The organism is Lentilactobacillus parafarraginis DSM 18390 = JCM 14109, assembly GCF_001435895.1.
GTDB classification, from domain to species: Bacteria; Bacillota; Bacilli; order Lactobacillales; family Lactobacillaceae; genus Lentilactobacillus; species Lentilactobacillus parafarraginis.
In genome coordinates this window covers 1-57,671 of sequence record NZ_AZFZ01000009.1, presented here as the reverse complement: position 1 = coordinate 57,671, position 57,671 = coordinate 1, and the positions used below count along the sequence as shown (strand labels likewise).

Here is a 57,671-nt window from a genome sequence, read left to right as displayed (position 1 = left end):
ACCAATTGCTCCGGATCATTTTAATCTAGCATCGGATTTGACTGCTCAACTGAGTCATCACTTGAGTAATAAACTGATTGATTATTTGGGGACTACATATCCATTTTTTTACTATCACGAATATGAATTAGGCAGGTTCCGGATTTATTTTGGTAATTGGTGGGATCACCGAATGTTTGGTGAACTTGATCCGATCAATGTCAAATTTAATTTTGATGAGGATGCTTATAAAATATTAGCATCGTCGTTTGCACTGGAAGCTAATAATCAGCGCGTTAATGACGACGCAATGAAGCAGCTTGGGGAACAAAATGAACGCATTACTAAGCTGATTAGTGAACAGGACTCCCGCGATAAACGCAAGGAAGCGGTGCGAGCAAAGTTGAAGGAGAACCAGGAGAAGTCACCGATGCCTTGGGAAGCCGGTAAGGTTAAGGAGGAGCGCCAGCAGTTAAATGATGAATTGCTCCAACTAACGCAGACCGATGAGGAAGCTGCCAACGGTCGTGCCACAATTAAAGAAAACGAGAATAAAATTTTAGCGCTGTCAAAGGAAGAAACGATTTTATCTTTGGAAAAGAAGAATATTCGGGCATCATTCGGAAGTTTTGAAGCCTTCATCGATAATAACGACCACTTATATGATAAGTATCTCGAGAGCTTGACCCAGGAATCGCAGGTGAGTGATGGTGAGTAACGAAACAGAGCAAAAAGTTATTTCTGCCAACGAATTATTAACCAATTACGGTCATGCGATTCAGGGAGGCTTAGACACGGGTGCCAAGTATTTAAAGGCATTTCATACCCTGAGCGAAACTCAGGATGGCCAGGCACTCTTGAGCGCAGCAGTTGAGCTGACAAACTTTCAGCTGAATTCCGATTTTGTCACGTTTCCCCATCAGTTTTCGGATGAAGATGTCCAGCTGATTTTCTTTGAACGTTTGTTGACGTTGGCTGATTTAGGAACTGATTTCCGCATTAGTAATGCTGAAAGGGTCCAGAAGCTTTTATGCAAGTTTACTTCCTTGGGTGACCAGACGTTTACGTTTACTAAGTCAACCAAGAATTCAGACGGCTTTTTCTTTGGGCCAACGATGCATAACCGGCCGCTCTTCTATATTGATCTTAAGAATAAGGAACTGATGTTTCACGGCTCTGCTCTCATTAATTACTTTGTAGTGGATCTTGAAGGTGTTGACAAAGGCATCTTGAAGGGCGTCTTACAATTATTGACTCAAGCAGCCGCTGAACTAAAAGAAAAATTTGGCTTTAAGGTCGACTTTAACGTTCTTGACAGTGTGAACGGGGAGTTCTATGCCTTTGCAGCGGGGGCCTTAACCGATTCCGTTATGGATGAGCTGTTTGTAAAGTCCGCAGAAAACCAGTTCATTTTGATGACAGATGGAATTGGCGGAGCCTCATTAACCCTCGATAACGGGATTAAAGTGACGGTTACCGATAATGGAAAACCCGATCGGCCAAAGTGGGGCGCAATGGTTCACGATGATCAGCAAAGTGAAAACTGGTTGTATCTATTGTTGGACTATCCATTTATTAAAGAATGGTATCTTAACAATCAGAAGCAATTGGAAATCCTTTCAAATCAATTTGTATTCGGATAGGAGCGGTGTCATTGGATTTACAAGCGTTAATTGCCTCATCGGTTTCCCTAAATCGCCAGATTGAAACGAAGAAGCAGTTATTTTGGTCAAACGATGCTCGGATTAAGAACGCGTTTGTTTCCTTAGATGTTGAGTTAGCTGAAATGGCTAATACATCGGAGTGGTTTAAAGTTTGGAAAACCCATCGCGGCAAGCAGGATCCGGATAAGACGCCCCGTGAGACGTTATTATACGAGTACGTGGATGCTTTGGATTTTTTCTTGTTAATTTCTAATCTCCGGAATTGGAATCACATTGTCTTAACCTCTGGCGATGATTTAACAAAAATTTCCAAGTTAAAGAAATCAGATGACTTGGATAAGCAATATCTGGCGATGAAGCGCATGTTATTTGACGCCTACTTTAATCGAAGTGGGGATAGCTTTGGCCATGCATGGCGGCTGTTTCTAAAATTTGGACTGGTTGATTTTGGCTATTCCGAAGATGAAATTGAACGGGCGTTTAATGAGAAAAATCAGATCAATCTTAAGCGACAGAATAGTAATTATTAAGTTGAAAATAAAATGAGCGAGCCTTGAGCTGGCTTGTTTTTTTTATAAAAAAAGCTGAGATCCATATGAATGTAATCTCAGCTGAGGGCAATCATTATTTGCGTTGTGCCAAATGCTTTGCATTCCCCTTTATGGATGTTGGAGAGCCGGTAAAATACTGAATAAAACCACTAATCAAGAAAATAAAAATGATAAATAAAACGAATCCCACAACTTCCACCTCCTAATAATGCGACTATGTTAAGCCACAACTAAATTATCTTCTTTTACTCACTGAAACTCAAACCTAACGAATTAGAAATCTTTTCATTTAATGAAAAATAAACGATCTTAAGAGTTTTGTAACCATTTTGAAACATTCTGTTACTTTTTATCTATTAACTTAAAGATTGATAAGTTCGGTAACGCTTATTACCTTGCTTGGTCGGGGGAAAATGCGGTGAGCAGACGATCGGGGGTAAACGCGTTTTCAATGGATTGCATCGCCGTTTTGTTGTGGGCCCCAAGTTTACTGAGGGCAATTAGTGTGTTGATCCAACTAATAAAAGCGCTGCTGGCATGCCCAGCATGGGCGTCCTTAAATTGCATTAATCCCCGGTAATCATGATTAATTGCCATATCGTGTAAGGTTTCTACTAGGAGCAGCGCTTCGTAGTCCTCCTGAGACATTGGCGGCTTTGATTCGTTTTGATTTCGATTGTTTGATTGCATTTTAACCGGTCCTTTCAAATTGTGAGTGATTTTTTTGATCGTTATTCGGTATTAATTTTTAAATACGGCATATCGATACAAAGTCTTTAAATAAATTCTGTTATTTTTTGGTGATTCACTTCGCGGCATTGTTTAAATTACCAGCGCTTCTCTCACGTATTAATCTGCGGTCATTTGCCTTGCCATTTAGAGTACCTGATTAGCCGTTTATCGAACAGTTTAAACTCTGAATTTCAATTCCTCGGCGCTGTTTTGGGAAGTGACTGGACACTCGGCCTAAACCTTTGCTATAATAGTTCTTGTTGATTTGTCGCAATAGCTCAGCTGGATAGAGCAACGGTCTTCTAAACCGTAGGTCGAGAGTTCGAATCTCTCTTGCGACACTAAAGCAAAGTGCGGGTGATTCTCTAAGAACTTTTTGGGCGTGAATGCAACTGTCCGAAAAGTTCTTTTGCTTTAAATGAACAATTTTGCGAAATAGTCATAAATAATTTGACGAACGCAATGCATTTATGTATACTTAGAACGTTGTAATTGTGGCTTCCACAGCTACAACCGCTCGATTCAAGCTGATTAAGTCCCGTTTTTCGGGCGCTTCGTTTCGGCGAGTCTAAGCAAAATTATAAGGAGGTGCACAACATGTACGCAGTTATTACTACAGGCGGTAAGCAATACAAGGTTTCAGAAGGTGACGCAATTTACGTTGAAAAGTTAGACGCAAATGAAGGCGATAAGGTTACTTTTGACCAAGTTGTTATGGTCGGCGGTGATTCAGTTAAAATTGGGACGCCAACAGTTGATGGCGCATCAGTTACTGGCACGGTCGAAAAACAAGGACGTCAAAAGAAGATCATCATCTTCCGTTACAAACCAAAGAAGGGCGCAAGTTCTAAGAAGGGCCATCGTCAGCCATACACCAAGGTTGTCATTGATTCAATCAAGGCCTAACAACCAATATGAGGTACTGATAAGATGATAAAAGCAACTATCCATCATTTCAAAGGGCATGTGTCAGGATTTACAATTACTGGTCATGCGGATGCCGGCGAGTACGGACAAGATATCGTTTGCTCCGCGGTTTCGGTGCTTAGCATTACCACTGTCAACGGTCTTCAGGAAGTGATTGGCCTGGACGTTAACGTTGATAGTGACGAGCAGAATGGTGGTTACTTATCGGTGGAAATTCCAGTTATTGCCAATTCAACGCAGCAATTGCAGTCAGATGCAGTTCTGAAAACGTTTGAAAATGGCATGGCTGATATTGCGTCAAGTTACCAAGATTATATTAAGTTAAACGTCAAAAATTAAACTTTTATTTGGAGGTGTAAGATATGCTTGCAATGAACTTACAATTCTTCTCTCACCATAAAGGTGGTGGATCAACTGCCAACGGTCGTAATTCAGCTGGTCGTCGTTTAGGCGCCAAAGCAGCTGATGGGGCAACTGTTCATAGTGGTTCAATCATCTATCGTCAACGGGGAACTCACATTTACCCAGGTACCAATGTTAGTCGGGGCAACGACGACACATTGTTCGCCTTGGTTGACGGCGTTGTTCGCTTTGAACGTAAAGGCCGCGACAAGCGTCAGGTTTCAGTATATCCAGTCGCTGAAGCTGCTACTAAGTAACATATAGCATTTGTTTGCTAGAAAAAAGGGCCTGAAGGGGTTCTTTTTTTATGCGATAACGGATTTATGATGATCTGGTCAAGTCAATTTAGGAAAAATTGGCTATTTAGGGTTGAAATATTATATAATCAATGTATGTTACTGTAGATGTGTGACGATATTGACCACACATTATTTTAGGAGGAATTAATTAATGGCAATTTCTACTGCTGATTTTAAAAATGGATTAACCATCGAAGTCGATGGGGCAATTTGGCGGATTATCAATTTTCAACACGTTAAACCTGGTAAGGGTGGCGCCTTTGTTCGTTCAAAGTTAAAGAACTTACGGACTGGTGCCGTTCAAGATAAGACTTTCCGTTCCGGCGCTAAGATGGAACAGGCTCAAATTGATACCCGTAAGATGCAATATTTGTACGCTGACGGTGACCAACATGTTTTCATGGACATGGATACCTATGATCAGATTTCAATTCCAGAAGAGCAAATTAAGCAGGAATTGAACTACCTTCAAGAAAATATGGAAGTTAACGTGATTCAGTATGGCAACGAAACTCTGGGAGTTGAATTGCCAAACACTGTCACCCTTGAAGTTGCTGCCACTGAACCTGGTATCAAAGGGGATACGGCTTCTGGCGGTTCAAAGCCTGCAACGATGACCACTGGGTTAACCCTTCAAGTTCCTTTCTTTGTTAATCAAGGAGATAAGTTAGTGATTAACACGACGGATGGTACCTACATTTCACGGGCATAACCCCTTTAGAACAGAAACGGAGGCTTTAAAATGGCTGAAGATACCAATATTGTTCTTCATGCGAATGACCCCGAACTTGGAAAGATTGAGCTTGCGCAAAATGTTTTAGAAATTATTGCGGGTATTGGGGCTTCCCAAGTCGACGGTGTCAACCGGATGCGAGGATCGTTTTCGTCGAGTGTCAATGAGTTGTTTTCTCGAAAAAAAGAACACGGTAAAGGCGTTAAGTTAACGTATGACAATGAAGAATTGGTTTTTGACATCTACGTTTATTTGAACTATGGCGTTTCTGTTCCGAAAGTTGCGCTCGAAATTCAAAATCAAATTGAACAGCAGACGTTATTTATGACGGGATTAAAAGTTCACGAAGTTAACGTCCATGTTCAGGGAGTGATCCCGGAAAAGACGATGAATACCGTGGATCCGAATAACCCCTTTGCTGACGAAGAGAATGGTGAGGAATAGTGGCTGTAACACGACACCAGATTCGCGAATATGCATTTCAAACGCTTTTCGCGTTAAATACAAATAAACAAACAAATAAAGAGAACTTTTATCAGGCATTGACCGACGGTAAGTATGGGGAGGACTATCCAAAGTACTTGGATGAGTTGGTTTCCGGAGTTGTCGATCATCTTGATGAGCTTGATAAGATCATTGAAAAGTACTTGCGTAGTGGGTGGTCAATTGATCGAATTGCCAAAACTGATTTGATTATTCTACAAATCGCCCTGTACGAAATGCTTTATGTTGACGATCTACCAGCAAAGGTTTCAATTAACGAGGCGATCGAACTTGCTAAAAAGTATAGCGATGATCGTTCGAGAAAATTTGTTAACGGTATTTTGTCACACGCTCTTGAAGAACTGGTAAAATAGATTTACGCGAATGTAAATCTATTTTTTCTTTACATTCGTTTTTGAAAAAGATCTTGTCGCTTTGTAAACGTATTGGATTTTAAAGGAGAGAATTGTTAAGATGGCAACTGTTATTGATGGAAGAGCACTTGCAAAGAAATTAAATCAACAAACCAGTCAACGGGTTCAGAAAATGCAGGAAGATTTTGGAATGACTCCTGGACTTGTTGTGGTCATTGTTGGTGACGATCCAGCCAGTCAGCGATACGTTCGTAATAAGCATCGCACTGCTCAACGACTTGGAATTAACTCAATTGTTGAGCATCTTGATAAAGACGTTTCACAAAGCGAATTATTGAAATTAATTGATCAATATAATAATGATCCGACCATCCATGGGATCCTGGTTCAAGACCCCTTACCGGACCATATTAATGAAAAAGCGATTACCCGAGCAATTTTACCTGAAAAAGATGTCGATGGGTTTCATCCGGTTAATGTCGGAAAGTTGTATTTGAACGATACGACAAACTACCCGGTATCGTGTACGCCTAAGGGTATTATGACGATGTTTAAGGCCTATGGCATTTCCCTGAAGTCCAAAAATGCTGTTGTCCTTGGCCGAAGTGCAATTGTTGGTAAACCAATGGCAGCACTGATGTTGAATGAAGCGGCAAGCGTTTCAATTCTTCACCGGTTAACCAAGGACATTTCAGAATACACAAAGAATGCCGACATTATCGTTTCGGCAACCGGTCACTTACATACTTTGACTAAGGATGATGTCAAGGAAGGTGCCGTTGTGATTGATGTTGGCCAAAATATTAACGAATCCGGTCATTTGGTTGGCGACGTTGATTATGATGACATGTTTGATAAAGTGGGATATATCACGCCAGTTCCCGGGGGCGTGGGGCCAATGACGATTGCAACGCTCATGCAGCAGAGTGTTGATCTTGCAGAATGGAGTATCAATAAGTGACAGTCGAGTACCTATCGGTTTCAGCGTTAACTAAATATATTAAGAGGAAGTTTGATGTTGACCCGTACCTGACAAAGGTATATCTTACGGGTGAAATCTCAAACTTCCGGTTGCGGCCCAATGCGCACCAATACTTTAGTTTGAAGGATGATCACGCTAAAATTAGTGCGATCATGTTTAAGTCTGCTTTTAATAAGATTAAGTTCACCCCTGAGGAAGGAATGAAGGTGCTTGTGACTGGACATATTTCGGTGTATGAACCCAGTGGCAGTTATCAAATTTACGTAGACAGCATGGAACCGGATGGCGTTGGCCAACTTTATCAAGCATACGAGCAACTGAAACGTAAGCTTGATCAGGAAGGCTTATTCAGTCAGCCGAAAAAACCGTTAGTTCGATTTCCCAAACAGATTGCGGTGGTCACTTCGCCCAGTGGAGCCGTCATTCGGGATATCATCACGACGGTTCGGCGACGGTACCCGATTGCCCAGATTGTTCTGTTTCCTGCCTTGGTTCAGGGAAATGAAGCCAGTGCCGATATTGTGCGTCAAATTGAACGGGTCAATCAGCTTGACCGGTTCGATACGTTAATCATCGGTCGTGGTGGTGGGTCAATTGAAGATTTGTGGCCGTTCAACGAAGAAGCCGTTGCCCGGGCCATTTCAGCCAGTCGAATTCCAGTTATTTCGTCGGTTGGACATGAGACGGACACGACAATCGCTGATTTGGTCGCTGATGTGCGGGCCGCTACACCAACGGCCGCTGCTGAACTTGCGGTTCCCAGACTTGATCAGGTGCTTGTGGATCTTAAAACAAGCCAAAACCGGGTCATTAACGCGGAATACCAAATTCTTCAACAGTTAGAGCTTCGTCTCAAGCGATTGCGGCAATCACCGATTTTCACATCTCCCGAGCGCCTTTACGAAACGTTCTCACAAAAACTAGACCTGTTGAGTCAGCGGTTAAAAAATCAATCTGATAAGATTACCAGTGGCAGGCGAAATCAACTCTCCGAGCTCACCATGCGGTTAAAAATGGTTGCCCCAACCCACACGATTAATGACCAGCGCCAACGGTTACGCTTTTTGGTTTTAAAACTCAGCCAGCAACAATCCAAGCGGGTATCCGATGATCGGCAAAGGTATCAGATGCTGGTGAGCGCCCTTGACCATCTGAGCCCTCTAAAAATTTTGAGACGGGGCTATACTTACACGACCGACGAAAGCAACCATTTTGTCAGTCGGGTTGCTGACCTCAAATCAAAAACCATTAACGTCCATTTTTCAGATGGGATTGTGAACGCGACGGTTGATCAAATTGAACACGGAAAAGAGGATGATTAATATGGCGGACAAGCAAGACAGTGAAACGTTTGAACAGAAAATGGCGAAGTTGGAGACAATTGTGAATCAGCTGGAACAGGGAAACGTTTCTCTTGAAGATTCAATGAGTAAGTTTAAAACCGGCATTGAACTGAGCGAAGACCTACAAAAAACGCTGACAACCGCTGAACATACCATGGCAAAAATGATGGATGATGACGGTCACGAAGTCGCATTCGAGAAGCCGAAGCAGTCAAAGGATGATGAAAATGGGCAACAGGCTGACTAATTTTACGAGTGAGTGGGTCCCCAAAATTAATAAGGTTTTGGAAACCCAAATTGCAAAGGATACAGATCAGACCCGGCTCGCCGAAGCCATGAGTTATTCTGTGAATGCAGGCGGCAAACGGCTCCGACCATTACTAACGTTGGCTACCTTAACCACCTTGGGCCAGTCAATTGATGACGACGTCTTAAAGGCGGCAAGCGCGTTGGAATTAATGCATTCCTATTCGCTGATTCATGATGATCTTCCAGCAATGGATAACGATGATTTGCGGCGGGGCAAACCAACGAATCACGTTAAGTTTGGTGCCGGCATGGCGACCTTGGCTGGTGATGGCTTACAGGCCCTGGCTTTCCAGTGGTTGGTTGATAACCGTCTAAGCGATGATCTGCATGCCGAACTGACCCTTGCTCTTGCCAAGGCTGCCGGGCCCCACGGAATGGTTTCAGGTCAGGCTGATGATATTGAATTTGAGGGGACCCGATTAGATCTTGAAAAGCTGCAGAAGCTTGACCGTAACAAAACGGGGGCGTTGATTCGATATGCAGTTGAAGCCGGGCTTATTATGGCGAAAGTCCCAGGCTTTCAGCGTCAATCGTTCTTAAAATTTGCCGAAAACTTCGGGGCAGCTTTTCAAATTTATGATGACATTTTGGATGTTGTTGGTGATGAAAAGACAATTGGCAAGCCCGTTCATCAGGACGCTGGGAAAAATACGTATCCTAACCTGATGGGATTAACCAAAGCTTACCAGGCTCTTGATCAAGTGGTTGGTCAGGCTGTTTCAGCCATCGATCAAGCAGGTCGGGACTTGTCGATCGACACATCACTGTTAAAGGATTTTTGTAGCTATTTTGCAATTAAGGATGAAAAACGTCATGGAAAAACAACGGGTTGATGTATTATTGGTTACTCAGGGATTATTTGATACGCGAGAAAAAGCGAAACGGGCCGTCATGGCTGGTGAGATTCTCGGGGATAACGAAGAGCGCTTGGATAAGCCAGGCGTTAAGATTCCGGTGTCCACGGAGCTGCATTTAAAGGGTAAGCCAATGCCATACGTTAGCCGGGGTGGGCTGAAACTTGAAAAGGCCCTCAAAGTTTTTAATATCAGTGTCAATGGACTGACGGTTCTCGACATTGGCTCATCTACCGGCGGATTTACCGACGTGATGCTGCAAAATGGCGCTAAACTCAGTTATGCTCTGGATGTGGGCAGCAACCAGCTCGTATGGAAATTGCGAGAGGATCCGCGAGTTGTTGTCATGGAGCATACTAACTTTCGGTACAGCAAATTGGGTGATTTTACCCACGGCCAACCTCAGTTTGCGTCAATTGATGTATCCTTTATTTCTCTTGAATTAATTTTGCCGCCATTAAAGAAGATTATCGTTCACAATGGCCGGGTGGTTGCTTTGATTAAACCTCAATTTGAAGCGGGTAAGCAAAACGTTGGCAAACACGGCATTGTCCATGATCCGGCCGTTCATAAAATGGTGTTGGAGAAAATCCTGAACTTTGCGGTTTCTGCCGGCTATTCGGTTGAACATCTTGATTTTTCTCCAATTAAGGGTGGGGCTGGTAACATTGAATTCTTGGTTGAACTCCAATCAGTTGATGAACCGCGAATGAATCCCCAGGTTTCGATTGATAAAGTGATTGAAAACGCTTATTCTGAATTAAAGAAATCGTGATCGGAATCAATATTTGTTGGAGGTGGGCGGATGCATAAAAAAGAAAGACAGCGGTTGATTAAACAGTTGTTAGTCAGTAACGATATTCAACGGCAAGAGGATTTCGTTACCTTGTTGGCAAAGGAAAACGTCACGGTAACCCAGGCAACGGTTTCCCGTGATATTAAGGATATGCAGCTGGTGAAAGTACCATCAATTACCGGTGGCTATCGCTACAGCTTGCCGACTCAAAAAAATGTCGATACCGAAAAAAAACTAATCCAAACGGTGAAGGATTCTTTTGTCTCAGTTAAATCGATGGATAAATTTATTTTTATTAACGTTCTGCCAGGAAGTGGGCCGGTTATCTCAAGCCTTTTAGGTCAAATGAATTATCGAGAAATCTTTGGCACAATTGGCGATGACAACACAGTTCTGATCGTTTGCAATAACGATGCGGATACCGTTGCCTTTCGCGAACGGATTGACGGGATGATTGGTGCCTAAATTTTAATCGCCAATTCTACAAGCATTTGAGAGGGTTTAAAAATGTTACTTGAATTATCAATTACTGATTTTGCAATTATTGAACACCTTGATATTGAATTCCAATCCGGGATGACAGTCTTAACCGGAGAAACCGGCGCGGGCAAGTCGATTATTATCGACGCGGTCGGTTTATTAGTCGGTGGTCGCGGGTCCCACGATTTAATCCGGACTGGGGCAAAGAAATCAATTATTCAGGGTAACTTTATTCTTAGTAATGATAATCCTACATATCAGATTCTTGATGAACTGGGAATTGATCACAGTGATGGGAACGTCATTATTGAACGGGAAATATTTGCCAGTGGCCGCAATAGTTGTCGGGTCAATGGCATGATGATTAACATTGCCACGCTGCGGCGAATTGGTGAAACAATTGTGGATATTCAAGGCCAAAATGAGCACCAGGAGTTGATGAAGCCGGAGCGGCATATTCAATTACTGGATGACTTTGCTGAAGACGAAATTAAACCGATTTTGGTTGCGTATCAGAATGACTACGATCAGTTTGTTAAGCTTCAAGAAATTGATGAGAAAAAGCACCAGAATGAAAAAGAGTGGGCTCAGCGAGTGGATATGCTGAAATTTCAGATTAAGGAAATTGAGGCCGCCGATCTTCACGAAAACGAGGATGAAGAGTTAACCGCTGAACGAGATCGCCTCAATAATTTTCAAAAAATTCATGATGCCCTTTTAAACAGTTATGAGGGGATTAGTGGTGATGATAATTCATCATTGGATGCCATTGGGACGTCAATGAGTTCGATGCAGGATATTGAGGATCTGGACCCCGACTTTAAGCAAATTTCCGACGATCTGTCAGGTGCATTCTACACACTTCAAGATGTTGCCAGTCAAATATCAGATCAGCTTAATAATCTGGAATTCGATCAGGACCGATTGGATCAGGTGCAGGCGAGATTAACCACTATTCACCAGTTAAAACATAAGTATGGCGATTCGGTCGATCAAGTCCTTCAATATTTACAGAAGATCAAGGCTGAATTACGCGAGATGTCCGGCGATGCTGCCGACAATGATGATTTGGAGCAACAGTTGGCTACAATTAAGCAGGCACTAATTAAAAATGCCAAGAAGCTTGCGGATATTCGTCGGCGTTACGCCAAAGAATTGGAACGCGCGGTTCATCAACAGCTCAGAGATCTCTACATGGATAAGGCCGTCTTTGAAGTTCATTTTAAACAGAATACGACACTAAACCGCATGGGGGCCGACCAGGTTGCGTTTTACATTCAAACCAATCCTGGTGAAAAGATGCTGCCATTAGTTAAGTCTGCCTCAGGCGGTGAGCTTTCCCGAATTATGCTGGCGCTGAAAACCATGTTTGCCAAGGCGGCTGGCGTTACCTCAATCATTTTTGATGAGGTTGACACCGGGGTATCTGGGCGAGTTGCTCAAGCAATGGGAAACAAGATTTATACCATTTCCACGAAGTCCCAGGTTCTTTGCATCACGCATCTGCCGCAGGTGGCTGCAATGAGCGATCACCACTATTTTATTCAGAAACAGGTTCATGACGGACGGACGGTCACCACTATTAACGAGTTGAATCAAGCTGAAAGCGTCAGTGAAATTTCAAGGATGCTGTCTGGGACCGCGATTACCAAATTAACCAAGGAGCATGCCAGTGAGTTAATTCGGTTAGCGGATGAAGAAAAAGCGAAAATTCGCCAGTAATCCAAAAAAGCGGGATACCGGATAAGTGTTGATTACACTTATCCGGTATCCCGCTACCAAATGATTAGTTGGTATACGTAACTATGCCCGTTTGATTGCTTTGATTTCGAGAATGTTGAGGATCCTGGTAATATGCTGATTACTGTCTGTGAGCAAAAATCGCTCATTGGTCAGTTTCGATAAGTTACCGCTCATTTCTGGGGAATGATCATTAAACTGGATATTAATTGGAAAATGATTTTTCAAAGCCCGGCTGATGAATAGTTGAATCTGGAATTCCGGCATCTGCGGTAGCTGAGTTGGCTGGGTCGGCATGTCGTCTAGGGCAAAGAAGTGACGGTAGTTGTTCTTAACGGTATCGCGAATTTCTGCTAAATAGGATTGGTTGTTCTGCATTTTGTCTCACTCCGAACGTTTGTTTGTGACTTCATTATACGAACAGTCGTTCTAAATATCAACCCCTAATATAAAATAGTTTATGATTCGCGGTGAAAGCGTGAATTGACTTGTAAAATGTGGCCAAATGAACGATAATGATTGTTACTACAAATATTTGAAGGGATTTTAACGATGGCAAAAAGAGGAATGTTAATTGTTTTATCCGGTCCGTCCGGTGTTGGCAAAGGAACTGTCAGAAAAGCACTTTTTGAAGAACCGGATGTTGACTTTGAGTACTCAACTTCAATGACGACCAGAAAGCCTCGTGAAGGTGAAAAAAATGGGGTTGACTACTATTTCGTTTCCAAGGAACAGTTCGAACAGAATATTCAAAATGGTGAAATGCTGGAGTATGCCAAGTACGTTGACAATTACTACGGCACCCCATTAAAATATGTTAACAAGACTTTGGAAGCCGGTAAGGACGTCTTTTTGGAAATTGAAGTCAACGGAGCCATGCAGGTCCGGGCAAATTGTCCAGATGCGGTCTTTGTCTTCTTAACACCGCCGGATTTGATGGCGCTTAAACATCGATTAATTGGTCGCGGGACTGACAAGATGGATGTGATTAATAAGCGGATCAAAAAGGCAGTTGGCGAAATTAGCATGATGCGCAATTACGATTACGCAGTGTTAAATGACAAGGTACCGTTGGCAGTTGACCGCATTAAAGCCATTATCCGAAGTGAACGCCTCCGGGTTGCCAGAGTGATGCCCGATTACGAATCAATGTTAGGAGAAGATTAATTATGTTACTTTACCCATCAGTTGATAAACTATTAGATCAAATCGATTCTCGATATTCTTTGATTATGCTTGCCGGTAAGCGAGCTCATGAACTTGATGCCGGGGCAAAGCCGCTTCTTGACAGTTACAAATCAAGAAAGTCAGTTGGAAAGGCTTTTGAAGAAATTGCTGCGGGCGTTTTGAAGATTGATCCGAACAAACAAGACTTTAGCTAGCATACACTAGCTTGACACACGTGTGAGATGGCCGGGACAAAAACTTTTGTTCATGGCCATTTTTTTGGATTTCTTAAATCCTCCCACACCGGAATTGAGTTTTGGTACAATTGACAATGAATATGATAGGGTGGTGACCGATGTGTTTGAAAATAAACGGATTTCACTGTACGTAACCGGCAGCATTGCGGTCTACAAGGCATTAACTTTGACGCGTCTTCTGGTTAAAAGCCATAATGATGTTCGCGTTGTGATGACCAAGGCAGCCCAACAGTTTGTTAGTCCCATGACGTTTGAGAGTTTAAGTAAAAATCGCGTGATCACAACGGATTTTGTCAGTGATGATCCCAAACTGATTCCGCACGTTGCCTTGGCTGATTCCACCGACATTGCCATTGTAGCCCCTGCTACCGCAAATACGATTGCAAAGATGGCAAATGGCATTGCCGATAACGTGGTAACCGCCGCATTACTGGCCACGACAGCCCCAATTTTTGTTGTCCCCGCAATGAACGTTCACATGCTTGAAAATGCCGCGACTCAGCGTAATCTGAGTGCGTTGGAAAGTGCGGGGATTCAGATTATGCCAACCGCTGAGGGCTTCTTAGCAGAAGGTTATGTTGGTAAGGGCCGGTTTCCTGAACCAGAAGCCATTGTCAAATGGTTGGATGCGCATGAACAGGGATCTGATCACAGCATGGCCGGTAAGCGAGTTGTTGTTACCGCCGGGGGGACCCGGGAACCGTTAGATCCAGTCCGATACCTAACTAACCATTCTTCTGGGAAGATGGGTTACGCGATTGCTCAGGCTGCGCAACGGGCTGGTGCTGATGTCACCCTAATTGCGGCCAACACAGTGCTGCCAGCACCTAAGGGCGTGAAGGTCGTTCATATTCAGACTGCCCGGGAACTTTTGAAGAACGTCCAAGCGGCTTTTGAGGCGGCCGATGTTTTAATTATGGCCGCTGCGGTCGCTGATTACCGGCCCGTAGAAGTTGCCAATCAAAAAATCAAGAAAACGGCTCAAAATGAAACAATGACGCTCAAACTCGTTCGCAACCCCGATATTCTTAAGACCGTTGGAGCGTCGAAACGGCCGGGCCAGTTAGTGATTGGTTTCGCTGCTGAAACGACTGATTTAATCGCCAACGCTGAAAAAAAGATCAAAAGTAAGCATTTGGATTTAATTGTCGCTAACGACGTTTCCAATCAAAAAATTGGGTTTAATTCAGATAATAATCAAGTCACGTTTTTATTTGCCGATGGTTCGCAAAAAAAGACGCCACTTGAAAGTAAATCCAAAGTGGCTGAAGCATTAATCGCAATTATTAGTCAGAAGCTTTAATGCTCAGCCAGCCGATTCGAACGAAAGGAGAGGAAAAATTGCAGATTGCAGAAGTGATTGTTGATATCCCAACCCGGCAAACTAATAATCCGTACAGTTATTCGATTCCTGAAAATTTGAGTGATCAGATTCAACCTGGAATGCGGGTGCAGGTGCCATTTGGTCCGCGTAAGGTGACTGGGTTTGTCGTTGGGATTACCGACCATTCTGAATTTAACGGCCAACTCAAAAATTTAAGTTCACTCGTTGACCTCTCCCCAGTCGTTACCCCAGAACTCTTGGCATTGTCTCATTGGATGGCGGCCCGAACGTTTTCCTTTGAGATTAACTGTCTGCAAACAATGCTGCCAGGGGGGATGCGCACAAAATTTAGAAAGAAGCTACTGGCAAACGACAGTGTTCGCGACGCTTATCCCCAGATTTTTCACGGGGAAAATGAAGTTGATTATGACCGCCAGCATTTTGATAGTCGAACGATTGCGCTGATTCTAAAACTACGCCGTGCTGATAAAATTCAAGTTCACTATGAATTAGCTCATCATTCAAAGCCCCTTCTGATGAAGGCGTATACCAATCAGTTATCCGCCAAGGCTCTTCAGGCGGCTATTTCGGGAGTTAGCAAGCGGGCGATCGCGCAGCGTCGATTACTGCTGATGCTTCATGAACAACCAACCAGGGCGTTTTTACGCACCGAGCTTGCACAAGTTGGTGTTGGCCGTTCGGTGATTAAAACCGCATTGGAAAAGGGATGGGTCAAGCAGACAAATGTCCGGCGGAATCGTAATCCGTTTTTCCAGCCAGTTAAAAAAAGCCTGCCGCTTGATTTAAATGATGATCAGCGGGTTGCCGTTAAAACCATCGATCAAGCGATTGAGCAGCAAACCGATACGACTTTTCTTGTTGAAGGAGTGACGGGTTCCGGGAAAACGGAAGTTTATCTGCAGGCGATGGCTCACGCGTTAAAAATTGGGAAGACCGCCCTGATGTTAGTGCCCGAAATCACGCTGACGCCCCAAATTGTTGGGCGAATTCGGAGTCGATTTGGCGATCAGGTGGCCATGCTTCACAGTGCCATGTCCAACGGTGAACGCTACGACGAATGGCAGCGAATTTCTTCCGGTCAGGCGAAGGTCGTGGTTGGCGTTCGCTCGGCAATCTTTGCGCCGCTGAAAAATATTGGTCTCATTATTATGGATGAGGAGCACGACGGCAGCTACAAGCAAACTGACGACCCGCGTTATCAGACCCGGGACGTTGCAAAATGGCGAGCGGCGTATAATCATTGTCCAGTTGTCCTCGGAAGTGCAACACCGTCACTAGAATCCCGTGCCCGGGCAATGAAGGGTGTTTATCACTTAATCACGCTTCCTCATCGATTCAACAATCACGCATTGCCTCACGTGACGGTTGTTGATATGAAGCGCGAAATTGCCCATAATCACAGTATCCTGTCCAAGGAGTTAGCAACGTTAATTGCCGACAGATTGGTTAAGAAAGAACAAATCATCTTGATGCTGAATCGGCGGGGGTATTCGTCATTTATTATGTGTCGGGACTGCGGTTATGTTCCCCAGTGTCCTAACTGTGACATTTCATTAACGATGCATAAGGATACGCAGACGCTAAATTGTCACTACTGCGGTCACCGTGAACCGATCCCAACGGTTTGTCCCAAATGTCACAGTAAACGAATTCGACACTATGGGGTTGGAAGCCAACAGCTCGAAGAACAGGTTAAAGAGCAGTTTCCAAATGCGCGGGTACTCCGAATGGATGTTGATACAACCCGTAAAAAGGGATCGCATGAAGCAATTATCAATCAATTTGGAGCGCACAAAGCCGACATTCTACTGGGGACACAGATGATTGCGAAGGGGCTGGATTTTCCTGACGTTACCCTTGTCGGTGTTTTGAATGCGGATTCCAGCCTGCAGTTCCCGGATTTTCGTTCGAGTGAGCGGACGTTTGAATTGCTAACGCAGGTTTCTGGTCGTTCCGGGAGGGCTGATAAGACTGGTGAAGTGATTGTTCAGACTTTTAACCCTGATCATTACGCGATTCAGTTGGCCAAGACTCAGGATTACGAGAAATTCTATCAAACTGAAATGCGCGTTCGTCATCTCGGAAAATATCCGCCATATTACTATACGATTAAGATCACGGGAAACTCACCCAGTGAAAAGCAGACTGCTTATGAGATGCATCAGATTGCGAAATACTTACGAAATCATCTGACCGACGCCGCAATTGTTCTCGGCCCGACACCGAAAACAATCAAACGAATTGATAATCGATATTATTATCAGATCATCATTAAATACCGAAAAGAACCGGCGTTAACCCAGAGTTTAGATACGATTCTGACGAATTACCAATCAAAGCAGCGACACGATTTTTACATTGCCATTGATAATGAACCGTTAGATTTTATGTAATTGATGTTGGAAAGGAAACGATTGTATTGACAACAGTAGTATTTATGGGAACCCCCAGTTTTGGCGTGCCCATCCTTCAAGGCTTAGTGGATCATCACTATCAGATCTTGGCGGCCGTTACTCAACCGGACCGGCCGGTGGGAAGAAAGCGGCAGATTCAACAATCGCCAATCAAAAAATTAGCAACGTCATTAAACATTCCGGTATTGCAGCCGCAAAAGATCGGTGGCAGCCCGGAAATGCAACAAATTATTGACTGGCATCCGGATCTCATCGTGACGGCTGCCTTTGGACAATTTTTACCAACAAAATTATTAAACGCCGTTAAAATTGCGGCTGTTAACGTTCATGGTTCCCTGCTTCCAAAGTACCGGGGGGGCGCTCCCGTTCAATATGCAATTATGAATGGTGATAAGCAGACCGGCGTCAGCATTATTTACATGGTAAAGAAAATGGATGCTGGAGATATATTAGCTCAAAAGGCGATTCCCATCGAGAATACGGATGATACCCAATCGATGTTTGCCAAGTTAAGTCTTGTTGGTCGGGATTTGCTGCTCGCCGTTTTGCCAAAGTTGGTTGCTGGTGACGCGAATGCGGTTCCTCAAGCTGAGGAACAGGTTGTTTTTTCTCCGACCATTAAGCCGGATGAAGAACAGCTTGACTTTACCAAATCGGCGTTTTTGGTTGATGCGAAGGTCCGGGCTCTGCGACCGGATCCAACGGCGTATACCATTCTTAATGGCAAACGGACCAAAATTTGGCAGACGGCCGTTAATGAACAGACGACTGAAGCTGCCCCGGGAACACTGGTTCATAAGGATAAGCACCACCTCCAGATTGCGGCCGGAAATGGCACAACTTTGGAAATTTTGGAACTTCAACCTGCTGGCAAACCCCGGCAGACGATTACGGACTATCTAAACGGTGCTGGTCAAGCGCTAAAGATAGGCCAAAAGGTGATTAATTAATGAAATATCAAACAAATAATCCTCGCGAACTGGCTGTACGCACGCTCATGCGAACCAGTAACGGGTCCTATTCAAATCTTCAAATTAATTCGGTTATCGAGTCAACCTCAATGAGTGACGTCGATAAGGGACTGTTTACTACAATTGTGTACGGCGTCATTCAACACCGGTTAACTTTAGAATATCAATTAGCACCCTTTATCAAGGAACCGGAAAAGACCGAGAATTGGGTCAAAGAATTACTTTACAGCGCCATGTATCAGCTTCAATATCTGGATCGGGTTCCCAAACGGGCCATTTTTGATGAGTCGATTAAAATTGCCAAGTCAATGGGTCACGATGGTACTAGACGTTTTGTAACCGGGATTTTGCATCAAATGGATCGCAAGGGACTTTCAAATCCAAGCGATATTAAAGATCCGCTTGAACGGCTTTCCATTCAGACCAGTGTTCCGCAGTGGCTGGTCAAATTGGTGTCGGATCAGCTGGGCGAAAAAAAGGCAGCGACCATCTTTCGTTCCTTAAACCGCGCGCCAAAACAGTCAGTTCGCGTTAATAAACATAAAATTTCCAAATCAGATTTATTGGGTCAGCTCAGTAAAGCTGGCTTTGACCCGCATCCCAGCGAAGTGGCCAGTGAGGGCCTGGTCCTTGAGAAGGGCCAAGTCCTGCACAGTTCGTTCTTTGATGATGGATTGGTTGCTATTCAGGACGAAAGCGCCATGTTACCGGTTGAGTCCATGCCAATTAAGACCGATGATCTGATTTTAGATGCCTGCAGTGCGCCCGGGGGAAAAACCACTCAAATTGCGGCTAATCTCAAAGAGGGCCGGGTTGTGGCTTTAGATATTCACCAAAACAAATTGCGCAACGTCAATCATAATGCCCAGCGGCTTGGATTGAGCGAGCGCGTCGAAACCCATGCCCTGGATGCACGTAAGGTCGACGAACAGTTTGACGATGAATTTTTTGACCATATTCTGGTTGATGCGCCATGTACCGGATTTGGACTCATGCGACGGAAACCCGAAATTCGCTACGATAAGACAATGGCCGACGTCAATCATTTGGCTGAAATTCAGGGTCAAATTCTTGCGGCTGTCGCCCACAAAGTCAAACCAGGTGGTACGATTACGTATAGTACTTGTACCATTGTGCGGCAGGAAAACCAAGGGGTCATCGCGAAATTCATTGACGCGCATCCCGAGTTTGAAGTTCAACCAACCAAGACCGACATGGACCTGAAAACCGATGAGAACGGGATGCTGAATATCTATCCTGATGATTTCGATTCGGACGGGTTCTTCGTTTGCTCAATGGTTAGAAAATCATAACGGAGCTGATACAATATGCAAATTGCCTATCAATCGTCAACCGGGAAGGTTCGCGATAAAAACGAAGATGCGGTTGGAAAGTTTGAAAATCAAAGCGGGATGATTATGGGGCTGATTAGTGACGGCATTGGTGGCAATAATGCCGGTGAGGTCGCCTCTCAAATGGTGGTCACCCACATTGGGAGTAGTTTTGAAAAAACGACTATTACCGAATTGGACGACTTCCAGCAGTGGTTTACTGATAAACTCGCGCAGGAAAATACCGCCATCATTGATCAATCCAATTCCGATCTGCGCTTGAAAGATATGGGGACCACAATGGTTGCCGCAATTATTGACGGTAACGACAGTCTGATCGCAAATATTGGCGACAGTCGCGGATACGTTTTCTCGGATGGTAAATTAACCCAGATTACTGAGGATCATTCCTACGTTAATGAACTTGTGAAGCACGGGGATATCACGCCTGACCAAGCCAAGAATAACCCTTACAAAAATATCATTACCAAAAGCTTGGGAATCAATGATGACTCAACAGCTGATTTCAAAGCGTATGCCATTAAGCCCAACGATCAAATCTTATTGTGCACCGATGGGTTGACAAACATGGTTGATGACCATGATATTGAAACAATTCTCCAGCAGGATGATGATATTCAGTCAAAGTGCAATCAGTTGGTTGCCCTGGCAAATCAGAATGGCGGCCTTGACAACATCACGGTCTTGATCGCGTATGCTGATTCGGAGGCGATGCCAGATGAATAAGGGATACGTTCTCAACGGCCGTTACAAAATCGTTGATCGCCTGGGCGAGGGCGGAATGGCCGACGTTTATTTGGCCCAGGATCTTATTTTGGATCGTGAAGTTGCGGTCAAATTGCTGCGATTAGATTTTCGGGACAATCCTAAAGCCAAGAAACGGTTCCAACATGAAGCCTTAGCGGCAACTGAGCTGGATAACCCCCACATCGTCGGAATTTATGACGTTGACGAAGTTGAGGGGATGCAATATCTGGTAATGGAATACGTGAATGGTGAAGACCTGAAGCAATACATCAAAGATCATTTTCCAATTCCTTACGCTCAAGTTGTCGACATTATGGAGCAAATTTGTTCGGCGGTGGGTGAGGCTCACCGTCACAATATTATTCATCGAGACTTAAAGCCGCAGAATATTTTGGTGGATAAGAATGGGTATATCAAGATTACTGATTTTGGCATCTCACGGCTTGAAAGTGAAGATACAATGACTCAGACCAAGTCCATTATTGGGTCGATTCACTATCTGTCACCGGAACAGATCAAGGGGCAGATGGCCACCAAGCAATCAGATATCTATTCGCTGGGAATTATTTTGTACGAAGTGTTAACTGGCAAGGTGCCCTTCAATGGGGACACGGCGGTTTCCATTGCCATTAAACATTCTCAGGAGCCGATGCCGTCGGTCCGGGACTTTGATCCGCGAATTCCGCAGGCTTTAGAAAACGTTGTCTTGAAAGCAACCACCAAAGATCCTAAGGACCGCTATCAGACGGTTGGTGATTTGGCGGCTGATTTGAATACATCGCTCGATAAATCCCGGGCGAACGAACCCAAATTTGAAGTTCCCCAAGTTGAAAATGATCTTAACGAACAAACCCGGGTGATGCCGTTTTCAGCACTGCCTGAAAACGAGATGTTAAACCAGTCGCCGGCAGCTAAGGATGGGCAAACGACTCAGCCAGCAGCTGAAAAGGCGCCCAAGCGGCGTCGATTTCGTCATCGGCGCCGCTGGCTGATTGCCGGAATCATTGGGTTTCTTGTCCTTGTCTTTGCAGTCATCTTCCTAGTGAGTGCAAATAGTCGAACAACCGTGCCGGTGATCACGGGCACGTTAAGAAGTGATGCCACTGAAAAATTGACGAGTGCTGACTTGAAAGTTGGCAAAGTCACACACCGGCACAGCGTCAAGGTTGACCGTAATCGAGTCATTTCTTCTGACCCCAAGGAAAATACCCGGGTCAAGAAAAATACCCGGGTTGCCCTGGTTGTTAGTTCGGGAATCAAGAAGGTTCGGCTTGATAATTATGTCGGCCAGGATTACAGCGAAGTGAAGCGCAAGCTGGAAGCACAAGGATTTAAAGTTCGCCGGCGAAATGCGCCATCCGGGACATTTCGTTCTGGTAAGATTCTCCAGCAAGACTTTGCGGCTGGTGACCGCGTCAATCCGAAGACCCACACGCTGACATTTGTTGTTTCAACCGGCATCCAACAGGTCATTTTGAAGAACTTGACCGGGATGACCAAGGCCCAGGTTGTGTCCTATGCAAATAAGGAACGGCTTAATCCAACCTTTGACTACGTTTATTCTAACCGGGAGGCAAAGGGGAAGGTTGTCAGCCAGTCACCCGCTGCGCAAACGAGCATTCAGCAAGGGGGAAACGTTGCCGTTTGGTTATCACGAGGGCCAAAAGCAAAATCCCAAGATGAAATCAAAAGTTTTAATGTGAAGGTCACCATTCCCTACTTCCAGAATGCCACCGATGAATCATCATCTGAGTCAAGCCTTAACGGGAGTGTCCAAGCGCAAACGCCATCCGATCAGAGTGATTCTGAAACTGCAAGTAGTACAACCGGTTCGGGTGAAAACGTCGTGCTTATCTATCTAAAGGACCATGACCATGATTTTTCAACCGTTTACAAGCAGATGGTGATTACCAAAGATACGACGGTGATGCTGCCATTTAAGTTGACTAAGAATGAAACTGGCCGTTATAAAGTGGTTCGCGATGGGAAAACCATTTTACGGGATAATAATATTACGTACGATTCCCACTAATAAAAAACTGCAAAATAAAGTTACTTGTCTGTATAATAAAGGGCGAAGTAACTTTTTTTGTTAGAGAGGTGATTAATTGCTAAAGGGAAAAATTTATCAGTCTTTGGCGGGCTTCTATGATGTCCACGCTGAAGACGGCAAATTGTATCGGACTCGTGCCAGGGGGAACTTTCGAAAGCGGAAAATTACGCCCTTGGTGGGTGACGACGTTGAGTTTCAGATTGAGGATGGTGACAAGGGTTACATTCTGAGTGTGTTACCACGAAAGAATGCGTTGGTTCGGCCGCCAATTGCCAACATTGATCAGGCAATTGTGGCCACAGCGGCAACCCAGCCGGAATTTTCAACTAATCTGCTTGACCGTCAGCTAATCGCCCTTGAGATGAGTGGGATTCAACCGGTCATTTATTTCACCAAGACCGATCTTTTAACCGCTCAACAGCGGGAAAAATTAGCCACAGTTGTGGCGGGGTATCGGGCAATTCCATACGATGTCATTTTTCCGGAACAGGCATTTTCAAGCGATGCGTTGACGGAATTGCGTAAATTATTTTCAAATAAGGAAAATGTGATCATGGGCCAAACCGGGGCTGGTAAATCAACGCTGCTCAATCATTTGGCGCCTGATCTCAACTTGGAAACCGGAAAAATTTCCACCGCCCTTAATCGGGGTAAGCACACAACCAGACGGGTTGCGTTATTGAATGTCAATGACGGCTTGATTGCTGATACGCCTGGATTTTCATCGTATGATACGTTTGATATTGATTTTCGGGCGTTAACCAACTATTTCCCGGAATTTAAACGCGCTGGCGTTAAATGCCGATTTAGGGGCTGCATGCACGTCAATGAACCGGATTGCGAAGTTAAATTAGAGGTGCAGCAAAATAAAATTATGAAAAGTCGTTACGAAAATTATTTACAGTTGTATACTGATATTAAGAACCGAAAACCAAATTATAAAAAGTGAGGAAGTTGAATATGATTAAGATTGCGCCATCAATTTTGAGTGCGGACTACGTTAATTTACAGCGAGATATCGAAATGGTTGATAAGGGGGGTGCCGAGCTGCTCCATATTGATATCATGGATGGCGCGTTTGTCCCGGCATTATCTTACGGCCCAGGGTGGGTAAAGGCGATTAAGCCAATTACCAATCTGACATTGGACGTTCATATGATGGTCCAGAATCCGGAACGATACATCGATGACTTTGCGGACGCTGGTGCGGATATTATCGGCGTTCACACCGAAGCGACACCCCACATTCACCGGGCACTCCAGATGATCAAAAATAAAAACGTCAAAGCTGAGGTTGTCATCAATCCTGGAACACCGGTTTCGGCTATCACACCGGTTCTATACATGGTTGATCAGGTCTTAGTGATGACGGTTAATCCAGGATTTGGTGGTCAGAAGTTTTTGCCGGAAACCGTTAAAAAGATTGCTGAATTAGATAAGATTAAGAAGGATCAGGGGCTCAAGTTCGATATTGAAATTGACGGCGGGGTGAATGATCACACCGTTGTCGGCGCCTATCAAGCAGGGGCAACCGTTGCCGTTGCCGGCTCGTACATTTTCGACGCCGATGCGCCAGTATCGCGAATTCAAGCATTGAAGGACGCGACAAAATAATGAAAGTACTCAATCTTTTGGTCGGTGGACCGATTGATTTATGGCCGGCTGATTTAAAGGCTGGCCGTGTGAAGGGCGATTGGATCGGAATTGATCGGGGGAACCTGCACCTGATCGATATGGGAATTGATCCAATTGTCGCAATTGGTGATTTCGACTCGTTAAAACCAAACGAATTGCAGTTGGTAAAAACTCACGTGAAGGATATTCGCCAGTCAATTCCGGAAAAGGATGATACGGATACCCAGCTTGGCTTGAAAGTCGCCCTTGAGGAACACCATGCGGACCGTCTTGATATATATGGTGCCACCGGCGGTCGTCTGGACCATTTTTTAGCAAATCTGTGGATGGTATTGGAGCCGCGGTTTCGCCCGTTTGCACCAAAAATTCGCTTAATTGATCAGCAAAACACCATCACGTTCTTTTTGCCCGGCGAGTATGAAATTAAGAAGGAGCCGGATAAAAAGTATTTGGCGTTTGTGGCGCTAACGCCGATGGATCATCTGACACTATTTGATGAAAAGTATCGCTTGGATGATTATCGGGTCAAGCGGCCAATTTCACTTGCCAGTAATGAATTTGTAGGTGAAACCGCCAAGTTCAAGTTCGCTAGCGGCGTGATGTGTGTCATTCAAAGCAAAGATATTAATCGTTACAATTAGAAATGACCAAGGCTTGATGCCATTATCATCGAAGTCTTGGTCGTTTTTTAGTATAATGAACTAGGGATTGTGAAAGATATTTCATTTTTCCGGTCATTTTGGGAGGCTGATTTAAAAACCGGTCAGAAAACGTTGATGTTTCGAGATTTAACTGTTACAACGGAAATGAAACCGATTGCTTTCCCGCTGTTAATAAAATGTAAATTGGGGATCTAATCATTTTCATAAATATTTTTTACGATAATTAGTGATGTTTGTATCAAAATGATATATAATAAAATTATATTCTGATATACGATATAAGAATTTGAATGGTCTCATTCACCAATTCGAATATTGAGAACGCATGCTAACAATCGTGCTGAAGCTAATGACAATTAGATAAAGGGGACAAATTCTATGAATAAGTATATTGCACTGGTTGGAACAAATACCAAACAATCAACCAATCGGCAACTGTTGCAGTTTATGAAACGGCATTTTGATCAAAAGGCGGCCATTGAGATTATTGAAGTCAGCGGACTGCCGATGTTTAACAAGCCGGCAGACCGTGAAGTGCCCCAGCGAGCAAAGGACATTGCCAAAAAAATTGACGCCAGCGATGGGGTGATCATCGCGACGCCAGAATATGATCACGCCGTTCCCGCCGTTTTGATGAATGCGTTGGAGTGGTTATCATACGGGATCCATCCATTCTTAGATAAGCCGGTGATGATTATTGGCGCATCGTTTGGGGCCCTTGGAACTTCAAGAGCCCAGGCACATTTGCGGCAAATGCTGGATTCACCGGAACTTGGCGCAAGAATTATGCCGAGTTCAGAATACCTGGTTGGTAACGTTCTCAGTGCCTTTGATGATCAGGGTAACCTGACCGATAAGGAGAAGATCGATCAACTGGACGCGCTGTTTACCGACTTTGAGAAATTTGTCAAAATTTCAAAAGAATTGTGGCACACCACCGATGTGAACCGGGTGGCTATTAAAAAGCTGGATCACGAAGACTTTGGTTAAAATAAGGAGCGAACAATTATGAAATTAGTTGGAATTGCTGGAACCGTTGAGGATAAATCATATAACCGGACCTTGCTTGAATTTATTGCCAACCATTTTAGTAACGTTGTTGATATTGATATTTTGAGCATTGACGATCTGCCAATGTTTGATCAGGACAATGATATTACCAATTCAGGCGCGATTCAGTATTTGAATCGAAAAATTTCAAATGCCGATGGGGTGATCATCGCAACCCCTGAACATAATCATACGATTACCGCTGCTTTGAAGAGTGCTTTGGAGTGGCTGTCATTTAACGTCCATCCATTTTCCGGTAAACCGGTCATGATTGTTGGCGCGTCTTATTACCAACAGGGCTCATCACGGGCTCAGTTAAATTTGCGGCAAATTTTGGAAGCTCCCGGTGTCAACGCGATTGTTTTTCCAGGAAATGAGTTCTTACTGGCTAACGTGAAGGAAGCCTTTGACGAGAATGGCAATCTCAAAGACGAAAAAACAGTTTCCTTCCTTTCATCAACGCTGCAGAAATTCTTGAAATTTGTGAAGGTGATCAACATGATGAATGATAAAACAGGTGATGACGGTGAAGCTGAAAATGAAGATTTAACGGCAAGCGGCAAAATTGAGACGACCATTGAAGGCGTTGATATGACGGCGGATGATTGGGTTGAAAAAGCTGCTGAAAAGGTGAACGCTGTCGACGGCAATACCTATGTAAAACTGGATCGGGGGATTTTGACGGTTGATCAGCTGAACTACTTCCTCAATTCGATGCCGATCGAGCTGACTTATGCAGACAGCAATAATCAGTTTATTTACTACAATCGGATGGCTGATGCTAAAAAGATGTTGGCTCCTCGGACACCGGGACAGGCTGGGGATCCGTTAGCTAACGTGCATCCAAAACGGGCTGTTCACGGCGTTAAGGCGGTCATTCACGCGTTGAGAACCGGCAAGACTGATTTGGTCAGCATGCCGGTACCAGGCAACGGTCCCGATCGGTTTGTTGTTCACTATTACAAAGCGATGCATAATGCGGACGGTGACTATGTTGGGATTAACGAATTTGTCGCTGATTTAATCCCAACGATCAAATGGTATCTTGCACAAACCGGGCAGAAATTAGTAGCTGATCCAAACGCGAAGGTGGATGCATCAACCGGCGCTTCATCCAATGATGCCGATTCTAAGACTGACGCGGATACTGGGGCGTCGGAGGATGTCGATACTCCCGAAGCAACCAATGATGGCGGCGACGTTGACGCAACCAGTGGTGCATCAGAAAACTAGTCCATTCAAGAGTGAAATTGTGACAGAATAGCTAAAAAGAGTGAGACNTTTGGATTGTTTGCCTATACGGCCGGAAGCTGCTTTAGGTCGCACGTTTCGGCAATATAATAGTCGGATAAAAATGAAGAGGTTGAGACAATCGATACGTTCGTCTCAACCTCTTTACGTGTTCCTAAATTGGCGATGATTGTTCATCATCAGAAATTGATCAGGCCCGATGCTGATATTCAAACCTGAAAAAAGGCAATAAAAAAAGACCGATTAAACATCGATCCACTTTTTATTAAACGCGCGTAACTTTACCTGACTTAAGGGTCCGGGCAGATAACCAAACTTTCTTTGGCTTTCCGTCAACCAGGATCCGAACTTTTTGCAAATTTGGCTTCCAGCTGCGACGACTTGAGTTCAAGGCGTGTGAACGTTTGTTACCAAAGTGAGTACGTTTGCCGTTGATAAAATCTTTTGCCATGGGTAACAAATCTCCCTTCTTTAAAATGCTAGTGCTTAATTTCTGAATCATTACACTAGAATAATTTATCATATTCCCCCCGGCATTGCAATACTTTTCTTTCAAGTAATTATACTTGACACTAATATTTAGGTGGCGGGATGGTTGCTTTGGTTTTATTGTATATTGTGGTAATATTAATTATCGTTAGTATGTTGAAAGATTAATTTAAGGAGGCTGTCACAAATGGCCGTCAAAATCAAAACAAAGTTTGGAACAGTTGACATCGAAAACGACGTCATTGCCAATGTGGTTGGTGGCGCTGCAACTGATAACTACGGCGTTGTCGGAATGGCAAGCCGAAACCAAATTCGGGATAACATGAATGATATTTTAAACCGTGAAAATTATTTTAAGGGTGTCGAGGTTAAGCAGCGGGACAACGAGATCCTAATTAACGTCTATATTATTGTTGCGTACGGCAATAAAATTTCGGAAGTCGCCAAGGCGGTTCAGTCTAAAGTGAAATATGACTTGCAAAGTATGCTTGGCGTTACCGCAAATTCGGTCAATGTAATTGTTCAGGGCGTGCAAGTGGCGAACGAAGACTAATTACTGAAATTGACCAAGGAGGAAAAGTAGTTGAAAGTTACAGAAATTACCAGCACCGAATTTACGGCGATGGTTCAAGCTGCATCCAATAAACTGAATAAAAATGCCGACTTCATTAATTCACTGAACGTCTTCCCGGTTCCAGATGGGGATACGGGGACTAACATGAGTTTGTCGTTGGCCAGTGGCTATAAATATGTCAATGAAGATGCCAGCGCCAATGTCGGCCAACTGGCATCGTCGCTTGCTAAGGGGCTTTTGATGGGTGCCCGGGGGAACTCGGGGGTCATTCTCTCCCAGATCTTTCGGGGCTTCTCCAAATCAACTGAGGGTAAGCAGGTCTTAAGCGCCCAAGATTTGGCTGATGCCTTTGTTGCCGGTACCGAAACTGCGTATAAATCGGTTATGAAGCCAACTGAGGGAACAATTCTGACCGTTATTCGGTTGGCTGCTCAAGCGGGCAAAAAAACCGCTGCATCGACCAATGATATCATTGCCGTGATGGACGCGGTCTATGAAAACTCTCAGAAGGCCCTCAAGAAGACGCCCGATTTGCTTCCTGTTTTGAAGCAGGTTGGGGTTGTTGACTCCGGCGGCCAGGGGCTCATGTTCGTTTTAGAAGCCTTTGACGACGTTTTAAACGGCCGAATTGATGAAGAAAATGGTGAGTATCAACCAACCGATGCTGAAATGACCGAGATGATTGACGCGGCTCATCACCAAAGCGTTCAAAGTAAATTGAATCCTGATGATATCGTGTATGGCTACTGTACCCAGATTATGGTTCGCATTGGAAAGGGTAAGGAAGTTGATCGCAAGTTTGACTACCAAACATTCTATGATTACCTGGCCAAACTTGGCGACTCACTGTTAGTTGTCAATGATGAAGAAATCGTCAAAGTTCATGTTCACACCGAGCACCCTGGCAAAGTTTTGGCTTGGGGTCAGGAGTTTGGCGACCTGGCAACCGTCAAGGTCGACAATATGCGGCTGCAGCAGGAAACAATCATTGAGAATGACGACCCTGAAGATTCACCGATTCAAAAGGCCGAAAGTTTAGGAAATGGTCAGGGCCAGCCGTCGTCAGATACCGCAATTATTTCAATTTCATCCGGTGAGGGGTTAAATAAATTATTCAAATCACTCGGAGTCAGTAACATTGTGAATGGCGGCCAGACAATGAATCCAAGTACTGAAGACATTGCCAACGCGATCGAAAATACCCACGCCAAACAGGTGATTATCTTACCAAATAATTCAAACATCTTTTTGGCTGCCGAACAGGCCGCCAAGGTTGTTGAGATTCCGACTGTGATTGTCCATTCCAAGACCATTTCTCAGGGAATCACAGCGATGCTGGGATATAATCCCGATAATTCATTGGATGACAACCGTGAAGCGATGGAAGATAATTTATCAACCGTTAAATCCGGCCAGGTTACCGGCGCCATTCGCGATACCAGCATTGATGGCATTAACATTAAGAAAAACCAATTTATGGGAATTGCTGATGGGAAAATTGTCAGCGTTGATGATGACCTGGTCACGTCAACGGTTTCGATGGTTCAAAAGATGCTGGATGACGACAGCGAAGCCATTACCATTATTTGGGGCGATGGGGCTAATGAACAATTAGCCGAACAAGTCCAGGCTGGCATTGCCAAGTTGGACGATGAACTTGAAATTGAGGTTCATGAAGGGGATCAACCAGTTTATCCATTTTTGATTTCTGTGGAATAACTGAGAGCTAAAGAGGCTGGGACAAGGGCACATCCCTTTGGATCCCAACCTCTTTTCGCCGTTATCATTGGACTGGATAATTATAAGTTCAGGAGGTTCGCCATGCCACCAGGCTAGACGGGCTTTTACATAGCGTCAAAAATGATTAACGAAAGCGGGGTGACGACATTTGGCAAGCTTAACGGATTCGGTTGGGGTTCTAAAAGGCGTTGGGCAGAAGCGATTGGTTGGACTTAATAAATTAGGAATCAATACGATCAACGATCTGTTAACCTACTACCCACGGCGTTATGACGACTTGTCAATTAAGGACTTGGCCACCGCAGCAGATGGGCAAAAAGTCACGGTTAAGGGAATCATTATTGCTGAGCCGACGGTGACGTTCTTTGGTCGCAAACGCAGTCGGTTAGTTTTTCGAATTAAGATTGCTGACAATATCTACACCGTTTCGTTTTTCAACCAGCCCTGGCTAAAAAAAGAGGTGAGCGCCAACGATGAGGTGATCGTTTTTGGGACTTACAATCAGGCCCGAAATACCGTTCAAGGGATGAAAATTTTGACCGCTCAGACGGCCAATTCTTTTGATTCGATTTACCCAGCAAATAAAGAAGTAAAACAGGCAACCATTAAGCAGCTGATTAAATTAGCCTTCGACGCTTATCAACCACTCCTGGTTGATATTGTTCCGGCGTCGCTGCGGCGTCGTTACCGACTGGAATCCTTTCACGACACGATCAAAAACATTCATTTTCCTGAGTCACCCAAGGCTGCTCAGCGGGCGTTTCGGACGGCGAAGTTCATGGAATTCTTTTTATTTGCCATGAAGGTCCAGATCTTAAAGGGTGCTCATCGAAAGACCGATCCGGCAGCTCAGATTGATTACGATCCCAAAGTCTTGGACAAGTTTAATGCCCAATTACCGTTTAAACTCACCTCAGCGCAAACCAAAGTGGTTCGCGAAATTCTTGCGGACTTGAAACGTCCGATTCAAATGAACCGCCTGCTTCAGGGGGACGTTGGCAGTGGCAAAACGGTGGTTGCTGCAATTGCAATTCTGGCGGCGATTAGTGCCCACAAACAGGCGGCCATTATGGCGCCCACGGAAATTTTGGCTGAGCAGCACGCCAATAGCTTTGCGAGCATGTTTGCCGGCCTCAATGTCAACATTGTTTTGTTAACGGGGGCCACTTCTGCCGCTGCCCGCCGATCAATGCTTCCAAGAATCGCTGATGGGGAGGTTAATTTAATCGTTGGCACCCACGCGCTTTTTCAAGATGACGTTCATTATGCCAATTTGGGATTGGCCGTTATCGACGAGCAACACCGGTTTGGCGTCAACCAACGACAGGCATTGCGGCAAAAGGGAACCAGTACGAACATGCTGGCGATGACGGCCACGCCGATTCCGCGGACGTTGGCGATTACGATGTACGGCGACATGGACGTTTCGGTCATCGATCAGCTGCCAACCGGACGAAAGCCAATCAAAACGACCTGGATTCAGTCAGCCAAGACCGATTCAGCAATCGGATTTGTGAAAAAACAGCTTCGCCAGGGAAATCAGGTATACGTTGTCACGCCGTTGATTGAAGAGTCGGAAGCCGTTGACATGAAAAATGCGGTGGCGATTTTCGAACGCTTCCGGGCGATTTTTGAACCCGATTATAAAGTGGGGTTGCTTCACGGCCGGATGTCCAATCAAGAAAAGGATGACGCAATGGTGGCGTTTAAGAATAACCAATTTCAAGTAATGGTTGCCACTACCGTCATTGAAGTTGGGGTTGACGTTGCCAACGCCAATACCATGTTAATTTTTGATGCTGACCACTTTGGCCTTGCCCAACTGCACCAACTTCGCGGGCGAGTTGGCCGGGGATCGACACAGTCCTACTGCATTTTGATTGCTGATCCGAAAAACGAGATCGGTAAGCAGCGGATGAAGGCCGTCGCAAGCAGTACCAACGGTTTCTTTCTGTCGCAAAAGGACCTTGAACTTCGTGGGCAAGGAGACATTACCGGTGCCAAGCAGTCCGGAATGCCTGATTTTAAAGTCGCTGACCCGGTTGGAGATCTCAATATTTTAACGGTTGCCAATGAGGAAGCTCAAAATATTACTGCTGAAAAAGATTGGAAAACCAAGCCAGAAAATGTACAATTAGCAAAGTATTTACAAATGAACCAAACGATTAATTACCACTAAGGAGACTCACTTACATGAAAATTGCGGTTGACGCGATGGGTGGAGACTACGCCCCAAAAGAAATTGTTGAAGGAATTGAACTGGCCCGGGATGCCTATCCAGACATCACCTTTTTGCTGTACGGGTTGACTGATCAAATTAACAAGTATTTGAAAAATGACGATCGGATTGAAGTTAAGCAGGCTGATGAAGTCATTGCAATGGGCGACGAACCAGTTAAGGCGGTCCGTTCCAAGAAGCAATCGAGCCTGGTTTTGGCTGCCACAGCTGTCAAAGATGGCGAAGCGGACGCCTTTTTCTCTGCCGGCAACACTGGCGCTATTTTAGCGGCGGGATTGTTTATCATTGGCCGAATTAAAGGGGTTGACCGCCCGGGGTTAGCAACAACACTGCCAGTGGTTACTGAGAGCAGCCGGAAAAACTTTGTGATGCTTGACGTTGGTGCCAATGCCGATACCAAAGTTTTAAATATGTATCAGTACGCGATGATGGGCAAGTATTATGCGCAAAACGTCATGAACGTTGCCAATCCTGAGATCGGCCTTCTCAATAACGGAACGGAAGCCGATAAGGGAAATATGGATCATCGCAAGGTCCACGATCTGCTCGCAGACGATGGTGACCTTAACTTTGCCGGCAACGTTGAATCCCGGGAATTGTTAAACGGGGCTGCTGACGTTGTGGTGACCGATGGGTTTACCGGTAATGCGGTTCTGAAGAGTATCGAAGGCACCGCCTTATCAATGCTGCACCTGATTAAGGACAACATTATGGCCGGAAGCCTCAAATCTAAATTGGGGGCGGCAATGCTGAAGTCAACCTTTGGGAATATCGCCAAAGCAATGGATTACTCTCGTTATGGCGGCGCTGTCCTGATGGGCGTAAAGGCGCCAGTCGTTAAGACTCACGGGAGCAGTAAGGCGCCAACAGTTAAGAATACAATCGGGCAGATTAAGCAGATCATTGATTCAAAAATGATCCCGGAGTTAAACGACTATATTACCAGCCACAAGGATCATTTGGATCAAATTAAAGACAGTATCAAAAATAAGTAATAGTTTGATATAATGGGATTTGAATTAACTAATGAGAATGGGTGTAATAATGGATAAAAAAGAAGTTTTTAATAAAATTGCCGATTTGGTCAGCGACCAATTTGACATCGATCGTGATAAAATTACCGGTAGCTTGAATTTTCGTGAGGATTTGGACGCGGACTCGATTGATTTTGTTGAATTCGTTCTTGATCTTGAGGATACTTTCAACGCTGAAATTTCCGACGACGATGCTGAAAAGCTCAACACAATTGACGAAGCCGTGGATTACGTCATGGCTCATCAGGATAAATAATGATGCGAACGCTGCCCCATTGCAGTGAGAATAAATCTTTTGGAGGCATTTGATTGATACCAGGATTAAATGAAATGTTAAAGCGCGACTTCAACATTCACGTGGATGACCAAGATCTGCTTGATGAGGCCTTTACCCAAGCATCTTACGTAAATGAACATCGTGATCAAAACTTGAAATTTTACGAACGGCTCGAGTTCCTTGGCGATGCAGTTTTACAACTGATTGTCTCAGAGTATATTTTTACCCGCTATCCCAAGCTTCCGCAAGGCCGGCTGACGCGTCTGCGAGCGGCGATGGTCAATGAACAAAGCTTTAGTACCTTTGCGCGTGAATGCCATTTTAATAAGTACATTCGGCTTGGTAAGGGTGAAGAAAAAGCCGGCGCGCGGGATCGTGACTCGCTTCTTTGTGACATTTTTGAATCATTTGTCGGCGCACTTTACCTTGATCAAGGCAAGAAAGTAGTTGAGGGATTTGTTCAGCAAGTGATTTTTCCCAAGTTGGACGAGGGGATGTTTGCTGAATTCTTCGATCATAAAACCGAATTGCAGGAACTCGCCCAAGAGGATGGTCCAGTTGATATTGACTATGAATTAGTCGATGAGTACGGGCCGGAAAATGATCGCCTGTTCAAGGTTAACGTTGCAATTGATCATAAAGTGTTGGGCATAGGCGTTGGGCATTCCAAGAAGGATGCGGAACAGAAAGCAGCACAGCAAGCCCTGAAGCACTTTGATAAAAGAGAAGATAATTTAGTTTAGATTGGAGAAACACCGTGCAACTTAAATCCATTGAAATCATTGGCTTTAAATCTTTTGCCGAAAAAACTAAAATTTCTTTTCCAAATGGGATGACGGGAATTGTTGGCCCAAATGGGAGCGGTAAAAGTAATATTGCCGAGGCAATTCGTTGGGTTTTAGGTGAGCAGTCTGCGAAGAATTTGCGGGGCTCGCGCATGCCTGACGTGATTTTCTCGGGTTCTGCAGATCGACGGGCGTTAAATATGGCGGCCGTCACTTTGTTGTTGGATAACTCGGATCATTATTTGGATTCCCCCTTCACTGAGATCAAAGTTGCAAGAAAACTCTTTCGGAATGGTGACAGTGCTTATTTTATCAATGAAAAGCAGTGTCGATTGAAGGATGTAACCAATTTATTCATGGATACTGGCATCGGCCAGGGAACGCTTTCAATTATTTCCCAGGGGAATGTTGAGGAAATTTTTAATAGTAAACCGGTTGATCGGCGGTCAATCATCGAAAATGTGGCGGGGGTTTATAAATATAAACGCCAAAAGACCACGGCCCAAACTGAAATTTTGCAAACTTCCGACAACTTGAACCGGGTCAATGACATTATCCAGGAACTCAAGAGCCGGTTGGCGCCATTAGAAGAGCAGAGCAGTCAAGCAACTGACTACTTGGATCAAAAGAAACGGCTTGCTGAATTTGAAAAAAAGCAGCTTATTCTGACAGCTAAGGATCAGCAGGCAGCCATCAAACAGACGACCGATCAGTTGAAACAGAGTCAACAAATTGTTAGCAAGATTCAAAAAGAAGTCGATCAAAACGAACAGTCCGGCAACGCCGTTAAACAAGAATTATCTGCCGGAAGAAAACAGATTGATGATTGGAATGCTGAAATACTTGCCATCAATACGAAAATTCAAACATTAACGAGTCAGAAGCAACTCTCAACTCAGGAAAATAGCTTTAAAAATGCCGATGTGAAGCGCATTTCTGATCAAATTAGTGCAACTACGGCGAAAATTCACGAGCTGGCGCAAAAAATTGATAAGTCTGCGACAGCCATTTCCCATGCCCAGGATAGTTTAAGGACTGGGCAAGCGGGGCTGGTGGCCGTTGAAAAGGCGGCCAAGGCCAATAATGTCCCGGCAATTGAGAAGAAAATTGAACAATTGCGGAGTCAGTACGTTGATTTGATGCAGGAACAAACGGCAATCAACAATCAACTCACAATGTCACAACATGATCAAAATCGACTTGCAGAGCAGGCAAAATCCCAAAAAGCCCGCATTTCTCAGCTGACTGGGAAACTGGCTGACGGACAAAAACAGCTCACCGAAAAGCGTCAGCAACTTGCTCAAAGCAAAGCTGACTTGGCAGCCGTCCAGGAAAAGCTTGCTCATTTAAAGCAGTTACTAACCGCTAAGCAGGCAACGGTTGACCAAAATCAAACCGAATGGTTAAATGCTTTGAAAGTTGCCGAGCAGGCCAAAGCAAAGCAGAACTCGCTTCAAGCCCTTCATGATTCGTATCGGAACTTTTATCGGGGACCGGCGAACCTGCTTAAAAATAAAGCGCACCTGGATGGGATTTTTGGCCCAGTATCTGATTTTTTACAGGTTGATAGTCAATACGTAAAAGCCATTGACACGGCCCTTGGCAGTCAGGCACAGCACATTATCGTCAAAGATAACGCGGCTGCTTCTAACGCAATCAAGTTTATGACTGCTAATCGCTATGGCCGAGTTACTCTGCTGCCGGTAACGGTTATCAAGCCGCGCTATTTGAACCGATCGCTGGTCGCTCAAGCTGAGAAGTTTCCCGGATACATAGGGGTTGGCGCTTCTTTGGTAACGATGCCGGAACAATTTGCTGACATCAACGAATCACTTCTTGGGACCACAATAATCGCTGATAATTTGGATCATGCCATTGCTATCAGTCGCGCAATTCAGCACAGAACCCGAATTGTTTCGCTGGATGGGCAAGTCGTCAATGCCGGTGGTTCACTAACCGGTGGTGCCAATAAAGCAACTAATCAGGGCGTCTTGATCAACCAAACTGAACTTGCCGATCTGCAGAAGGCCACTCAGCAGATGGGAAACAAGTTGGCTGCCAAAGAAACCCAATTGGCAGAAGCCAAGAACGCCCTTCAGCAAATTCAGGAAGCCTATAATCGCAGTCGTCAACGAGCATTTGAAGTTCAACAGGGAATTAACCACCAAGCTGCGGATCTAAAGTTGTTAGAAACCGCCATCGCTACTGAAACTCGCGAAGTCGAAGCAATGAAACTGGCGCTTCAAAACGCGCAAAATCTCAACTCTGCTGATCAAGATACTGATCTTCAAAAACAAAAAGCGGCGATTCAAAAGCAGTTGGCCGCCAATAATCAGGCGGTTTTGGATCATCAAGCCCGCCTTGGCCGCGTCCGGGAATTGGCTGACGAGTATGCAAAAAAACGTCAGTCCCTTCACGATCAGGTCGTTGTCACTAAGGAACAGCTTCAACAATATCAGGATCAACGACGGAGTCTGGACAATCAATTGTTACAATTGAACAACCAAAAGACCCGGCTTACGACACAGCTGCAGGATTTGAAAGCGGATTTACAGCAACAAGTTGATCCAGCCCAACTGGATGAGCAGATTGCCAAGCAGACAAAGCGGCAGGCAGCACTGTCAGCGGATCTTAACGAGAAAAAAGTTGCCGTTGATCGTCTTGATCAAACCTATGAAAAAATACAGAATGCCATCCGAACAGCCCAGCTAAATTTGAATAATGCCAAGTACGAACTCAAGGCGACTGGGACAAAACTTTCAAGCCTTCAGCAGGCAATCAGCGTATCGTATACCAAGCTTTCGGAAAAGTATTCGATTGATCCCCAAGTACTGGGGAACCCAAAGTGGAATTGGGATGCTGATGCGGTGGCTGGTCAAATTAAGATGCTTAAAATGGGCATTGAAGAGATCGGGCCGGTGAACATTTCTGCCATTCAAGAATTTCACGACGTATCCGACCGTTATAATTTTCTAATGAAGCAGCAACAAGATTTATTAACAGCAAAGAATCACCTCACCGCCACAATGGGCAAAATGGATTCAACGATTGCCAGCAAGTTTAAGCAGACTTTTGATAAAGTTGCTAACTCATTTTCAAAGGTGTTCGTGGAAATGTTTGGTGGTGGTGAGGCTAAGCTGGTCTTGACCGATCCAAACGATATGCTCACAACTGGAATTGAAATCATGGTCAAGCCCCCCGGCAAGAACTACCGCAGTTTAAGCTTGCTTTCCGGAGGTGAAAAGGCCCTGACGGCAATCACATTGCTGTTTGCCATTATTCGGGTGTCACCGGTACCCTTCTGCATTTTGGATGAAGCAGAAGCGGCCCTAGACCCCTTTAACGCTGATCGGTTCGCTAAGTACCTCAAACGATTTGGTGATGAGACTCAGTTTATTGTGATTACCCATCGAAAGGAAACCATGATATATGCCGATACGCTGTATGGGATCACCATGCAGGAGTCTGGTGTGTCGAAGGTTGTGAGTGTTAGTTTGGATAATTTAAAAACAGAGGTGAGTTAAATGGGATTATTTGATATATTTCGCCGGCGTTCCAAAAAAGACAAAACTGAAAAAAATCAACCAAGTGAAAAGCCGGAGACCCCGGAATCAGAAGTTGCCAAAGAACAGGAGAAACCGACTTCCGAAAGTGCGCAATCAAGTGCTTCACAAGAAGTGTCATCTGCCGCGGATTCCACAGCAGCTCAATCCGAACCCGTAGCATCGGCGTCTTCACAGGCGGCCTTTTCACAATCGTCATCTGAAGGGCACCGCAGTGAAGCGGCTGAACCACTGACGCCCCCAAGCGCTGCCCCTGAGTCCGCTCAATCCGATAAACCGACTACAGCCGGAAGTGACACCCAGTCCGAACCTAAGTCAGCTGGCTCGGGTTTAAGGGCAACGCCAGAAGGTCAATCGGTATCCGAACCCGTTTCGCAGTCCGCTGCCGGTTCTGCAGCGGATCAATCAAAAGTTGAAACTGCTAACCAAACACCTCATCAACCTGATGAGACAGCCGCTGGCGATGACCAGGATGTGACTGACCGGACGAAGTCTTATGAAAAAGGACTCGCGAAGTCTCGATCGTCATTCGGTGCCAAATTAAACGCGCTATTGGCTAATTTCCGGCACGTTGACGAATCATTCTTTGATGATTTGGAAGACATGTTAATTGAATCCGACGTTGGTTTCGAAACGGCAATGCGAATTGCTGATGAGTTGCGGGAAGAAGTTAAGCTGCAGAACGCAAAGAAACCTAAAGACGTTCAGAACGTGATCGTTGAAAAGCTGATTGATATGTATGATCAGGCGGGTAACGGCGAGAACAATGCCATTAACATGGCTAAAAGCGGCCCGACCGTCATTCTAATGGTTGGGGTTAACGGAGTTGGTAAAACTACGACCATCGGCAAAATGGCACAAATGTACAAACAACAGGGTAAAAAAGTTGTTTTAGCCGCCGCCGATACGTTTAGAGCCGGGGCAATTGAGCAGTTAAATGTTTGGGCCAAACGAGATGGCGTTGATATTGTTAAGAGCAAACCTAAGAGTGATCCATCGTCGGTCGTATTTGATGCCGTTAAGAAGGCTCGGGATGAAAACTATGACATCCTGCTGGTAGACACGGCCGGCCGCCTGCAAAATAAAGTCAATTTGATGAATGAATTAACTAAGATGAAAAAAATTCTGACCCGGGAAATTCCCGAAGCCCCCCATGAAGTATTACTGGTATTAGATGCAACGACCGGCCAAAACGCGATGACTCAGGCAAAGATGTTTAAGGAAGCTACCGACGTGACCGGAATCGTCCTGACCAAGTTGGATGGGACTGCCCGCGGGGGAATTGTGCTGGCCATTCGCTCTGAATTACACTTGCCGGTTAAGTACGTTGGTTTGGGTGAACAGGCTAGTGATTTAAAGCCATTTGATCCAAACGACTTTGTTTATGGATTGTTTAAAGGATTAATTTCCGAATAGCTGGATTGACTGTCAGTTGACGGCCCTTTAAAAGACCGGTAATCTAAGAGTGGCAGATTGATCAGTGATCCAGTAGGGTTAATGAATCAATTCGTCGGAGAAATTGAGGCGTAATGGCATGGCAAATGAACTTGAAAAAACCAACTATATTAACTCATTATTTGAATTTTATGAGCCGCTGCTGACAAAAAAGCAGGCAAACTATATTCAACTGTACTATGGGGATGACTTTTCTTTAGGTGAGATTGCGGAAGAGTATGATATTAGCCGTCAGGCGGTTTATGATAATATCCGGCGATCGGAAAAGATTCTGCAGCAATATGAAACGAAATTGAACTTGTACCATAGCTTTGTTGAACGCAATCAAAAGATCGATCAAATTCAAGCATACGTTGCCAAAGCATATCCGCACGACGCGGAGTTAAATAAAATGATCAGTAGTCTTGAGACGACTGAGGAAGAATGAGAGTGGTGAAAAGATGGCTTTTGAAGGACTAACCGAACGATTACAAAACGCGATGCGCAAGCTTCGTGGTAAGGGTAAAATCAGTGAAGCCGATCTTCGGGCAACCATGCGGGAAATCCGGTTGGCATTACTCGAAGCCGACGTTAATTTCCAGGTTGTTCGGCAATTTGTAAAGACCGTTGAGGATCGGGCAAAGGGTTCTAAAGTCCTTGAGGGATTAAATCCTTCCCAACAAATCGTTAAGATTGTTGATGAGGAATTAACCAAAACGATGGGCGAAGAAGCCGTTGGCCTGAATAAGGCACCGAAAATTCCGACCATTATTATGATGTCCGGACTTCAAGGGGCCGGGAAAACGACGACCGTTGGGAAATTAGCGCTTAAATTAAAGAACGAACAGAACGCCAGACCGTTGCTGATTGCCGATGATGTGTATCGGCCAGCTGCGATTGAGCAATTACAAACGGTTGGTCAACAAATTGACGTTCCTGTTTTTGAGATGGGAACCGATGTTGATCCGGTTGAAATTGTCAAACAGGGGCTTAAGAAGGCCCAGGAAGATCACAATGATTATGTGATTATTGATACAGCCGGGCGCCTGCAAATTGACGAAAAGCTGATGGATGAACTTAAGAATATTAAAGAAGCGGTTCATCCTAATGAAATTCTGTTAGTTATTGATGCAATGACCGGGCAAAATGCCGTGGCAACCGCTGAGGGCTTTGATAAAACCCTTGACGTTACCGGGGTGGTCTTAACCAAACTGGATGGTGACACCCGCGGTGGGGCAGCCCTCTCAATTCGAGCCGTGACCGGCAAACCAATCAAATTTGTTGGTCAAGGTGAGAAGATGGCCGATCTGGACGTCTTTCATCCGGATCGGATGGCTTCTCGAATCCTTGGAATGGGCGATATGCTATCGCTGATTGAAAAGACTCAGAAGGAATATGACGAGAAACAGGCCCAAGAATTATCCGAAAAGATTAAGGAAAACTCCTTTGATTTCAACGACTTTCTGGATCAGCTGGATCAGATTCAAAAAATGGGGCCGCTTGACGAGATTATGAAGATGATTCCCGGAATGGCCAATAACCCGGCCATGAAGAATGTTAATATGGATCCGAAGGACATGGACCATTTAAAGGCAATCATCTATTCAATGACCGAGCAGGAACGAACCGATCCAGATATTATGAATCCTTCCAGAAGACGGCGGATTGCAAGGGGATCCGGTCGACCAATTCAGGAAGTCAACCGGATGATCAAGCAGTTTAACCAAATGAAGACCATGATGAACAAAGTTTCCAAAGGAAATATGTCAGGCATGGAAAACATGATGAATCAGACTGGAATGGGTGGTAAGCTTTCTAATCTGGCTATGAAGCAAATGAGTCGGAAGATGAAAAAGAATAAGCGCAAACGACTAAAGAAGAAGCGTAAGAAGCGGTAGAACGCAATCCTGACCGGAGTTTTCATGGTGTAAAGAAAAAAACCTTTACAACCACTTCAAATGCTGGTATATTATTAATCGTTAAATGATTATAGGAGGTAAAATACATGTCAGTAAAGATTCGCTTAAAGCGCATGGGTTCAAAGAAGCGTCCTTATTACCGGATTGTGGTTGCCGATTCACGCAGCCCTCGTGATGGTCGTTTCATCGAAAACGTTGGGACTTACACACCATTAACCAACCCAGCAACGGTTACTCTTGAAGAAGAGTCAATTATGAACTGGTTAAACAATGGTGCTCAACCATCTGATACCGTTCGGAACTTGTTATCAGACGCCGGTATTATGAAAAAATATCACGAAGCTAAATACTCAAAAAAGTAAGTGAGTGATTTATCATCATGGTTAATGTTGATGGATTAATTAAAAAGATTGTTTCACCGTTAGTTGATTATCCGAACGAAATTCAGATTTCGCACAACGAGTCGGACCGTTTTATGGAATATCATCTTCGGCTTAATGAAGAGGATGTTGGTCGAATTATCGGAAAACACGGTCACGTGATTCAGACAATTCGGACGGTCGTTTATAGTGTGCCGGTTGACGGCCCTAAAAAGGCGCGATTAATTGTTGACGATGAAAATCAATAGAGGGGTTCTTAAGCGAAACGAACGTTTTGTTTGAGAGCTTTTTTATTTGAGTAATGGAGGATTCGATGAATTATTATAACATTGGCAAGATTGTCAACACTCAGGGACTCAAAGGCGAGGTTCGAGTGATTTCAATTACAGATTTTCCGGAAAAACGGTTTGTTAAGGGAAATACCGTTTACGCTAAGCTGCCAAAGAGCGAGAAAATGATCGCCCTGCAGATTGATGGCGTTCGAAAACATAAGTCATTCATCCTATTGCACTTTAAGGGCTACCCCAGCATTAACGACGTTGAATTTTTAAAGCCCTCAACGCTATTTGTTGACGAAACGAGTTTATCTGAGGATGACTTAAAACCTGGTGAATATTACTATCATCAAATTATTGGGTTAGACGTATTTGACGATAATGGCCAAAAGATTGGTCAAGTTAAAGAAATCCTTTCTCCAGGAGCCAACGATGTGTGGGTTGTTCAACGCCCGGCTAAAAGTGATTTACTATTGCCGAAGATTGATTCGGTTATTAAGAAAGTTGATTTGGATCAGAAGCGGATCGATGTCAGCATTCCTGAAGGGTTGGATAATGATGAAGATTGATGTTTTAAGCCTATTTCCGGAAATGTTTTCTGTCCCAATGCACGATTCAATTCTTGGCCGGGCAATTGAGGATCATGTTTTCTCACTTGACGTTACAAATTTCCGTGACTTTACAACCGACAAGCACCGGCACGTTGATGATTATCCGTTTGGCGGTGGGGCGGGGATGCTTTTACAGGCCCAACCGATTATTGATGCGTTTGAGCACACGCAGGAAAACGCCCGAAAAGACGGGTTACCTAAAGGTCGGGTTATCTTAATGGATCCCGCCGGAAAACCGTTTAAGCAGCATGACGCCGAAGTCCTGTCGAAAGATGAGCATCTCACATTCATTTGCGGCCACTATGAAGGCTATGACGAGCGGATTCGATCGATTGTCACTGATGAGTATTCATTGGGTGACTTCGTGCTGACGGGCGGTGAACTCCCGGCAATGGTGATGATTGATGCGATTACGCGCCTTATTCCCGGTGTATTGGGAAATAATCAGTCAAAAGTCGAAGAATCGTTTTCCACCGGGTTGCTTGAAGAACCCCAATATACCCGGCCAGCTGATTTTCGTGGGATGAAGGTGCCACCCGTTTTGATGAATGGCGATCACCAAAAGATTGCCCTTTGGAATCAGAAGGAAGCCCTCCGGCGGACGTATCTTCGGCGGCCAGATTTGATTGATCACTCCAAGCTGACCAGTACCCAAAAAAAGTTATTTGCCGATGTTCGGATTGAGGAAGAAGAAAAGCGACAGGATTCAACTGACAAGAAAAATCCCTTTACAGAGGGTTCGTAACTGTGTTAAACTGTCAGTTGGCGCAAGCCGCAAAACAACATTCCGCTGTCAAACAAGATAATGAATGTTAGTGAAAGGAAGATTTGTTTATGCGACAAAATAAATTGATCGACATGATCAACGAAAAGCAACTACGTAAAGACATCCCAGATTTCCGTGCCGGAGATACTGTTCGGGTTCACGTTAAGGTTGTCGAAGGTACCAGAGAACGGATTCAATTGTTTGAAGGCGTTGTAATTAAGCGCAAGGGTGCAGGCATTCAAGCTACATACACTGTTCGAAAGATCAGTAACGGTGTGGGCGTTGAACGTATCTTCCCACTTCATTCACCACGAGTTGATAAACTTGAAGTTATCAGACATGGTAGCGTTCGTCGTGCTAAGCTCTATTACTTGCGTGACTTACAAGGTAAGGCCGCTCGTATTAAAGCTTCTGTTCGGCCACGTAGCTAATTTACAAATAAAAGACCGTATCCGTAAGGGGTGCGGTCTTTTATTTGGATAATCAAATTACCGAACAAATGTTTGAGAAACGGTTAAAAAAATGAAAACTTCTAGTCATAACGAGTAATCATCGTTTATATTTGATATTATAAAAGAAGTGGTAATTTTGTGATTTACTGCACCGCGTGTGGTTAGGTAGGTGAGAGGATGCAAGATGATGATCAAAAGATAATTAAGTGGTTTTTAAAATATCTTAAGAGTGAGCGCCACTACGCTTCAGATACAGTGGAAGCCTATCAGATTAGTCTCGATGAATTTCTGACATTTTTGAATGATGGTGGGCAAACTAAGCCGTTAGTTAAAATTGATGCCTACGATGTTGAAGCATACTTAACGCACTTATATGATCACCACTACGCTCGAAATTCAATTGCCCAGAAAGTATCGGCGTTGCGGGCGTTCTATAATTTTTTAATCAAAAATGAAGTGGTAGCTGTTAATCCATTTGCCTATGTCCATCTGCGGGCCCAGAATCGCCACTTGCCCAAGTTCTTTTATCCCAATGAAATGCAAGCGCTCTTTTCTGCGGCTAAGAAGGGAGAACGCGTAGTTGCACTGCGAAACACTGCGATCCTGTCGTTGTTCTACGCTACTGGCATTCGGGTTAGTGAGTGCGTGACAATTCACCTCAAAGATATTGATATGGATAATCGGACGATCTTGGTAACTGGAAAGGGCAGTAAGCAGCGGTTTGTGCCCTTCAGCGAACAGCTCGAAACGGATTTACGGGACTACTTGCGCGAATCGCGGGCCCCTTTAATGACTAAATATCATCAGGGTCATGATTATCTATTTGTTAATCATTATGGTAAACCGTTGACTTCAAGGGGAATTGAGTATATTTTAGATGGCATCATTCAGCAGAGTAGTTTGACAACGAGTATTCATCCCCATATGTTGCGACATACATTTGCCACGGAGATGCTTAATAATGGCGCTGATATGCGCTCCGTCCAGGAGTTACTCGGGCACAGCAGTTTATCAACCACCCAAATCTATACCCACGTCACCAAATCTCACTTGATGAGTGATTATCAAAAATATTTTCCAAGAAACAATGATTCATTAAAACCAAAACGATAAAGGAGTTTATTATGCCAATTAAATTTGAAGCAACAACAATTGTCGCCGTTCGTCATAACGGCCATCTTGCCATGGCTGGTGATGGGCAGGTCACAATGGGTGAAAAAGTAATTATGAAGGGAACTGCTCATAAAGTTCGCCGGATTTACGACGGAAAAGTCGTTGTGGGTTTTGCTGGCAGCGTTGCCGATGCCTTCAACCTTGAAGAACGATTTGAAAAGAAGTTAAACCAGTTTGATGGTGACTTGAAACGTTCAGCCGTTGAACTTGCCCAAGATTGGCGTGGCGATCAGCAACTCCAGAAGTTGGAAGCTCTTTTAATCGTCATGAATAATAAGGATCTATTAATGGTATCCGGGCAGGGTGAAGTCATTGAACCTGATGATGATATTCTCGCCATCGGTTCTGGCGGCAACTTTGCCTTAGCGGCAGCGACTGCAATGAAACATCACGCCGAAAATATGACTGCCCGAGAAATCGCGGAAGCCGCAATCCATATTGCTGGTAATATTGATATTTTTACCAATCAAAACGTCATTTCTGAAGAATTATAAGAGGAGACATTGAATTGACAGAATCTACTCAAACCCCAAAACAAATTGTTGAAGTTCTGGATCAGTATATTATTGGTCAGGACGAAGCTAAGAAAGCCGTCGCCGTTGCCCTTCGAAATCGCTATCGGCGGATGCAGCTTTCTAAGGCAATGCAGGATGAAATTTCACCCAAAAATTTACTGATGATCGGCCCAACCGGTGTTGGTAAAACTGAAATTGCCCGTCGGTTGGCAAAAATTGTCAACGCGCCATTCGTGAAAGTTGAAGCAACTAAATTCACTGAAGTCGGCTATGTCGGTGGCGATGTTGAATCAATGGTCCGGGATTTGGTTGAAAATGCCATTCAGTTGGAACGCGAAGATGAATACAAGCAGGTTCGCGCCGATGCTGAAAAACAGGCGAACAATCAATTGGTCAAGCTGCTGGTTCCCGCTCAGAAAAAGAAAAACCGCCAAAATGACATGCAAAATCTGATGAACATGTTCACGCAAATGCAAAATGGGCAGACGCCAACGCCTGAAAATCAAGATGATCAAGAAGAGGTGACTGATGATATTCGGGAGAAACGAATGTCTGTATCTGATAAACTTCGGGCTGGATTACTTGAGAATGACCAGGTTGAAATTGAAATGGATGATCCTTCACAACAAGCTTCCGGACAAAATACCATGTTGAATCAGATGGGGATTGATTTAAATGATACCCTCTCTGGTCTGATGCCGAAGAAAAAGATTAAACGAACCGTTCCTGTTAGTGAAGCCCGGGAAATCTTAATTCGTCAGGCATCCGAAGAACTCGTTAATAAGGCTGATCTCTACCATAACGCAATTGTGCGCGCCGAAAACACTGGGATTATCTTCATTGATGAAATTGACAAGATTGCCCCCGGAAACACCAAAAATAGTGGCGAAGTTTCTCGTGAAGGCGTTCAACGGGACATTTTACCAATTGTTGAGGGCTCTCAAGTCAATACTAAGTACGGACCGGTCAATACCGACCACATGCTGTTTATTGGGTCAGGTGCCTTTGCTGAAAGTAAACCGTCTGATTTAATCCCTGAATTACAGGGACGCTTCCCAATTCGAGTTGAATTAAAGGACCTGACAAAGGATGACTTTGTCAGGATCTTGACTGAACCAACAAATTCGTTGACCAAGCAGTACATCGCGTTAATTGGTACTGACAATATTAAGGTGACGTTCACAATTGAAGCGGTTAATCGAATCGCTGAAATTGCCACCGAAGTTAACCACAATACCGATAACATTGGTGCCCGCCGGTTGCATACCATTCTTGAAAAACTACTGGAAGATATTCTATATGAAGGTCCAGACATGCAGATGGGTGACATTACGATCACTGAAAAATACGTTGATGATAAAGTTGGTAAATTGGCTGGAAATAAGGATCTTTCACGTTACATTCTCTAAACAATCATTAAGAGCGGTGGAGGCAGAATATGATAACCCTTAAGAATCGATATTTGACGGTTCTTGTAAATGAATTTGGTGCAGAACTAACCAGTGTCAAATCTTCAGACGGAACCGAATATATTTGGCAGGCAGACCCGGATTATTGGGGGCGGCACGCACCAATCCTATTTCCGATTGTCGGTCGTTTGAAGGATAATGAATACACTTATCAAGGGAAGCAATATGAAATGACTCAACACGGCTTTGCCCGTGATCAGGCGTTTCGAATTGTCGATCAAACTGATTCAGAAGTGACGCTGCAGCTTACCCAATCAGCGGCAACGCTAGTCAAGTATCCATTTGACTTCGTGTTAACGGTTTCGTTTAAGATCGTTGATCATGAACTGCGGGTTTCATTGAGTGTTAAAAATCCCGGTTCCCATGATCTATTGTTTTCAATTGGGGCTCATCCGGGTTTTAATGTTCCGTTACAATCTAATGATGGCGGGTTCGGGGACTACTTTGTGCGGGTTGCGCCCAAACAAATCTATCGCAGAATCCCATTAAAGCCCCCGTATAGCGATCCGAACGATCCAAAGGAGCTTGACCTTACCAAACCATTGACTCTGGATCATGAGCTTTTTAACAGTGATGCCCTGGTTCTAAGTCTTAATGGTCAGCAAACGACAGTGATGTTATCGAACACGTTGGACGATCACGGAATTGCGCTGTCCTTGAAGGACGCCCCCTACGTCGGAATTTGGTCGCCCTATCCCAAGCAGGCACCATTTGTGTGTATCGAACCCTGGTGGGGATTAGCTGATACCACCGACGCCACCGGTCAACTCGTGGATAAATTTGCCATCAATCGGCTAACTGGTGGACAAACGTTTAATTCCGGTTATCAAATCAGCTTCTTCTAGATTAGGTAATCGACTGATTCACAAAAAAACAGGAAACAAAAAAGCGGGCAATTCATAATCGAATCGCTCGCTTTTAACTGGTACCGTTCAAAAGCCTCCGAAAGGCTAAGATTGCTGATGGCGGGTCCGTAACGCGTTGCCAAGCCCAAACGGGACCATATTTTCGGTACCCTTGATAATCCGCTTAATATTGCCGCGATGGCGATAATAGATAAAGCCAGTCAGGATAACTGCCAAAATGAATAGGAAGGTATCATGGGTGAAGAAGATGGCAATCGTCACGCAAGGAAACGCGACAAGGCTAGCCAGGCTGACCATACTGGTCAAGAGGATCATGACGATCCAAACTCCGGCGGCAACGCCAAACATCAGTGGCTGGTAGGCTAAAAGCATTCCGGCACTGGTTGCGACTGCTTTTCCGCCCTTAAAATGGTCAAAAATTGAGAAGGTATGGCCTAAGATGGCCGCTAAACCAAATATCAAGGGAGAAATCCCGCTGATATGAAGCATGGACGGTAGGAGGGTCGCAACAGCGCCCTTTGAGATGTCCATGATCATCACGATGGATCCCGCAACGGGCCCCAAGATTCGGTAGGTGTTGGTCGTCCCAATATTACCTGATCCGTGACGCCGAATATCAATATGGAAAAAGACCTTACCAATCCAGACGCCACTTGGAATCGATCCAAGTAAATAAGCGATAACTAACGATAATATAATTTCGACAATACTAGAATTCATGCTCAACCCCACTATAATTGGTTTTATTAATTTAATGGTACCTCTAATATTAGCATGATAAATTCACTTCCGCCAACAAATTTCGTTTTCAAACCCGGGAAATTAGGTTATGATGAAGTAGATTGTTTTTAAAAAGGAGTCACGACGAAATGGTAAAACAGAAACAAAAATATGATGATTCCTCGATTCAAATTCTCGAAGGACTCGAGGCTGTTCGAAAACGTCCCGGTATGTACATTGGCTCAACGGATTACCGTGGGCTGCACCACTTAGTATATGAAATTGTGGATAATGCCGTTGATGAGGTATTAGCTGGTTATGGAGACGCAATTCAAATCACCATTCATAAAGACAATAGTATTACCGTCGTTGACCATGGACGTGGAATGCCCGTAGGAATGCATGCATCAGGCAAACCAACGCCGGAAGTTATTCTTACTCAGTTGCACGCTGGTGGTAAATTCGGCCAGGGTGGCTATAAAACCTCTGGAGGGCTTCACGGGGTTGGTGCCAGCGTGGTTAACGCGCTTTCTTCCTGGCTGAAGGTCATCATTGTCCGCGATGGTTATAAGTATGAAGAGGATTTCAAAGACGGTGGCCATCCGGTTGGAACCCTGCGAAAACTTGGAAAAACTCGCAGTCATAATGGGACAACCGTCAGTTTCAAACCAGATGCGACAATTTTCACCAGCACGGTTTACAATTTTTCAACGCTCTCAGAACGGCTCCGTGAGTCGGCTTTTCTGCTGAAGGGCACCAAGATCACCTTAACAGATGAGCGACCTGGTCAAGAACAGGAAGAAACTTACCATTACGAAGAAGGTATCAAGGAGTTTGTCCAATATCTGAACGAAGACAAGCATACATTGGGCGACGTCATGTACTTTGATGGTAAGAAAGATGGTGTCGAGGTTGAAGTTGCTGCTCAGTATAATGACGGCTATTCTGAAACCATGATGTCATTTGTTAACAACGTTCGAACCAAGGATGGCGGCACACACGAGGCTGGCCTTCGTAACGCATGGACCAAGGCGTTTAACGATTACGCGCGTAAGGTGGAACTTCTAAAGGAAAAGGATAAAAATCTTGAAGGCAGCGACGTTCGTGAAGGTTTATCGGTCGTTCTCTCACTTCGAATTCCTGAAGAGATTCTCCAGTTTGAAGGCCAAACTAAGGAAAAGCTTGGAACTCCTGAAGCACGTTCAATTGTCGACAGCGTGGTGAGTGAAAAATTAGGCTATTACTTGATGGAGAATGGTGAATTCGCGCAGATGCTGGTTCATAAAGCACTCAGAGCGAGACAGGCCCGGCAAGCCGCTAGAAAAGCTCGGGATGAAACCCGAAGTGGTAAGCGGCATAAAAAGCAGGAACGCCTGTTATCCGGTAAATTAACCCCAGCGCAATCGAAAGACCACAGCCGAAATGAACTTTTCCTTGTCGAAGGTGATTCTGCCGGCGGTTCGGCCAAACAGGGCCGAGACCGGAAATATCAAGCTATCTTACCGTTACGTGGTAAGGTGTTGAACACTGAACGGGCGAAATTGCCTGAAATCATGAAAAATGAAGAAATTAACACGATGATTTACTCAATTGGGGCCGGCGTTGGCGCTGATTTTAATATTGACGACGCTAACTACGATAAGATTATTATCATGACCGATGCCGATGATGATGGTGCCCATATTCAGATCCTGTTATTGACGTTCTTTTATAAATATATGCGACCGATGATTGAAAATGGTCGGGTCTTTATTGCGTTACCGCCACTTTACAAGCTTCAACGAGGATCTGGTAAGCGCGCCAAGATTCAGTATGCCTGGACCAATGAAGAGTTAGATAAAGTCTCGAAGAAGTTTGGCAAGGGATATAGCCTTCAACGTTTTAAAGGTTTGGGTGAAATGAATGCTGATCAATTGTGGGAAACGACGATGGATCCGGAAACCCGAACGCTGATTCGAGTTCGAATTGATGACGCCGCTTTGGCCGAACGACGGGTTACAACCCTGATGGGGGATAAAGTTGAGCCCCGTCGAAAATGGATTGAAAAAAATGTGAAATTTAACCTTGAAGAAGAGGGCAGCATCCTTGACAATACTGCTAAATAACAACCGGGGGGAATATTAAAGTGAGTAAAATTGAAAATTTAACCCTCGAAGAAGTCATGGGGGAACGATTCAGCCGCTATTCTCGTTCGATTATTCAAGAGCGGGCACTGCCTGACATCCGTGACGGTTTAAAGCCGGTTCAGCGACGAATCCTATACGCTATGAACAAGGATGGCAATACTTACGATAAAGCGTTTCGAAAGTCGGCCAAATCCGTTGGAAATGTGATGGGGAACTTTCATCCCCATGGCGACAGTTCAATTTATGAGGCCCTGGTTCGAATGAGTCAGAACTGGAAAGTTCGTGAACCACTCATTGAGATGCATGGGAATAATGGGTCAATGGACGGTGATCCGCCAGCTGCCATGCGATATACCGAAGCCCGCCTTAGTAAGATATCCACGGAAATGATGCGGGATATTGACAAAGACACGGTTGATTGGGTACTGAACTTTGACGACACCGAATATGAACCAACCGTTTTACCGTCACGGTTTCCTAACCTGCTTGTTAATGGGTCAACTGGAATTTCTGCTGGTTACGCGACGGATATTCCGCCGCATAATCTGGGAGAAGTCATCGATGCCGTTCTGTATTTGCAAAAGCACCCCAACGCAACGCTGGATGATCTGATGCAGTTTGTAAAGGGTCCCGATTTTCCAACCGGGGCAATCGTGCAGGGGATTGACGGTATCAGAAAAGCGTATGAAACCGGTCGTGGCAAAATTATGGTCCGCTCGCGAACTAGGATTGAACCTTTAAAGGGCAATAAGTCTCAGATCGTGGTAAGTGAGATTCCATATGAAGTTAACAAGGCCATGCTGGTCAAACGAATTGATGAGATCCGCTTGAACAAGAAGGTCGATGGCATCGCTGAAGTGCGTGATCAAAGTGATCGTGAAGGCTTAAGCGTTGTGATTGAATTAAAGCGGGACGTTGATGCCAATGGGATTTTGAATTACTTATTCAAAAATACCGATTTGCAAATTTCGTATAACTTCAATATGGTGGCAATCAGTGATATGCGGCCTGAACGATTAGGCTTAAAAAAGATTTTAACTGCCTATCTCGCCTTTCAACAGGAAGTCATTAAGAAACGAACCCAGTTTGACCTTCAGAAGGCATTGGATCGTCAACACATTGTTCAGGGATTAATTAAAGCTCTTTCAATTTTGGATGCCGTTATCAAGACGATTCGAGCAAGTAAAAATCGTAAGGATGCTCGCGATAATTTGGTGAAGGAATACGACTTTTCTGAAAAGCAGGCTGATGCGATCGTTGCCTTGCAGCTTTACCGGTTAACGAATACCGACGTCACCCAGCTCGAAAATGAAGCCAAGGCATTAGCTACCCAGATCGCCGAATTTCGGAACATTTTGGATAATCCAAAGGAACTAAACAACGTGCTTGCCAAAGAACTTCGAACAATTGCCAAAACCTATCGCAATCCTCGCCGAACCGAGATTCAAGCAAAAGTCGCCGCTATTAAAATTAATACCGACGTGATCATTCCTGATGAAGATGTTGTTGTGATGGTTAGTCATGATGGTTACATTAAACGGAGTAGCGTTCGTTCGTACAAGGCCTCTGGTGACGACAACGGGTTAAAAGATGAAGATTATCCGATTTTCTTAAAAGAAATGAACGCAAGAGACCATCTGTTTATGTTTACCAGTAAGGGAAATCTTATTTATCGTCCAGTCTTTGAGATTGCTGATGTAAAGTGGAAGGATACTGGTGAACATATTTCGCAGACAATTGGTTTGGATAATGATGAAGAGATCATTGGAACGTTTGCCTTTAATACGCTAAAAGCTCCCGGACAATTTTTAATTGCGACCGACGATGGTCATATTAAGCGAACAAGCTTAGCTGATCTGGCACCCGGGCGAACCTATAAAAAGCATGCTTATACGTTCGAAAAGCTTAAAGAGGATTCTGCTCGCGTTGTCGCTGTTAAATACTTACCTGACGGTAATCCAACTGGGAACTTATTATTAATCTCAAAGCGCGGTCTCGCACTGAGATATGAAATCAACGAGGTACCGGTAAACGGAGCTCGAACGACCGGAGTTAAATCGCAAAATCTAGGAGACGATGACATGGTTGTTAACCTACAGCTGATCTCTGACGACGCGGTCATCGGAATCATTACCCAACGAGGGGCATTTAAAAAGTTGGCGGTTTCAGAGATTCCAACAACGTCCCGAGCACGGAAGGGCGTCATGATCTTGCGCGAGCTTAAACATCATTCGCACCGAGTTGTTGACTTCACCGTTATTAGTTCTGATGAGCGACCATTAGAAGTTCTAACCGATCGTCAACGAGTACATGACATTCAACCATCTGAATTTTCACTTGGGGGTCGATATTCAAACGGATCGTTCGTGGTCGATATCGATACTGAAGGGACGCCAATTTCAATTCGTGAAAAGCCAGCTGAGCTGACAATTAATTAATTTAGTGGTTTCTGAGATTGAATGTTGTCGCGTTTAGAATTATAATTAATTGTAATAGTGAATATAAGTTATTGCATTGAATTCGGTGATATTTCGGCTTGTAGCTGCAGTGGATTCAATATGGTAAACTATTATTACTAAAGTTCACCGTAATCGTCATGATCACGGTTACATCATAAGGAGAGACTGAATGAAAACCACTCAGGAAAGCATTTTTTCGTCAAAAACATTATCGTATTTTCTTCAGTTGGCTGATACAATGAATTACACTCAGGCTGCCCAGATTTTGGGAATTACCCAGCCGGCATTGACCCAACAAATCAAGAAATTAGAGCGAACAGTGGAAACGCCACTGTTTTATTCGGTTGGCAAGAAGTTACGGTTGACCGATGCGGGCTATATCATGCTTAAAACCACCCACAAAATCTATGATTTGCTGAACGATGCCACCGATGAAATCCAACAGGCAACCAGCTCAACCAATGGTGAAATCAATCTTGGCATCCTAGCCTCAATTGAAACCAAAGTGTTTGAAGATTTTGCTCTCGAGCTATATCGGGAAAATCCAGATTTGGTCATTAATTTTCACATGTTAACCCGAAAAGAAATTTGGGAAAGCCTGGAAAATAATAAAATTGATCTGGCAATTATGTATTTGCCGGATGAATCTATCAAAAATTGGAAACCATATAGTACCAAGAACATTATTTCGGATGATTTGCTTCTAATTCATCACAATTCCGACCTATCTAAGAAAAAGAAGGTTCGTCTAAAGGACGTTAACGACCGGCCGTGGGTCATGTATCCTCAAGATTATTATTTGAATCAGACCCTGCGAGAAACCTTCAAAAATCAGATGGTCGATTTCCCAACTGCGGCAGCGCGATATACAATGCCTGAGCAAATTCTGAAGTTTGCAATTAACACTGGCACCAATACGGCACTACCAAAGTCATATATGGTCAACATTAATTTAAAGGATTTAACGACTGAGGACATTTTTGTATCGGAGTTTGATCCCAAAATTAAGTTTGACTTGAAATTTGTTTATCGCAAAAATAAAAACGACATTCCAAGAATTGGCCGGTTCTTATCCAAATTTGATGAGTACCTGTCAACCAAGGATTATTTGTCGCGATTGGCCGATTAAGTGGATTAAGGAATAAAGGAGATTATGCAAAATGAGTAAAGAATTAGTTTTTGGTCACCAAAATCCGGACACAGATGCAATTGTTGCAGCTAAGGCTTTTTCATATCTTCAAAATAAGTTAGGTTACGATACTGAAGCCGTTGCTTTAGGGAATCCAAATCCTGAAACCAACTTCGTGTTAAATTATTTTGATGAACCAACACCCCGGGTTATCAAGACTGCCAGCAATGAGGTGGATTCCGTTATGCTGGTTGACCATAATGAATTTCAGCAGAGTGTCAGTGACATTAAGGACGTCACCATCACCCACGTTGTGGATCATCACCGAATTTCAAATTTCCAAACTGAACAACCCCTGTTCTATCGCGCTGAACCATTGGGCTGCTGCAGCACGGTGATTGTTAAAATGTTCGATGAGAATAAGATCGAGATTCCGGCCCAGTTAGCTGGTCTCATGCTATCAGCGATCATCTCTGACACTTTGCTTTTAAAGTCACCAACTACCACTGATCAAGACAAAATCGCCGTGAAGACGCTTGCCGAAATTGCTGACATCGACTATGAGAAGTACGGCATTGAAATGCTGAAAGCAGGCACTAACGTTGCGGCAAAAAGTGATCAGGAGCTGATTGATTCGGATGCCAAGTCATTCACAATGGGTGGCAAGAGTGTTCGGATTGATCAAATTAATGTCGTTGACTTTGAAGATATTGACAATCGTAAGGACGATATCAAGAATGCAATGACTAAGGAAGCTGCCGACAAGAATTATGATCTGTTCTTAGTGCTAGTGACAAATGTTTTGAATAGTGATTCTAAGCTGCTGGCAGTTGGCGAACCACTGGATGCCGTTGAGAAAGCCTTCAATGCTAAATTTGCTAACGACACAATGCCGCTACCCGGAGTTGTTTCCCGGAAGAAGCAAGTTGTACCACCATTAACCGATGCATTGAGCTAATGGTTTAAATCTGAAAAGTTAAAAGACTAATTTGCCTTACCTAAAGGTGATTTGTCGGGGTTGGGACAAAACGAAAAATTTTGCACCGGCCCTTTTTCATTTCAAATGACCTTCAGTTGACTTGGTGAGTAACGATATGAGCTCGTTATTAGTGGCCCCGTTGATCCAGACAATGGGGCACCTGCGCAAATGCGAATAAGGAATCAACCCGCAATCAGTTCAATTTTTTCAACCATATTGGTTTACATCTTTTGGTGATCCGCCTATAATGACAAAAGTGGTTAAATTGTGCACAATTTAGTTTGATGGAGGGGTCAAAATGGCTGATAAAAAAGATTTGAAACAACGATTAACGCCTGAACAATACGCGGTTACGCAACACGCCGCAACTGAAGCGCCATTTAGCGGCCAATATGATGACTTTTATCAGGACGGCATTTACGTTGATGTCGTGAGTGGTGAACCATTATTTTCTTCAGCAGATAAGTATGATGCCGGCTGTGGGTGGCCATCCTTTACGAAGCCCATTGATTCATCCCAGGTCACTAAAAACTTAGATTTATCGCACGGAATGATTCGTGAAGAAGTCTTAAGTAATCACGCGCAGTCTCATTTAGGCCATGTTTTTCCAGACGGTCCCAAAGACGCGGGTGGGCAACGTTATTGCATCAACTCAGCTGCGTTAAAATTTATTCCTGCAGATCAACTAGCTGCTCAAGGATATGAAAAGTACGCGGCATTATTTAAAAAATGATTGATATAGACTAAGAGAGGTGTCATGAATGGAAGATACAGCAATTTTTGCTGGGGGTTGTTTCTGGTGTATGGTCAAGCCGTTTGACACAATGCCTGGCATCGACAAGGTTGTTTCAGGTTACACCGGTGGTCACGTTGCCAACCCAACCTACGAACAGGTTAGCAGCCATACGACCGGGCACACTGAAGCCGTTAAAATCACGTTTAATCCTGAGATCATTAGCTACAAACAATTGGTTCAAATTTACTGGCAACAGACCGACCCAACGGATGCAATGGGACAATTTCAAGACCGTGGTGACAACTATCGACCGGTCATCTTCGTGAAGGATGCCGAACAGCGAAAAGTTGCAGAAGCATCGAAAGCTGAGCTTCAGAAGAATGGTTTGTTTGATAAGCCAATTGTGACTCAGATTGAGGATGCAAAACCATTCTATCCTGCCGAAGAAGAACACCAACAGTTTTACAAGAAGAATCCGTTCCGTTATCAATTGGAAGAGGCTGGCGGTCGCGACCAATTTATTAAAGACCACTGGAAATCCTCACAACCAGAGAAATAAGGTTGTTTCTTTAGTGATTGTTGTTCATTGATTTCGTGAACGTCTTTTCTACCTGTTATGAAAACTATCAATATCAATTGACCGGGGATTACTTACCGGTCTTTTTTGTTATTTCAGCCGTTACTTGATAAAATTTGTGAAACATTTCCTTTAGCGAGCGGAATAGCCTATAATGGACTAATAAATCAAATTGATTGACTGGTTATTGGACACTTGGCCGGCGATAATTCACAGGAGTTGAGCGAATAATGGACCGCAAAGATCGAGTTAAACTGTTGAGCGATTTAGTTAAAATAAATACGATTGGCGGGCGTGAAGAAGCGACTGCCAAATTTTTATCACACTATTTGGAAGGTTACGGGATTCACGGAAAAACGATTGAAGTCGAGCCGGGGCGGTTCAATTTAGTTGCCGAAATTGGTAACTTAGTGAGCCCCGTTGTTGTGCTGACGGGGCATCAGGACGTCGTAGACATTGGTGATCGGTCCAAATGGCTTCATAGCCCGTTGGGAGCCGAAGTGATCGGTGATCGTATGTACGGCCGTGGCACCAGTGATATGAAAGCTGGGTTAGCTGCCGAAGTGATCACAATGATTGAATTAAAAGAGGCGGGCCAGCCAATTAACGGGACCATTCGGCTGCTCGTTACAATTGGTGAAGAGTCCAGTACGGTGAACCATATGCAGGGCGCCCAATATTTCGCCGAACACGGTTATTTAGACGATGTTGATGCGGCAATTGTCGCAGAACCCAGCGGTGAACCGCTTGATTGGTTAACCCAGGATACGCCGCTTAACCCGTTCAAGTTTTCTGCCGACCAAATTAGGGTCCGTCTGAAAACTTTATTTCA

General features: G+C 44.3%; 59 protein-coding genes, 1 tRNA gene and 1 other annotated feature (1 of these 61 running past the window's edge). Of the genes, 56 read left to right on the top strand and 4 right to left on the bottom strand.

Annotated features, from left to right (window positions below):
- The 3 genes in view from FD47_RS03770 to FD47_RS03760 are tightly spaced (at most 11 nt apart) and all read left to right on the top strand, a layout consistent with a single transcriptional unit that may run on beyond the window.
- Nucleotides 1–697 carry the 3' portion of a BAR domain-containing protein gene (locus FD47_RS03770; RefSeq protein WP_054733097.1) on the top strand. 185 nt of this gene lie to the left of the window's left edge, so the window shows 697 of its 882 coding nt (coding positions 186–882); its start codon lies beyond the left edge, outside the window; the stop codon is at nt 695–697.
- Complete coding sequence (locus tag FD47_RS03765) at nt 687–1,622, top strand: hypothetical protein (protein WP_054733099.1); 936 nt, start codon at nt 687–689, stop codon at nt 1,620–1,622. Before FD47_RS03770 ends, FD47_RS03765 begins: the two co-directional genes overlap by 11 nt.
- Before the next feature lie 11 nt (nt 1,623–1,633).
- Nucleotides 1,634–2,173: a dUTP diphosphatase gene (locus FD47_RS03760; protein WP_054733102.1), complete on the top strand. Its 540-nt coding sequence runs from the start codon at nt 1,634–1,636 to the stop codon at nt 2,171–2,173.
- Between the two features lie 411 nt (nt 2,174–2,584).
- Here the strand turns inward: FD47_RS03760 and FD47_RS03755 are convergent, their stop codons facing one another.
- Complete coding sequence (locus tag FD47_RS03755) at nt 2,585–2,884, bottom strand: hypothetical protein (protein ID WP_054733104.1); 300 nt, start codon at nt 2,882–2,884, stop codon at nt 2,585–2,587.
- A 309-nt stretch (nt 2,885–3,193) separates the two neighbouring features.
- Here FD47_RS03755 and FD47_RS03750 point away from each other — a divergent pair.
- The 14 genes from FD47_RS03750 (at nt 3,194) to recN (ending at nt 12,630) form a co-directional block, all read left to right on the top strand.
- Nucleotides 3,194–3,267 (top strand) — tRNA-Arg (locus tag FD47_RS03750).
- Between the two features lie 160 nt (nt 3,268–3,427).
- Nucleotides 3,428–3,506 (top strand) — a sequence feature (ribosomal protein L21 leader region).
- A 17-nt stretch (nt 3,507–3,523) separates the two neighbouring features.
- The gene (gene rplU, locus FD47_RS03745; RefSeq protein ID WP_008214525.1) at nt 3,524–3,832 is read left to right on the top strand and encodes a 50S ribosomal protein L21; all 309 of its coding nucleotides are present in this window, start codon (nt 3,524–3,526) and stop codon (nt 3,830–3,832) included.
- 24 nt (nt 3,833–3,856) lie between these two features.
- Complete coding sequence (locus FD47_RS03740) at nt 3,857–4,192, top strand: ribosomal-processing cysteine protease Prp (protein WP_008214526.1); 336 nt, start codon at nt 3,857–3,859, stop codon at nt 4,190–4,192.
- A 23-nt stretch (nt 4,193–4,215) separates the two neighbouring features.
- A complete protein-coding gene (gene rpmA / locus FD47_RS03735) occupies nt 4,216–4,512 on the top strand; it encodes a 50S ribosomal protein L27 (RefSeq protein ID WP_008214527.1) in 297 nt (98 codons plus the stop codon).
- A 193-nt stretch (nt 4,513–4,705) separates the two neighbouring features.
- On the top strand, nt 4,706–5,266 hold the full coding sequence (gene efp, locus FD47_RS03730) for an elongation factor P (RefSeq protein ID WP_008214528.1): 561 nt from the start codon (nt 4,706–4,708) through the stop codon (nt 5,264–5,266).
- A gap of 30 nt (nt 5,267–5,296) precedes the next feature.
- Complete coding sequence (locus FD47_RS03725) at nt 5,297–5,731, top strand: Asp23/Gls24 family envelope stress response protein (RefSeq protein ID WP_054733106.1); 435 nt, start codon at nt 5,297–5,299, stop codon at nt 5,729–5,731.
- Nucleotides 5,731–6,144, top strand: coding sequence for a transcription antitermination factor NusB (gene nusB, locus FD47_RS03720; RefSeq protein ID WP_008214530.1), 414 nt, complete (start codon nt 5,731–5,733; stop codon nt 6,142–6,144). Before FD47_RS03725 ends, nusB begins: the two co-directional genes overlap by 1 nt.
- A 100-nt stretch (nt 6,145–6,244) precedes the next feature.
- Nucleotides 6,245–7,105, top strand: a complete 861-nt coding sequence (locus FD47_RS03715; RefSeq protein WP_008214531.1) for a bifunctional methylenetetrahydrofolate dehydrogenase/methenyltetrahydrofolate cyclohydrolase — start codon at nt 6,245–6,247, stop codon at nt 7,103–7,105.
- Complete coding sequence (xseA, locus tag FD47_RS03710) at nt 7,102–8,448, top strand: exodeoxyribonuclease VII large subunit (protein WP_054733109.1); 1,347 nt, start codon at nt 7,102–7,104, stop codon at nt 8,446–8,448. The genes FD47_RS03715 and xseA overlap by 4 nt, the downstream gene beginning before the upstream one ends.
- A gap of 1 nt (nt 8,449) precedes the next feature.
- Nucleotides 8,450–8,716, top strand: a complete 267-nt coding sequence (locus tag FD47_RS03705; RefSeq protein WP_171034985.1) for an exodeoxyribonuclease VII small subunit — start codon at nt 8,450–8,452, stop codon at nt 8,714–8,716.
- Nucleotides 8,688–9,611, top strand: a complete 924-nt coding sequence (locus FD47_RS03700; protein ID WP_056980060.1) for a polyprenyl synthetase family protein — start codon at nt 8,688–8,690, stop codon at nt 9,609–9,611. Before FD47_RS03705 ends, FD47_RS03700 begins: the two co-directional genes overlap by 29 nt.
- Nucleotides 9,592–10,407, top strand: coding sequence for a TlyA family RNA methyltransferase (locus tag FD47_RS03695; RefSeq protein WP_056980059.1), 816 nt, complete (start codon nt 9,592–9,594; stop codon nt 10,405–10,407). Before FD47_RS03700 ends, FD47_RS03695 begins: the two co-directional genes overlap by 20 nt.
- Before the next feature lie 30 nt (nt 10,408–10,437).
- Entirely contained in the window at nt 10,438–10,893 is a 456-nt protein-coding gene (locus FD47_RS03690; RefSeq protein ID WP_008214537.1) for an arginine repressor, read from the top strand.
- Between the two features lie 42 nt (nt 10,894–10,935).
- Nucleotides 10,936–12,630 carry a DNA repair protein RecN gene (recN, locus tag FD47_RS03685; RefSeq protein WP_054733121.1) on the top strand — a complete coding sequence of 565 codons (1,695 nt, stop codon included), beginning with the start codon at nt 10,936–10,938 and terminating at the stop codon, nt 12,628–12,630.
- Between the two features lie 81 nt (nt 12,631–12,711).
- On the opposite strand, the gene FD47_RS03680 is transcribed toward recN, so the two are convergent.
- Nucleotides 12,712–13,026, bottom strand: a complete 315-nt coding sequence (locus FD47_RS03680) for a hypothetical protein (RefSeq protein WP_008214539.1) — start codon at nt 13,024–13,026, stop codon at nt 12,712–12,714.
- A 174-nt stretch (nt 13,027–13,200) separates the two neighbouring features.
- Here FD47_RS03680 and gmk point away from each other — a divergent pair, with 174 nt between their 5' ends.
- The 13 genes from gmk (at nt 13,201) to FD47_RS03615 (ending at nt 27,534) form a co-directional block, all read left to right on the top strand.
- The gene (gmk, locus tag FD47_RS03675) at nt 13,201–13,815 is read left to right on the top strand and encodes a guanylate kinase (protein WP_008214540.1); all 615 of its coding nucleotides are present in this window, start codon (nt 13,201–13,203) and stop codon (nt 13,813–13,815) included.
- Between the two features lie 2 nt (nt 13,816–13,817).
- On the top strand, nt 13,818–14,030 hold the full coding sequence (gene rpoZ / locus FD47_RS03670; RefSeq protein ID WP_008214541.1) for a DNA-directed RNA polymerase subunit omega: 213 nt from the start codon (nt 13,818–13,820) through the stop codon (nt 14,028–14,030).
- 142 nt (nt 14,031–14,172) lie between these two features.
- Nucleotides 14,173–15,375, top strand: a complete 1,203-nt coding sequence (coaBC, locus tag FD47_RS03665) for a bifunctional phosphopantothenoylcysteine decarboxylase/phosphopantothenate--cysteine ligase CoaBC (protein WP_054733190.1) — start codon at nt 14,173–14,175, stop codon at nt 15,373–15,375.
- 38 nt (nt 15,376–15,413) lie between these two features.
- A complete protein-coding gene (gene priA, locus FD47_RS03660) occupies nt 15,414–17,810 on the top strand; it encodes a primosomal protein N' (protein WP_056980058.1) in 2,397 nt (798 codons plus the stop codon).
- A 26-nt stretch (nt 17,811–17,836) separates the two neighbouring features.
- Nucleotides 17,837–18,781 (top strand): methionyl-tRNA formyltransferase, encoded by a 945-nt coding sequence (fmt, locus tag FD47_RS03655; RefSeq protein WP_054733125.1) that lies wholly within the window; start codon nt 17,837–17,839, stop codon nt 18,779–18,781.
- The gene (gene rsmB, locus FD47_RS03650; RefSeq protein WP_056980057.1) at nt 18,781–20,115 is read left to right on the top strand and encodes a 16S rRNA (cytosine(967)-C(5))-methyltransferase RsmB; all 1,335 of its coding nucleotides are present in this window, start codon (nt 18,781–18,783) and stop codon (nt 20,113–20,115) included. The genes fmt and rsmB overlap by 1 nt, the downstream gene beginning before the upstream one ends.
- A 15-nt stretch (nt 20,116–20,130) precedes the next feature.
- Nucleotides 20,131–20,880, top strand: coding sequence for a Stp1/IreP family PP2C-type Ser/Thr phosphatase (locus FD47_RS03645; RefSeq protein WP_054733129.1), 750 nt, complete (start codon nt 20,131–20,133; stop codon nt 20,878–20,880).
- Nucleotides 20,873–22,933 carry a Stk1 family PASTA domain-containing Ser/Thr kinase gene (gene pknB, locus FD47_RS03640; RefSeq protein ID WP_054733132.1) on the top strand — a complete coding sequence of 687 codons (2,061 nt, stop codon included), beginning with the start codon at nt 20,873–20,875 and terminating at the stop codon, nt 22,931–22,933. The genes FD47_RS03645 and pknB overlap by 8 nt, the downstream gene beginning before the upstream one ends.
- 76 nt (nt 22,934–23,009) lie before the next feature.
- Entirely contained in the window at nt 23,010–23,903 is an 894-nt protein-coding gene (gene rsgA / locus FD47_RS03635) for a ribosome small subunit-dependent GTPase A (protein ID WP_008214549.1), read from the top strand.
- Nucleotides 23,904–23,914: 11 nt separating this feature from the next.
- A complete protein-coding gene (rpe, locus tag FD47_RS03630) occupies nt 23,915–24,568 on the top strand; it encodes a ribulose-phosphate 3-epimerase (protein ID WP_040538004.1) in 654 nt (217 codons plus the stop codon).
- Nucleotides 24,568–25,230, top strand: coding sequence for a thiamine diphosphokinase (locus FD47_RS03625; protein WP_054733134.1), 663 nt, complete (start codon nt 24,568–24,570; stop codon nt 25,228–25,230). Before rpe ends, FD47_RS03625 begins: the two co-directional genes overlap by 1 nt.
- 399 nt (nt 25,231–25,629) lie before the next feature.
- A complete protein-coding gene (locus tag FD47_RS03620; protein WP_056980056.1) occupies nt 25,630–26,241 on the top strand; it encodes an NADPH-dependent FMN reductase in 612 nt (203 codons plus the stop codon).
- 18 nt (nt 26,242–26,259) lie between these two features.
- Nucleotides 26,260–27,534 (top strand): NAD(P)H-dependent oxidoreductase, encoded by a 1,275-nt coding sequence (locus tag FD47_RS03615; protein WP_054733136.1) that lies wholly within the window; start codon nt 26,260–26,262, stop codon nt 27,532–27,534.
- 283 nt (nt 27,535–27,817) lie between these two features.
- Here the strand turns inward: FD47_RS03615 and rpmB are convergent, their stop codons facing one another.
- On the bottom strand, nt 27,818–28,003 hold the full coding sequence (gene rpmB / locus FD47_RS03610; protein ID WP_040538005.1) for a 50S ribosomal protein L28: 186 nt from the start codon (nt 28,001–28,003) through the stop codon (nt 27,818–27,820).
- 225 nt (nt 28,004–28,228) lie between these two features.
- Here rpmB and FD47_RS03605 point away from each other — a divergent pair, with 225 nt between their 5' ends.
- From FD47_RS03605 to FD47_RS03515, 19 genes are all read left to right on the top strand, one after another.
- The gene (locus tag FD47_RS03605) at nt 28,229–28,594 is read left to right on the top strand and encodes an Asp23/Gls24 family envelope stress response protein (protein ID WP_054733139.1); all 366 of its coding nucleotides are present in this window, start codon (nt 28,229–28,231) and stop codon (nt 28,592–28,594) included.
- Nucleotides 28,595–28,624: 30 nt separating this feature from the next.
- A complete protein-coding gene (locus FD47_RS03600; RefSeq protein WP_056980055.1) occupies nt 28,625–30,334 on the top strand; it encodes a DAK2 domain-containing protein in 1,710 nt (569 codons plus the stop codon).
- A 169-nt stretch (nt 30,335–30,503) separates the two neighbouring features.
- Nucleotides 30,504–32,534 carry an ATP-dependent DNA helicase RecG gene (gene recG, locus FD47_RS03595; RefSeq protein WP_054733142.1) on the top strand — a complete coding sequence of 677 codons (2,031 nt, stop codon included), beginning with the start codon at nt 30,504–30,506 and terminating at the stop codon, nt 32,532–32,534.
- Between the two features lie 14 nt (nt 32,535–32,548).
- Nucleotides 32,549–33,589 carry a phosphate acyltransferase PlsX gene (gene plsX, locus FD47_RS03590; RefSeq protein WP_056980054.1) on the top strand — a complete coding sequence of 347 codons (1,041 nt, stop codon included), beginning with the start codon at nt 32,549–32,551 and terminating at the stop codon, nt 33,587–33,589.
- Nucleotides 33,590–33,638: 49 nt separating this feature from the next.
- Complete coding sequence (acpP, locus tag FD47_RS03585; RefSeq protein WP_040538007.1) at nt 33,639–33,884, top strand: acyl carrier protein; 246 nt, start codon at nt 33,639–33,641, stop codon at nt 33,882–33,884.
- Between the two features lie 53 nt (nt 33,885–33,937).
- The gene (gene rnc / locus FD47_RS03580; RefSeq protein ID WP_040538008.1) at nt 33,938–34,648 is read left to right on the top strand and encodes a ribonuclease III; all 711 of its coding nucleotides are present in this window, start codon (nt 33,938–33,940) and stop codon (nt 34,646–34,648) included.
- A 14-nt stretch (nt 34,649–34,662) separates the two neighbouring features.
- Nucleotides 34,663–38,214 carry a chromosome segregation protein SMC gene (gene smc / locus FD47_RS03575; RefSeq protein WP_056980053.1) on the top strand — a complete coding sequence of 1,184 codons (3,552 nt, stop codon included), beginning with the start codon at nt 34,663–34,665 and terminating at the stop codon, nt 38,212–38,214.
- A complete protein-coding gene (gene ftsY, locus FD47_RS03570; RefSeq protein WP_054733148.1) occupies nt 38,215–39,669 on the top strand; it encodes a signal recognition particle-docking protein FtsY in 1,455 nt (484 codons plus the stop codon).
- Nucleotides 39,670–39,787: 118 nt separating this feature from the next.
- On the top strand, nt 39,788–40,135 hold the full coding sequence (locus tag FD47_RS03565) for a putative DNA-binding protein (protein ID WP_008214572.1): 348 nt from the start codon (nt 39,788–39,790) through the stop codon (nt 40,133–40,135).
- A gap of 13 nt (nt 40,136–40,148) precedes the next feature.
- Nucleotides 40,149–41,585: a signal recognition particle protein gene (ffh, locus tag FD47_RS03560; protein WP_054733152.1), complete on the top strand. Its 1,437-nt coding sequence runs from the start codon at nt 40,149–40,151 to the stop codon at nt 41,583–41,585.
- 107 nt (nt 41,586–41,692) lie between these two features.
- Complete coding sequence (gene rpsP, locus FD47_RS03555) at nt 41,693–41,968, top strand: 30S ribosomal protein S16 (RefSeq protein WP_008214576.1); 276 nt, start codon at nt 41,693–41,695, stop codon at nt 41,966–41,968.
- A gap of 17 nt (nt 41,969–41,985) precedes the next feature.
- Complete coding sequence (locus FD47_RS03550) at nt 41,986–42,234, top strand: KH domain-containing protein (RefSeq protein WP_008214577.1); 249 nt, start codon at nt 41,986–41,988, stop codon at nt 42,232–42,234.
- A gap of 65 nt (nt 42,235–42,299) precedes the next feature.
- A complete protein-coding gene (rimM, locus tag FD47_RS03545) occupies nt 42,300–42,830 on the top strand; it encodes a ribosome maturation factor RimM (protein WP_054733155.1) in 531 nt (176 codons plus the stop codon).
- A complete protein-coding gene (gene trmD / locus FD47_RS03540; RefSeq protein WP_054733193.1) occupies nt 42,820–43,617 on the top strand; it encodes a tRNA (guanosine(37)-N1)-methyltransferase TrmD in 798 nt (265 codons plus the stop codon). Before rimM ends, trmD begins: the two co-directional genes overlap by 11 nt.
- Before the next feature lie 89 nt (nt 43,618–43,706).
- Nucleotides 43,707–44,069 carry a 50S ribosomal protein L19 gene (gene rplS / locus FD47_RS03535; protein ID WP_008214583.1) on the top strand — a complete coding sequence of 121 codons (363 nt, stop codon included), beginning with the start codon at nt 43,707–43,709 and terminating at the stop codon, nt 44,067–44,069.
- 198 nt (nt 44,070–44,267) lie between these two features.
- Nucleotides 44,268–45,203 carry a tyrosine recombinase XerC gene (gene xerC / locus FD47_RS03530; protein WP_056980052.1) on the top strand — a complete coding sequence of 312 codons (936 nt, stop codon included), beginning with the start codon at nt 44,268–44,270 and terminating at the stop codon, nt 45,201–45,203.
- 11 nt (nt 45,204–45,214) lie between these two features.
- Nucleotides 45,215–45,757: an ATP-dependent protease subunit HslV gene (gene hslV, locus FD47_RS03525; protein WP_008214587.1), complete on the top strand. Its 543-nt coding sequence runs from the start codon at nt 45,215–45,217 to the stop codon at nt 45,755–45,757.
- Nucleotides 45,758–45,771: 14 nt separating this feature from the next.
- Nucleotides 45,772–47,187, top strand: a complete 1,416-nt coding sequence (gene hslU, locus FD47_RS03520) for an ATP-dependent protease ATPase subunit HslU (protein WP_054733158.1) — start codon at nt 45,772–45,774, stop codon at nt 47,185–47,187.
- Between the two features lie 29 nt (nt 47,188–47,216).
- Nucleotides 47,217–48,092: an aldose 1-epimerase family protein gene (locus FD47_RS03515; protein ID WP_054733162.1), complete on the top strand. Its 876-nt coding sequence runs from the start codon at nt 47,217–47,219 to the stop codon at nt 48,090–48,092.
- Nucleotides 48,093–48,197: 105 nt separating this feature from the next.
- Here the strand turns inward: FD47_RS03515 and plsY are convergent, their stop codons facing one another.
- Entirely contained in the window at nt 48,198–48,833 is a 636-nt protein-coding gene (gene plsY / locus FD47_RS03510; protein ID WP_054733165.1) for a glycerol-3-phosphate 1-O-acyltransferase PlsY, read from the bottom strand.
- A 149-nt stretch (nt 48,834–48,982) separates the two neighbouring features.
- Here plsY and parE point away from each other — a divergent pair, with 149 nt between their 5' ends.
- From parE to FD47_RS03475, 7 genes are all read left to right on the top strand, one after another.
- Nucleotides 48,983–50,938: a DNA topoisomerase IV subunit B gene (parE, locus tag FD47_RS03505; protein ID WP_054733168.1), complete on the top strand. Its 1,956-nt coding sequence runs from the start codon at nt 48,983–48,985 to the stop codon at nt 50,936–50,938.
- 20 nt (nt 50,939–50,958) lie between these two features.
- Nucleotides 50,959–53,397: a DNA topoisomerase IV subunit A gene (gene parC / locus FD47_RS03500; protein WP_054733172.1), complete on the top strand. Its 2,439-nt coding sequence runs from the start codon at nt 50,959–50,961 to the stop codon at nt 53,395–53,397.
- 190 nt (nt 53,398–53,587) lie between these two features.
- Nucleotides 53,588–54,547 (top strand): LysR family transcriptional regulator, encoded by a 960-nt coding sequence (locus tag FD47_RS03495; protein WP_056980051.1) that lies wholly within the window; start codon nt 53,588–53,590, stop codon nt 54,545–54,547.
- A gap of 31 nt (nt 54,548–54,578) precedes the next feature.
- Entirely contained in the window at nt 54,579–55,505 is a 927-nt protein-coding gene (locus tag FD47_RS03490) for a manganese-dependent inorganic pyrophosphatase (RefSeq protein ID WP_054733175.1), read from the top strand.
- Between the two features lie 319 nt (nt 55,506–55,824).
- Nucleotides 55,825–56,259, top strand: coding sequence for a peptide-methionine (R)-S-oxide reductase MsrB (msrB, locus tag FD47_RS03485; RefSeq protein ID WP_054733178.1), 435 nt, complete (start codon nt 55,825–55,827; stop codon nt 56,257–56,259).
- Between the two features lie 28 nt (nt 56,260–56,287).
- The gene (gene msrA / locus FD47_RS03480) at nt 56,288–56,821 is read left to right on the top strand and encodes a peptide-methionine (S)-S-oxide reductase MsrA (protein WP_054733180.1); all 534 of its coding nucleotides are present in this window, start codon (nt 56,288–56,290) and stop codon (nt 56,819–56,821) included.
- 248 nt (nt 56,822–57,069) lie between these two features.
- A partial coding sequence (locus FD47_RS03475; RefSeq protein WP_156404141.1) for a M20/M25/M40 family metallo-hydrolase occupies nt 57,070–57,671 on the top strand: 602 nt, incomplete at its 3' end.

What these genes read in the sequence shown, in the direction of transcription:
- FD47_RS03765 (WP_054733099.1), top strand. Translation starts at nt 687, where the DNA reads ATGGTGAGTAACGAAACAGAGCAAAAAGTTATTTCTGCCAACGAATTA.
- FD47_RS03755 (WP_054733104.1), bottom strand. Translation starts at nt 2,884, where the DNA reads ATGCAATCAAACAATCGAAATCAAAACGAATCAAAGCCGCCAATGTCT.
- rplU (WP_008214525.1), top strand. Translation starts at nt 3,524, where the DNA reads ATGTACGCAGTTATTACTACAGGCGGTAAGCAATACAAGGTTTCAGAA.
- FD47_RS03740 (WP_008214526.1), top strand. Translation starts at nt 3,857, where the DNA reads ATGATAAAAGCAACTATCCATCATTTCAAAGGGCATGTGTCAGGATTT.
- rpmA (WP_008214527.1), top strand. Translation starts at nt 4,216, where the DNA reads ATGCTTGCAATGAACTTACAATTCTTCTCTCACCATAAAGGTGGTGGA.
- efp (WP_008214528.1), top strand. Translation starts at nt 4,706, where the DNA reads ATGGCAATTTCTACTGCTGATTTTAAAAATGGATTAACCATCGAAGTC.
- FD47_RS03725 (WP_054733106.1), top strand. Translation starts at nt 5,297, where the DNA reads ATGGCTGAAGATACCAATATTGTTCTTCATGCGAATGACCCCGAACTT.
- FD47_RS03715 (WP_008214531.1), top strand. Translation starts at nt 6,245, where the DNA reads ATGGCAACTGTTATTGATGGAAGAGCACTTGCAAAGAAATTAAATCAA.
- FD47_RS03705 (WP_171034985.1), top strand. Translation starts at nt 8,450, where the DNA reads ATGGCGGACAAGCAAGACAGTGAAACGTTTGAACAGAAAATGGCGAAG.
- FD47_RS03700 (WP_056980060.1), top strand. Translation starts at nt 8,688, where the DNA reads ATGATGAAAATGGGCAACAGGCTGACTAATTTTACGAGTGAGTGGGTC.
- FD47_RS03695 (WP_056980059.1), top strand. Translation starts at nt 9,592, where the DNA reads ATGGAAAAACAACGGGTTGATGTATTATTGGTTACTCAGGGATTATTT.
- FD47_RS03690 (WP_008214537.1), top strand. Translation starts at nt 10,438, where the DNA reads ATGCATAAAAAAGAAAGACAGCGGTTGATTAAACAGTTGTTAGTCAGT.
- recN (WP_054733121.1), top strand. Translation starts at nt 10,936, where the DNA reads ATGTTACTTGAATTATCAATTACTGATTTTGCAATTATTGAACACCTT.
- FD47_RS03680 (WP_008214539.1), bottom strand. Translation starts at nt 13,026, where the DNA reads ATGCAGAACAACCAATCCTATTTAGCAGAAATTCGCGATACCGTTAAG.
- gmk (WP_008214540.1), top strand. Translation starts at nt 13,201, where the DNA reads ATGGCAAAAAGAGGAATGTTAATTGTTTTATCCGGTCCGTCCGGTGTT.
- rpoZ (WP_008214541.1), top strand. Translation starts at nt 13,818, where the DNA reads ATGTTACTTTACCCATCAGTTGATAAACTATTAGATCAAATCGATTCT.
- rsmB (WP_056980057.1), top strand. Translation starts at nt 18,781, where the DNA reads ATGAAATATCAAACAAATAATCCTCGCGAACTGGCTGTACGCACGCTC.
- FD47_RS03645 (WP_054733129.1), top strand. Translation starts at nt 20,131, where the DNA reads ATGCAAATTGCCTATCAATCGTCAACCGGGAAGGTTCGCGATAAAAAC.
- pknB (WP_054733132.1), top strand. Translation starts at nt 20,873, where the DNA reads ATGAATAAGGGATACGTTCTCAACGGCCGTTACAAAATCGTTGATCGC.
- rpe (WP_040538004.1), top strand. Translation starts at nt 23,915, where the DNA reads ATGATTAAGATTGCGCCATCAATTTTGAGTGCGGACTACGTTAATTTA.
- FD47_RS03625 (WP_054733134.1), top strand. Translation starts at nt 24,568, where the DNA reads ATGAAAGTACTCAATCTTTTGGTCGGTGGACCGATTGATTTATGGCCG.
- FD47_RS03620 (WP_056980056.1), top strand. Translation starts at nt 25,630, where the DNA reads ATGAATAAGTATATTGCACTGGTTGGAACAAATACCAAACAATCAACC.
- FD47_RS03615 (WP_054733136.1), top strand. Translation starts at nt 26,260, where the DNA reads ATGAAATTAGTTGGAATTGCTGGAACCGTTGAGGATAAATCATATAAC.
- rpmB (WP_040538005.1), bottom strand. Translation starts at nt 28,003, where the DNA reads ATGGCAAAAGATTTTATCAACGGCAAACGTACTCACTTTGGTAACAAA.
- FD47_RS03605 (WP_054733139.1), top strand. Translation starts at nt 28,229, where the DNA reads ATGGCCGTCAAAATCAAAACAAAGTTTGGAACAGTTGACATCGAAAAC.
- plsX (WP_056980054.1), top strand. Translation starts at nt 32,549, where the DNA reads ATGAAAATTGCGGTTGACGCGATGGGTGGAGACTACGCCCCAAAAGAA.
- acpP (WP_040538007.1), top strand. Translation starts at nt 33,639, where the DNA reads ATGGATAAAAAAGAAGTTTTTAATAAAATTGCCGATTTGGTCAGCGAC.
- ftsY (WP_054733148.1), top strand. Translation starts at nt 38,215, where the DNA reads ATGGGATTATTTGATATATTTCGCCGGCGTTCCAAAAAAGACAAAACT.
- FD47_RS03565 (WP_008214572.1), top strand. Translation starts at nt 39,788, where the DNA reads ATGGCAAATGAACTTGAAAAAACCAACTATATTAACTCATTATTTGAA.
- ffh (WP_054733152.1), top strand. Translation starts at nt 40,149, where the DNA reads ATGGCTTTTGAAGGACTAACCGAACGATTACAAAACGCGATGCGCAAG.
- rpsP (WP_008214576.1), top strand. Translation starts at nt 41,693, where the DNA reads ATGTCAGTAAAGATTCGCTTAAAGCGCATGGGTTCAAAGAAGCGTCCT.
- FD47_RS03550 (WP_008214577.1), top strand. Translation starts at nt 41,986, where the DNA reads ATGGTTAATGTTGATGGATTAATTAAAAAGATTGTTTCACCGTTAGTT.
- rimM (WP_054733155.1), top strand. Translation starts at nt 42,300, where the DNA reads ATGAATTATTATAACATTGGCAAGATTGTCAACACTCAGGGACTCAAA.
- trmD (WP_054733193.1), top strand. Translation starts at nt 42,820, where the DNA reads ATGAAGATTGATGTTTTAAGCCTATTTCCGGAAATGTTTTCTGTCCCA.
- rplS (WP_008214583.1), top strand. Translation starts at nt 43,707, where the DNA reads ATGCGACAAAATAAATTGATCGACATGATCAACGAAAAGCAACTACGT.
- xerC (WP_056980052.1), top strand. Translation starts at nt 44,268, where the DNA reads ATGCAAGATGATGATCAAAAGATAATTAAGTGGTTTTTAAAATATCTT.
- hslV (WP_008214587.1), top strand. Translation starts at nt 45,215, where the DNA reads ATGCCAATTAAATTTGAAGCAACAACAATTGTCGCCGTTCGTCATAAC.
- FD47_RS03515 (WP_054733162.1), top strand. Translation starts at nt 47,217, where the DNA reads ATGATAACCCTTAAGAATCGATATTTGACGGTTCTTGTAAATGAATTT.
- plsY (WP_054733165.1), bottom strand. Translation starts at nt 48,833, where the DNA reads ATGAATTCTAGTATTGTCGAAATTATATTATCGTTAGTTATCGCTTAT.
- parE (WP_054733168.1), top strand. Translation starts at nt 48,983, where the DNA reads ATGGTAAAACAGAAACAAAAATATGATGATTCCTCGATTCAAATTCTC.
- FD47_RS03495 (WP_056980051.1), top strand. Translation starts at nt 53,588, where the DNA reads ATGAAAACCACTCAGGAAAGCATTTTTTCGTCAAAAACATTATCGTAT.
- FD47_RS03490 (WP_054733175.1), top strand. Translation starts at nt 54,579, where the DNA reads ATGAGTAAAGAATTAGTTTTTGGTCACCAAAATCCGGACACAGATGCA.
- msrB (WP_054733178.1), top strand. Translation starts at nt 55,825, where the DNA reads ATGGCTGATAAAAAAGATTTGAAACAACGATTAACGCCTGAACAATAC.
- msrA (WP_054733180.1), top strand. Translation starts at nt 56,288, where the DNA reads ATGGAAGATACAGCAATTTTTGCTGGGGGTTGTTTCTGGTGTATGGTC.